This is a genomic window from Prosthecobacter dejongeii (genome assembly GCF_014203045.1).
GTDB classification, from domain to species: Bacteria; Verrucomicrobiota; Verrucomicrobiia; order Verrucomicrobiales; family Verrucomicrobiaceae; genus Prosthecobacter; species Prosthecobacter dejongeii.
Genome location: NZ_JACHIF010000009.1, coordinates 230,033 through 280,775, shown reverse-complemented (window position 1 = coordinate 280,775; position 50,743 = coordinate 230,033). Strand labels below are relative to the sequence as shown.

Here is a 50,743-nt window from a genome sequence, read left to right as displayed (position 1 = left end):
CTGCCCCGCAAAAAACGCCCCTGGATGGACGCCATCTTTAGCAAAATCGAGACTCTAACCGCACCTCTGGTCTACTCTACTGCATAGTCCGGGTTAAAGAGATCGTGAATTCACGACATAAAAAACGCCGATTGCGGAAGGCGCAATCGGCGTTGTGAAGGGGAGACGTTTTAAAACTTAGCGCCAGGAAACGATGTCGTCTTTGGTGAATTCCTGCTTGTCTGGGCCGAAGCTGTAGATGGCAGAAGAAGCGCTCAGATATTCAGGAGCTTTGCCAGAGATGATCTGGTCATTGCTGTTTTTGTCAGGGTTTTCCAGGCGATTGTCGTAGTTGGTGTCGAGCAGCACTTTGTAAGGCAGGCCCCAAGTGTCCACCAGCTGGACTGCTGCGCCATCACCGCTGCCACCACTCGGATCAATGATGCCGAACTGATTATTTTTGGCGTTAGGCAGATCAATGAATTTGATCTTGCGAGGGTTCATGTTGGTGGTGCCACCGCTGGTATCCACATTCGCCATGAGGATGTTCACCATGGTCGAAGAGGTGCCGTCTGTGAGGAATGGCTGCATGTCTGTATCACCACCTGCACCGATGTCGTTCGGATCAACCGGGAAGCGATTGTATTCCGTGCGGTAATGGCCAATGGCGACTTGGAGGTCCTTCAAAGTGGCTTTGATTTTCAGCTCTTGAGCTTTGCGCATCACAATGTTTGTGGCTGGGACCGCTAGAGAAACAAGGATGGCGATGATGACGATGACGACGAGGAGTTCGATCAACGTGAAGCCGCGACGAAGCAGAGACGAGGTGGATAGGGGGGGTATTTTCATGGGATCAAAGAGAAGAGGTTTGGGTCAGTGGCGGGCATTTGCAGTTAGGTGCAAGCACCTCCGAAAGATGATTTTATGTTAAATCAAAAAGCGAGCCTAACGTCAATACGGGATGATCAGAACGTTGACGTTTGGCAGCCTTCGGCGTGTCACGTTTGGCGTTATGCCGCATCCCTCAAAGGCCACGTCCGAGATGCCTCGCCAACTTTTCATTGTCAACTAATGCTTGCATCCTATAATCGAAAGACAATTATCGGCGCTCAGTCTCAAACAACAAAACCAAACAAGCCCCGATTATAACAACAACCTCTATGGCAAAAACAGCGAGCAAAGGCACCAAGGCAGTGAAATACGTTTATTCCTTCGGAGCAGGAAAAGCGGATGGAGATGGCTCCATGAAACCCCTGCTCGGCGGTAAAGGTGCAAACCTCGCAGAGATGAGCCGCATTGGCCTTCCAGTGCCTCCCGGATTCACGATCACGACAGAAGTCTGCACGTACTATTACGACCACAAGCGCACCTACCCGGTGGAACTGCAGAAGCAGATGGAAGCGGGTGTGGCTGCCATGGAGAAAATCATGGGTGCCAAGTTTGGTGATGCCAAAGGCATGCCACTCCTCGTCGCAGTGCGCTCTGGTGCACGTGACTCCATGCCAGGCATGATGGACACGATTTTGAACCTCGGTCTGAACGATCAAACGGTTCTCTCGCTCGCTTCCGTGACGAAGAATGAGCGCTTCGCTTGGGACTGCTATCGCCGTTTCATCCAGATGTATGGTGACGTGGTGCTGGGCGTGCAGAAGCGTGAAGGTGAAGACCATGAGCCTTTCGAGACCGTCATCGAAGAGTATAAACATAAAGTTTATCACAAGGACATCGTGGACAGCGACCTGACCGCCGCTGACCAACAGGAACTCGTCCGCCTGTTCAAAGAACTCGTCAAAGAGCGCACGGGTAAAGTGTTCCCGAACAGCCCTTGGGACCAGCTTCGCGGTGCCGCTGGCGCTGTGTTCGGTTCCTGGATGAATGACCGCGCGATCGTTTATCGCCGCAAATACGGCATCCCTGCCGAGTGGGGTACCGCCGTCAACGTGCAGGCCATGGTGTATGGTAACACAGGTGATGACTCCGGTTCCGGTGTGGCCTTCACCCGTAACCCAGCCAACGGTGCTGACGAATTCTACGGTGAGTTCCTCATCAATGCTCAGGGTGAAGACGTCGTCGCCGGCGTGCGCACTCCAGAGCCAGTGCTGAAGCTGAAGGAAGTGATGCCAAAGTCCTACGCAGAATTGCTGAAGGTCCGTGCGACCCTCGAGAAGCACTTCAAAGACGTGCAGGACGTGGAGTTCACCATCCAGCAGGGCAAGTTGTTCATGCTTCAGACCCGTAACGGCAAGCGTACCGCTGCTGCCGCTCTGAAGTTCTCCATCGACATGGTGAAGGAAAAACTCATCGATTGGGAAACCGCAGTTCTGCGTAACCCAGCCGATCAGCTGGACCAGCTTCTGGCCCCGATCTTCGACGTCGCTGACGTGAAGAAGGCCAAGGCCATCGCCACCGGTCTGCCAGCCGGCCCTGGTGCCGCCTCCGGCAAGATCTACCTCAACGCTGACCGCGCCGTCATCGCTGAGCAAAAGGGTGAAAAAGTCCTCCTTGTTCGTAACGAAACCAGCCCGGAAGATCTTCGCGGCATGATCGCTGCTGAAGGCATCCTCACCGCTCGCGGTGGTGTGTCCTCCCACGCGGCTCTCGTTGCTCGCCAGATGGGCAAAGTTTGTATCTGCGGTGCTGCTGCACTGGAGATCGACTATGATGCGAAGACCGTTACCGTTGCAGGCCAGACCTTCAGCGAAGGCGAATTCCTTTCCATTGATGGTACCAGCGGTATCGTCTATGCAGGCCAGTTGAAGACCGCCCCTTCGGAAATCATCACCGGCATGATCGGTGGCGACAAGGCCGCTCAGGCCACGGAGAAGTTCAAGAGCTTCAACCAGCTCATGAAGTGGTGCTCCCAGGCGACTCGCCTGCAGGTCCGCACAAACGCTGACAATCCCGAGCAGACCCAGAATGCGATCGCTTTCGGTGCTCAGGGCATCGGCCTCACCCGCACAGAGCACATGTTCTTTGAAGGTGACCGCATCGACGCCGTCCGTGAAATGATCTTGGCTGAAACCGTGGAAGCCCGTAAGGCTGCCCTGTCCAAGATCCTTCCTTACCAGCGTGAAGACTTCATCGGCATCTTTGAAGCTCTCAAAGGCCTGCCAGCTACCATCCGTCTGCTCGACCCACCTCTTCATGAGTTCGTTCCTCATGACGAGAAGTCCCAGGCTGACCTCGCGAAGAAGCTCGGCATCACCACGGAGAAAGTGGTCTCCCGTGTGAACGCTCTTCATGAGTTCAACCCGATGCTGGGCCACCGCGGTTGCCGTCTTGGCATCGCCTACCCAGAAATCACTGAGACCCAGGCCCGCGCCATCTTTGAAGCGGCAGCTGAAGTCCAGAAGAAGGGCATCAAGGTGAAGCCTGAAGTCATGATCCCGCTGGTCGGCTTCAAGAAGGAACTGGATCTCCAGGTCGCCATCGTTCATGACGTGGCTGCCCAGGTGCAGAAAGAGAAGAAGGTGAAGCTGAGCTACAGCGTCGGCACCATGATCGAAGTGCCACGTGGCGCTCTGACCGCCGACGAAATCGCTCACACCGCTGAGTTCTTCAGCTTTGGCACCAACGATCTTACCCAGACCGCTCTCGGCATCAGCCGTGACGACATGGGCAATTTCTTGCTTCCATACACGGAGAATGAAATCTTCAAGAAGAACCCCTTTGCTAGCCTCGACCAAACCGGCGTCGGCCAGCTCGTCAAGATCGCCATTGAGAAAGGCCGCGCCACGCGCCCAGACATCAAACTGGGCATCTGCGGTGAGCATGGTGGTGATCCGGACAGTGTGAAATTCTTCCACTCGGTCGGTCTTAGCTATGTCAGCTGCAGTCCTTTCCGTGTCCCGGTTGCTCGCCTTGCCGCTGCGCAGGCTGCGATCGAGGAAAAGCGCGCCGCCGCTAAGGCAGGTGCCCCAACGAATGTCCGTAGTGGCAGCGCTGCTGCTCCTGCGGCAAAACAAACAAACAAAGCAACCAACAACAACAAGAGGAACACTAATATGGCTAAGAAAGCTGCAAAGAAAGCCGCCGCTAAGAAGGCTGCTCCTGCGAAGAAGGCTGCCGCCCCTGCAAAGAAGGCCGCTCCTGCTAAGAAAGCTGCCCCTGCGAAGAAGGCCGCTCCAGCCAAGAAGGCTGCTGCACCAGCTAAGAAAGCTGCTGCTCCTGCCAAAAAGGCTCCAGCCAAGAAGGCCGCTAAAAAGGCTGCTAAGAAGTAATTAGGCGGGTCTCATTGGAGGCCCACATACCACGGTGAAGTGATTCGCCACTAAAAGCCCTGTGAGGTATCCCCTCACAGGGCTTTTTCATGCTCCGAATCTGTGCCTCTTTGGTCTGGCTCTGCCTCGATTGATTCGGGCCCAAATCCACCGCTCGGCGTAAAAGTGCTTCTCCGAGGACATGAGTCTTGCCACCATCTTCCCAGAAGTTTAGAGAAGCAAACCCAGTCCTCAGTCCTCCCGTTCTGGACGCATCTGAAAGATTCCATGCCGCACTTCCCCCCGGGATATCTATGGAGACACCCGGGGTTTTCGGTCGTGCGTCTTACATTTCAGGTGGCATCCAGCTTTCCAGCTTGCTGACTTCGGCTTTGGCTCGGGAACTTACGGGGATGCCCCAGGCGTCAAAGAAGGGCCCGAGATTGCGGTTTACGATCTTGGAATAACGGACGAGGAACTGGTCGCGCTTATCATCGTCGCTCTGGGGTAGAGGACCGAACTTGGCATCGGCAAAGCTGTAGAGATACCCGCGCCAGCTTTCCCAACCAAAGGCCTGGACTAACTGAATGTAAGTATGCAGAGCCAAGAAAGGATCGCTCTTCCACGTGGCCCATTTATCGGAGGCTTGTTTGATTTTAGTGAGGTTCTCTTTTCGCCTTTCCGGAGTGATGGCGGTGTGGCCGATGAGCCAGTCTTTTTTCAGCACGGCTTCATACACATACATGCCCAGCACGTTGTTGGTGACCTCGCCCGTGCCGTCAAACGTGAAGTGACCACGCTGATGGTTATGCCCGATTTCGTGATGATATCCCCAGCCTGGAAATTTGATGCGGTTGTAGGTCACCATTTCCAAAGCCTCTGGAACATGTAGCATAATGGGGTAGCCACTGTGCATGAAGCCAGCGCTGATTTGCACATCGGCTACCATGCGTTCGGGGCGTTTACGCTCAGCCGTTTGGTTGCTGATGTCATCTTGGGCCTCCACCACTTGTTTCCAAAATTGCATGAGTTGGGTCGGTGTGGTGACGGTTCGTGCGACCTCGGTAGGCACGCTGAGAATCATTTTGTCACAGGCCAGTTCGGCCCAGGGAGCAGGGCGTTTTTTGATCTCGTTGTTCCACTGAGCATCATCATCCTGGCCCAGCACAAAGAGCGGGGCTGCGATGCCGCCTTGGATGGTGACAACAAAGGATTCATCCCCGTCAGCACGGCTTGGAACCTCAATGTAAACGAGGCCTCCAAAGGCACTGGCTGTTTGGGTGGTCGGAGTATTCAGAGGGGCCGTTTTACAAATATCGGGTGCTCGCGACCAGGTGTCTAAATGATACAACGTGTCTGAATGGCAGCCGATGCGTACCGCGTAGCCTTGGTTGGCCATGGCTGCTGGGATGGTGACTTGAAGGGTCTCGCCTGCGGCCGCGTAAAGCCCTGTGCTGGTCCAGCCGGGGATGGCGGGGGCAATCTTCACCTCACGAGTGATTCTAGGCGCGTCCGCAGGGGCTTTGCCTGGAAAGGCTTCGTGGGCTGGGTGTGGAGTCGCCTTTTCCCCGGTGGCCAGGCGGAGGACACGTGTCTCCATGCCTAACCGAATGCGTGCAGAGGCATGTTGCTCTTGAGTCAGCGGTGCCGTCTTGGTGGGGATGGGGCTGTTGGCGCCCGTATTGCCCAGTGCAGCAGTGACCGCATCGCGGAGATTGCTACGATCCGGTGGCTGGGCAGCCAGGGCCACTTGAATGGCGCTGGAGGATTGTTTGACTTCTTCAGGGGTCAGGACTGCACCGCCACCGCTTTGTTTTTTCAGGGCCTGAATGGCTTCCGAGGCATTCATCAAAGACGGAAGGTCTGGCCTAGCCTGGAAAGTGCTCAGGGAGTCAAAGGCGCTCATGTCAGTGAAGGCCACGCCAGCAGGCATGAGGGCTTGATTGAGGCCATGGGAGACAGCGAGGTCTTTGCCCCCACTGGTTTGGCCAAAGGCCCAGCCAGTCATGCCGGCAATGAGGCCGCCGCCTTTTTTGATCCAGTCTGCGACGACGGCTCCCGGGGCGGGATCGGTGATGCTTTGAGCATTGAGGATGACCACATCAAAACCATTCAAAGTCTTTTCGTTGAGGTCACTGAAACTCTCCGCCTTGAATCCCCGTTGATCGAAAAATGCCACTGCGTTTACGCCTTTGAGGCCGATGCGTGGTTTGGTTTTATTCGCTGCCCAATTCACGCAATTCTCCATCAACTGAGCGTGATCGCCGCCGGCGTTGCCATCTAGGTAACTGTTGTGACCAAAGAGGATGATGCGCCCTTTGCCATAACCTGCGGCTGCGGCCACGGCCAGTTCATTGGCTTCGCGGCCGCTGGCTGCGGCCAGTAGAGGAAAGGCCATATTCCCCCAAATGGCGATGGGGCCAGGGGCTCCTGTTTTAGGCAGGCTGGTCACTCCAGCGAGGATTTTGGCTCGTTCCGCTTTGACCAATTCCGCAGGTATCTGGCCTCGGAGTTGGAGCGGGATCAATATGGCAAGGGCGAAGAAAAGAAGGCGATGTCGCATGGTGGCTGCATGAGGCGGGTTGTTGCGGCCGCATATAAAACGGCACTGGGTTCCAGTATAACGGAACCCAGTGCGGTTTATTAGAAGATGATGTGTTTTTTCTGAGGCCCGTTATTGGCCGCACCTCAGCTCAAGAGAGTGGTGGTATCCACTTCCAGTTTGGCGGTATCCTTTTGGAGTTCTTCCCAGGTCAGGCTGCCCTGTTGATAGGCGGCATTCCGGCCCAGAATGGCGGTGAGGGTGCTGCGCACGGCCAGGGGGACGGTGGCGCGGGTGATGTCCTTGTCACCGCCATGGATGGCGGCAGCAAAGCGGCTGATGTTGGTATCAGTGCCGGTTTTGTAAATGTTCGGGTTTTTACCTCCGCGCCAGAAGGTGTCCTTGCCACCACGAATCATGATGTCACCACCGAATTTGCTGAGGAAGGCCCCTTTGCTGCCGATGAGATTATTCACCATGCCGCCCGGGACGCCACCGGGATCAAACTGGCGGGAGGTGTAGGTCCACGGTACGTCCCCAGGAAATTCAAACATGAGGGCAAAGTGGTCCCAGCAGTCACCCACATCCACACGTCCTTTGCGGCCACCATGGCCTGTAACGCGCACCGGGGCGGCATTCATCAGCCGCACCATCACATCCACACTGTGAATGTTTTGCTCTACGATGATGTCGCCCGAGAGGGCTTTGTCGAAGACCCAGTTACGCAGACGTGCGCCGGGCGCGCCATCCTCAGCCTGGCGGGCGAGACGGCCCATGTGGTGAAAGCCTTCGCCAAACATCAGATCTCCCAGGGCACCCTCATTCACGCGCTTGATGCCTTCGACGTAGAGGTCATCCCCTTGAGTCTGAAAATCCACCATGAAGGTGAGACCCTTTGTCTCCGCCAACTTGGCGGTTTCTTCGAAAGTGCGGATGCCTGGCACATCAATGGCGATGGGTTTGGCCACAAACACGTGCTTGCCAGCATCCACCGCAGCAGCGGCCTGCTCATTGTGGAAGTAGGATGGGCTCACGACATGCACGGCATCCACCGCACCGCTGGCCAGCATCTGCTTGTAGGCATCCAGGCCCACAAAACGTTTGTCCTTCGGCACTTGGTAAAGGTCGCCAAAAGCATCCAGCTTGTCTTGAAAGGCATCCGCAGCCGCTGCGATTTCATACCCACCATTCGCCACAAACTGTTCGGTAGTGAAGGTGCCGCGACCACCGCAGCCGATGACGCCGAGACGTATTTTTGCATTGGCTTGTGAACCAAAGGCGACGCGTGAATTGGTGATGAGAAGACCGGCCGCAGCGGCACGGGCGATGAACTGACGGCGTGAGGTTGAGTGGGGGATCATGATCAGGTTGGGCTAAGTCTAACGATAAATAACGACCAGAAAAACCAGGGCATCGCCCGGGCCTGCATTGACGATGGCATGGGGTACATCGGCTGGGTACGTGCCCGAGTCGCCTTTGCCCAGATCTTCGGTGGCACCGTCGGATTCCAGCCGCACGAGGCCTTCTTCCACAGTCAAAAATTCGCGCGTGCCTTCGAAGTGGGGCTGGCTGCGCAGGACCCCTCCTGGGCGCAAAGTGACTTCATAAAATTCGACGTCCTTTTCCAGATTCAGCGGGGAGAGGGTGCGGATCTCACACTGCTTGTCTGAGCGGAATACTTGGGCGCGATCTCGGCTGCGGATCACTTGGATCTTTGGGGCGGCTTCTTCCACGCTGCCGATGAGGTCTTGCAAAGTCATGCCAAAGGCCCGGGCGATACGAAAGGTGACTGTCAGGGTAGGATTCGCGCGTTCGCGTTCGATCTCGCTGAGCATGGACCGACTCACACCACTGGTCTGGGCCAACTCCTCTAAAGACCAGCCGCGGTCCGTGCGCAGTTTTTTCACCCGTCTGCCGACAAACTCTCCGATGGCCTCCGGGGGCATCTCGTGCGCGGGCGGTGTTTTGCGGACAGATTTCTTTGCAGCCATGAGATGTCAGTATCTAGGATAATCGTCCTGTAAAGTGGATGTTTTGTGCAGCCTGGGCTTGGAGAATTGCTGAATCCCATGCACCCCCTTGCCAGTGTCCAAACCCTGCCTATTTTCCGCCATGCCTACCTGGACTCCTCCAACCTCCGTGAACCTTGTGGACCTTGGCTTCATGGATGCTCGCTCCAAGCTCATTGACCTCGCTGCCTTTCTGGACCGCGTCCAGCGTGGCGGGCAGGAGGGGGACTTCCGTGTTCAGGCCTTGAAGAATGCCATCGCGCAACTCTCGCTCAATTCACCCACTCGGGCGCAGGAGATCCTGCTCAGCTTTAGTGATCCGAGTTCGGAGCCCATCGAAAAAGCCACCATGCAGGGGGCTATCGGTGCGTTTAAAGCGCAAGGCTAAACCCGGGCGGGGCCATCCTTTACCTCACTTTCTCCAATGCAATACATTGAACCTCACGGTCACATGGTCAGCCGCACCACGGATGATTATGAGCGCATGGCCATCGCGGGTTGCCAAGCCATCTGTGAGCCAGCCTTTTGGGCCGGATTTGACCGCGCCTCGGCGGATGGATTTTACGATTACTTCCGCCAGATCACAGAGTATGAGCCGAAGCGCGCGGCCAGATTTGGCATCCAGCATTACTGCTGGCTGTGCATCAATCCGAAAGAGGCGGAAGACACAAAATTGGCTGAAGAGGTCATCGCCCTGATTCCACAATTTTTAGATAAGCCTGGCGTGCTCGGGATTGGCGAGATCGGCCTGAATAAAAACAGCCGCAATGAGCTGCGGATCTTTGAGCAGCATGTGCAGGTGGCGCAGGATCATGATCAACTGGTGCTCATCCACACCCCGCATTTGGAGGACAAGCTCAAGGGCACCCGCCTCATTGTGGATGCGCTGAAAAACTTCCCGAAGATCAACCCTGAGCGAGTGATCATTGACCATGTGGAAGAGCACACGATTGATCATGTGCTGGACCATGGTTTCTGGGCCGGCATCACGCTTTACCCAGAGAGTAAATGCACCCCGCACCGCGCCATTGATATGCTGGAACAGCGGCAGGCAGAACGCATCTGGATGAACAGCGCCTGCGACTGGGGTATCAGTGATCCCCTAGCCGTCCCCAAGACCATGCAGGCCATGCGCCAGCGCGGCTGGACGGCGGAGATGATCCAGCGCGTGGCTCTGGAAAATCCGAAAGCCTTCATGGGCCAGTGCGCCAAGTTTAAGCTGTAAGGCGGGGTTGACTGTTCAAACGATTAAGGTCAGTTACGCAGCCATCCTGTGAACCCCTCCCTCAACGAAGCCGACTCTCCTTTCGATCTCGCCCTGCGTCCGGGTGATTTCGATGAATTCCACGGCCAGACCAAGGTGAAGGAAAACCTCCTGGTCATGGTGGAGGCGGCCAAGATGCGCAATGAACCTCTGGACCACGCCTTGCTTTGTGGCCCGCCAGGCCTGGGCAAAACCACGCTGGCCAATCTCATTGCCAGTGCCGTGGGCTCCCGACTGCACACCACCAGCGGGCCACAGATCGAGCGGGCAGGGGACCTCGCGGGTATCCTCACGAATCTTCAGGAGCGGGACATCCTCTTCATTGATGAGATCCACCGCCTGCATCCTAGCATCGAAGAATACCTATATCCAGCCATCGAGGACTTTCGGCTGGATATCATCATTGACCAGGGGCCGAAGGCCCGCACCATCCGCATTGACCTGCCTCCTTTCACTCTTGTGGGGGCGACCACGCGGGCTGGTATGCTGACCGCGCCCATGCGCAGCCGTTTTGGTATCCCGAATCGGCTGGATTATTACACCACGGAGGAACTGCAGCACATTCTCCTGCGCAGCGCCCGCCTGATGAAAGTGGAGATGGATGCTGCGGGGGCTTCTGAAATCGCCCGTCGGTCCCGTGGCACACCGCGTATCGCCAACCACCTGCTGCGCTGGGTGCGTGACTATGCCCAGGTGAAATCTCAGGGCATGATCAATGAGGCCGTCGCCAGCCAGGCGCTGACCATGCGGGACATTGATGAGACGGGCCTGGACGAAATGGACAAACGTTTCCTGGAGGCTCTCATCCACAAATTTGAAGGTGGGCCCGTGGGGCTGAATAGCATCGCCGTCTCCGTCAGTGAAGATGCATCCACCCTGGAAGATGTGCATGAGCCCTACCTGGTCATGCAGGGTTTCGTGAAGCGCACCCCACGGGGTCGCGTGGCCATGCCTGCCGCCTATCGCAAACTGGGGCTGATCCCGCCCTTGAGTGGGCAGTCTGAGTTATTTTGAGTGGAGCTTCAAAATCATTTTTCTGTTCTTCCTACACAATTGGAGGTGGTCATTCCTATTTACCCACTCGTGGGACGATTTATGATTTGGCGAATGCTGGCATCTTCCGTGCTGATTGCACGCTATGGTCTCTCCCATCCAAGAGTATCTAAAGACACTCCATGCCCGCTACGCGTCTGTGATGGACGGTCATGTCGCGGATTACATCCCTGAACTATCCAAGGCGGATCCCCGGCTCTTTGGCATCTGCATCGCCACCCGCGATGGCCATGTTTACGAAGTCGGGGATACGCGTCACAGTTTCACCATCCAGTCAGTGTCCAAGGCCCTGGCCTATGGATTGGCCCTGGAAGACCGGGGTGAAGAGCACGTGCTTTCACGCATCGGGGTGGAGCCCTCGGGTGAAGCTTTTAATGCCATCAGCCTCAAAGAGGGGACGGGAGCGCCATTTAACCCGATGATCAATGCCGGGGCCATAGCCACTTGTGGTCAGGTCTTGCCCAAGGATGAACACTCTCGGATCGAGCGTATCCTGGCCTATCTAGGTGGGTTTGCAGGACGGACGTTGGACATTGATCAGGCGATCTACCAAAGCGAAAGCGAGACGGGGCATCGCAATCGAGCCATCGGGTGGTTACTGCGTAATTTTGGCATCATTGATGAAGATCCCCATGAGACACTGGAGACCTATTTCCAACAATGTTCCATCCGAGTGACCTGTCGGGATTTGGCCATCATGGGGGCGACTTTGGCGAATCAAGGGATCAACCCCATCACACAAAAACGTGCCATCGCAGCCGAGTATGTGGACAATGTGCTGGGGGTGATGGCCACCTGCGGGATGTATGACTGGTCGGGCGAATGGATTTACCGAGTTGGGCTACCGGCTAAGAGTGGGGTGGGCGGCGGGATCTTAGCCGTGCTGCCGGGGCAGCTTGGCATTGGGGTCTTTTCCCCACCGCTGGACTCCCAGGGAAATAGCCTCCGGGGCATACGCGTCTGCACGGATCTTTCGCGGGAACTGGCTCTGCACATGCTGAATCCAGCCGCGACGCCGCGCACGGCGGTGCGACTGGCCTACCATGGCGGGGAGGTGATGGCGCGGCGGCGGTTGCCCCCTTCGGCGCGGGAGACGCTGCGGCGTTGCGGCTCGCGCATCCAAATTTTAGCGCTTCAGGGCGGGCTTATTTTTACCACCTTTGAGCCCGTGCTGAGGCGGGCCATGCAGCTTTCGGATGCGGGCTGTTTGCACCTCATTTTAGATCTACGCGCCGTGGTGAGTGCCGATGCCGTGAGCCTGCGGCTGATGGAGGAGCTGCGCTCTCGGCTCACCCAGCTCGGTGTGCGGATGGTCTATTGCCAACCGGGACGCCTGTGCCAGCCGTTGATGGAAATGGGGGTGCCTGCCAGTGCCCTGTTTGCGACGGAAGATGCGGCTTTGGAGGCCAGTGAAGATTCTCTTTTGCTGGAGGTGACCGGGGCGACCTGGCGCCCCTCAGGCTCATTGCCTTTGGAGGAATGCGCCCTCTTCCGCAGTTGCACTGCGGAAGACATGATCCTGCTGAGAAATGAACTGTCCACACGCAAGTATGAGATGGGAGATACCCTCATCCATGCCGGAGAAAGCGCGGATGAGATGCTGGTGGTGCTCTCTGGCAATGTGGAGGTGCAGATCCGTGGAGAGGGCCAGAACCGTCAGCGTATTGATGTGCTGACGGCTGGAATGACTGTGGGGGAGATGGCCTTTTTGGATGGTTCTCCACGCTCTGCCGATGTGGTGGCGATGGACCAGGTGAAGTGCTTGGTCATCCCCCGAGCTTGGTTTGCAGCGCTTACGGAGACGCATCCAGCCTTGAAGATCTCTCTGTTGCATGAGTTGACGCGAGAGATCTCGGCCAGGTTACGTCAAGCCAATATCGAGGTCGGGGCGCTGCAACGTGCCTAGACCGACCTAACAAAAAAGGCTCTCGTCACGCATGACGAGAGCCTTTGAATGAAACGGTGGCCTTGAGCCTGGAGAAATTATTTCTTTTTCGCGGCCTTCTTTGCGGCGGCTTTTTTGGCTGGAGCCTTCTTCGCAGCGACTTTTTTAACGGGGGCCTTTTTGGCCTTTGGCTTTTTCACACGCGGTGTCGGCTCACCCACAGGGGCTGTGTCCTGCCAGTCCAGTTTAGGTGCATCGCCCCACAGCTCTTCCAAGACGTAATACTCGCGCTTTTCAGGAGACTGGACGTGGACGAGGACGTTGGGATAATTCAGGATCAACCACTGGCTCTCATAGGTGCCATCGCTGATGATCGGGCGCTGACCGTGAGTGTCGCGGAGTTCATCCACAATGTTATCCCGTACGGCGCGCAGTTGGGGGTTGGAGCTGGCGGTGGCAATGACAAAAAAGTCCGTCACAGGCGACAGGCCGCGCAGGTCCAGCAGCACGATGTTTTCAGCCTTCTTCTCGTCGGCATACTTGGCGCACAGGCGCGCGATCTCGATAGATTCCATGGTTGTTAGTTTAGCAATGGACTCTGAACTCCATTTTTAGGGAGAAAGCAAGCCCGCAGGACGTGGGAAGGGTGGAGATTGTTCAATCCCTCTTGACGAGGAGAGGAGGCTTCCTTACCTCGAAGGCCATTCTCATGACCCGTTTTCGTCCCTGCATTGATCTCCATGATGGCCAAGTGAAGCAAATCGTGGGCTCTAGCCTTAGCGATTCTGGAGGTGGATTGAAAACGAATTTTGTGAGTGATCGTGACCCCGTTTGGTATGCCCAGAGGTATCGGGAGGATGGGTTGACGGGAGGCCATGTCATTCTGCTGGGGCCAGGCAATGAAGCGGCGGCTAAGTCTGCGCTGGCGGCCTATCCACAAGGATTGCAAGTGGGCGGTGGCATCCGCCCCTGCAATGCGGCGGAGTATCTGGAGGCTGGAGCCAGCCAGGTCATCGTCACTAGCTACCTGTTTGAAACGGACGGTACCTTTTCAGAAACCCGACTGCAAAAGATGGTGGCTGCAGCAGGCAAAGAGCGGCTGGTGATTGACCTGAGCTGCAAGGCCACGGCCACAGGCTGGACGGTGGCGATGAATCGCTGGCAGACGCTGACCGACCTACACGTCACGCCAGAAACGCTGAAACAACTCGCCGGCTGCTGCGCGGAGTTTCTCATCCACGCCGTGGATGTGGAAGGCAAGTGCGAGGGCATGGATGAGGCCCTCGTGGCTTTCTTGGGCCAGCATAGTCCCATCCCCATGACCTACGCGGGGGGCATCCGGCATTTGCAGGATTTGCAGCGGCTGGATGTGCTGAGCCATGGGCGGGTGGATGGCACCATCGGCAGTGCCTTGGACATGTTTGGCGGGCAGGGCGCACGGTATGAAGACTGCGTGGCCTTCAATCGTCGTTAAACTTGCCTTTGAGCTGCGTACAACTTCACTCTCCTTCTTCCATTCATGAAAATCATTCGTTACTCTGATCCCTCCGGCCATATCGCCTACGCTGCCCAACAAACCGATGGTTCGGCCCGTGTCATCGAGGGAGATATCCTGGGAGACTTTCACGTGACGGAAACCGTGGCGGATGTGGCCAAGGTGCTGGCTCCCGTGCAGCCGACGGCCATTCTTTGCATCGGCCTGAACTACAAATTCCATGCGGAAGAAAGCGGCGCGGCGATTCCGGAGAATCCGGTCCTCTTCATCAAAAGCCCAGGAGCCGTGCAAAATCCAGGAGATGCCATCGAGCTGCCGCGCACCCTGCGCAGTGACAGCGTGGACTACGAGTGCGAGCTGGCCATCGTCATCGGCAAAGCAGCGAAAAACGTTCGCAAAGAAAACGCTCTGGAGTACGTGCTGGGCTACACCTGCGCCAATGATGTGAGCGCGCGGGATTGGCAGAAAAATGGTGGTGGCGGCCAGTGGTGCCGTGGCAAAACCTTTGACACCTTTTGCCCTCTTGGTCCCGTCTTGGTGACTCGCGATGAGATCGCTAACCCCAATGCTTTGGGTATCAAAACGATCCTCAATGGTGAGGCCGTGCAGGACTGGAACACCAATGACATGATCTTTGATGTGCCGACCATCATCTCATTCCTCAGTGCCAGCACGACGCTGCTGCCCGGGACGGTGATTCTCACTGGCACCCCGCACGGGGTGGGCATGGCGCGTCAGCCCGCTCTTTGGCTGAAGGCCGGCGACAGCGTCACGATTGAGATCGAAGGCATCGGCTCCCTCACAAATCCGGTTATCGAAGAACCCATCTAAGAGCGCTGGGCGGGAGGTCACTTTGATACGCATCTTGGTCTCAAGGGCTGAGGGCGGCGTGGCGTACTCTTCCGCTCATGTCCTTTCCTCGTTTTTTCCTATCGGCTTTCCTCGCTAGTTCTCTGCACGCCGCTAGCCCCTCTTTTGAGTGGGTGGCTGCGGGCGGCGGTTTAAAAAATGATAAGACTCGCGCTGTGGCTGTGGACACCACGGGTCATGTTTTTTGGGCGGGCGAAACGACGGATGCGGGAACCTTTGGCGACAGCCCGCGTGAATCTCTAGGCGGGTCTGATTTCTTTCTAGCAAAGACCTCGCCAGAGGGGAAAACGCTGTGGGTGCGCAGCCTGGGGGGCAGCTTGATTGATCGCGGGTACGGTGTGGTGGCCGATGCCGCAGGCAATGCCTATGTGACGGGTCACTACCAGAGCACCGATGCCCAGGCCCTGGGTAAACCCCTGCCGAATGCCGGGGATTACGATCTCTTTGTGGCCAAGTATTCTCCGTCGGGGGACTTGCTGTGGATCCGCACAGCGGGTGGGGCAGGTTATGATTATGGTCACGGCATCGCCCTCGATCCACAAGGGCATGTGGTAGTGACGGGGGCGATTGCTGGAGAAGGAAAATTTGGCGACCAGGGGGTGAATGCTGGGCAGACTTCGCGCGCTATCTTTTGGGCGAAGTATGATGCCGAAGGCTCCCTTCTTTGGGTCAAAACCACCTCAGGAAAGTTCAGCGGTAGCGGTCATGGTATCGGGACCGATGCTGCCGGGAATCTCTACATCGGTGGCAGCGGTGCCGGGAAGGGGAGTGCGGGTTCAGTGGCCCTGGAAACGAGCATCGGACAGGCAGCGGTAGTGATCAAAACCTCTTCGCAAGGGGAACCTCTCTGGGCCAGCCTCATCTCGGGAACGCCGAGCGCAGGGTTTCATGAAATCACCGTGGATGCAGCGGGGGCAGTGACGGGTGTGGGCATGTTTAAGGGCCGCGTAAAGCTGGGTGAGCAGTCGTATGAGACTTCCAATGAGAAGGACAATGATGGGCTCGTGGTCCATTTTTCACCCGAAGGAAAAGCGCTCTGGCACCAGGTCATTCAGGGGCCTGGGGTGGATTATTGTCTGGGTGTGGCAACCGATGCCTCCGGGCAGGTCTATGTGACAGGGGAGTTTTCTGCCACGGCCACCTTCGCAGGCCAAACTCTCACCAGCCTGGGCGGCACTGATATCTACACAGCCGCCTTTGATGCCAAAGGAAAGCTGGAGTGGCTGCTGCCGAATGGAGGTGCGAAGGGCGACAATGCCTACACGCTGGTCTGGCAGCCGGGTTATTTGATTTTAGGGGGCGGCTGCGCAGGTCCGACCGCTTTTGGCAAAAAAAGCATGACCTCTCCCGCAGCGGCGGAGGCTTATGCGGCCAAGCTTAAGCTGCCCTGATAGCCGCTGGAGAATGGAGGGTGGAAAATCCGTGATTGATTTCAGGGTTGGGATGCCTCACCATGATACTCAATTCAGCGGTAGCTTGAATGTCAAGACTTGTGAAATGATGAGAAACGCCACCACTTGCCTGCTCTGCATTATCGCAGCTCTGCTATGCTCTTGTTCCTCCTCGAGTTCGAACAAGAAAGTCTTGTCTAAAAAAGGCACTCGCATCACGGCTGTGCGGACGACGGCTTACACCCACAGTGAGTCAGATCATATCCAGTATGGGGCGCGTACCGCTGTGGGGTCGCAGTTAAAATATGGCAGCGTTTTGCGTAGCGCCGCTGCCGATTGGTCCGTTTATCCAGTGGGCACCATTTTCCAGATCGAGGGCACACCCTACATTTATCAAGTGGATGACTACGGCTCTGCACTGGTGGGAACGAATACCATTGATATCTACCAGCCCACACGCGCTCACATGAATGCCTGGGGCGTGCGCCACGTGAACATCCGCGTTTTGCGCTGGGGGTCCAAGTCCAAGAGCTTGGCCATCATGAAAGACCGCCAGAAGTACGATCACGTGCGTAAAATGGTGCAGCGTCTTCAGCGTAGCTAAACGTCTCTTTTCCGTGACCAAGGCCGAACGCGCCACCTACGTGCTCCAACGGCTGGGGCAGTTGTATCCTGATCCCCCAGTTCCTCTGGACCATACGGATGCTTACACCCTTCTCGTGGCGGTCCTGTTATCGGCCCAGTGCACGGATGTGCGGGTGAACTTGATCACTCCCAAACTCTGGTCTCTTGGCCGCACCCCGCAGGAGATAGCCCGCGTGCCTGTGGCTGAGATCGAAAAGATCGTAAAACCGTGCGGTCTGGGACCGCAAAAGGCGAAAGCGATCCAAAAGCTGTCTGAGATCCTCGTCGAAAAATATGGAGGTCAGGTGCCTGCAGACCTAGCACTGCTGGAGGAACTGCCCGGGGTCGGGCATAAAACGGCACAGGTGGTCATGGCGCAGTCTTTTGGCGTACCTTCCTTTCCGGTGGATACTCACATCCATCGTTTAGCCCAACGCTGGAAACTCACAGAGGGTAAAAACGTCACGCAGACAGAGCGGGATCTGAAGCGCCTTTTCCCCGAATCCGCCTGGAACAAGCTGCATCTCCAAATCATCTTTTACGGTCGCGAATTCTGCTCCGCCCGCGGTTGTGACGGGACGGTATGTGAGATTTGTACGACTCTGTTTCCTGAGCGTAAGAGAGCCCTGAAGACGAAAAAAGCCTAGGAGTAGCCCGAGGAAATTTTTTTTGAAGGCTGGAATACTTTGATGGGAATAAGGCGGTGGACTCGCCTCTTACCGTTGCCTGGCGGGTTACAGATCTGCCAGCCTAACAACAAGCAACACTCCAATGAAATCATTCCTCCTCCTCTCTGTCACTGCCACTCTGATGACTCTCACTAGCTGCAGTTCCTCCTCCATGATGAAAGACGCTGCTCCTGCCTGTCCCGCTTGCAAATCCGGCACCTGCACCATGCACGGTGAAAAGAAAATGATGTAACGTCACAAGAAGGCTCCTAGTTACCCTACTAGGAGCCTTTTATCAAGTCGAGCAGACTCATGCTTCATGCGGAGATCTGCTCAACAGCAGGCTCCTCAGGGCTGACTCTCAGCAGACTTTTGAGTCGGGTGAGATCCACGGGTTTGACGAGATGATGATCAAAGCCTGCATCCATGGCACGCTGTTTATCTTCTTCTTGTCCGTAGCCAGTGACCGCAATCAGGAGCGCTTGTCGCCCCCAAGTCTCCTGACGCAGTAGGCGGGCAACTTCGTACCCGTCCATTCCAGGTAGGCCGATGTCCAAGACGATGGCTTCTGAAGACTGCAACTGAGCTTGGGCTAAAGCCTCAGTCCCGTCATAAGCCAGAGCCACTTGGTGACCTGCACGAGTGAGTAACTTCGCCAGACCGACAGCGGAATCCACATTATCATCCACGACCAAAACTCGCTTTGAGATCAACTTAGGCCGCAGCTCACGATCTCCCATGAGGGTAGCGGATTTTTGAGGGACTGTGGCGGGAAGCCGAATGCTGAAAGTGCTGCCTAGCCCAGGACCATCGCTGTGGGCATCCACTTGGCCATCATGCATTTCGGTCAATTTTTGCACAATGGTTAGCCCGATACCAAGTCCACCTTCGCTGCGTGCAATGGACCTTTCACCCTGAGTGAAAAGTTGAAACATTTCGGGGAGGCGTTTGGGTTCAATGCCAATCCCGTTGTCTTTGACGATCACTAAAATATCCGCGCCCTGGTTTATGGCGGTGAGCTGGATGCAGCCGTTTTTAGGAGTGTACTTGGCTGCATTCGCCAGAAGATTGAGCACCACTTGCTCAATACGCGTCGGATCAGCCTCCAGCCAGAGATCGAGCTTTGGATAATCGCAGGTGAAGCGGTGCCCGCGCTCGGCCATGAGCGGCAGGGCGGAATCACAGGCCCGATCTAGGACGACGGCCATGTTGATGTGGCTACGGCGCAGCCGGATTTTGCCCGTGGTGATGCGTGAAACGTCGAGCAGATCATCAATGATGTGGGTGAGTTGGTGCGTTTGTCGTTCAATAACGCCTGTTGACCAAGCCAGAGTCTCCTGATCACTGGAGCTTTTGAGAAGTGCGGTGGCATTGGCGACGGAAGCCAGTGGATTGCGCAACTCATGCGCGAGCATGGCGAGGAATTCATCCTTACGACGGTCAGCTTCCAAGGCTTCCAAGGTCATTTTCTCCCGCTCTTCCAAAAGAGATTTCACCTGATATTGCCGCTGCCGTGAGCGGATGGCTGACTCAAGGGTACTGACGAGAGTATCAGGCCTCACAGGCCTCTCAATGATGGAGACATTCCCCGTGGGAGTCAGAGCTGACAGGTGCCGATGACGCGCCCAGGCTTCTCGGGTGCCAGTAATGATGACGATAGGGAGGTCTGACCATGACGGCTGTTCACGGAGCAAGTCTGCAAGGATCTTGACCGACTCTTTACCGAGGACTTCTTCTGCCACTAGAATGGCACCACAGCCTGCCTGCACTCGCTGGCGAAGATCCTCCAAACCTTGACAAATGTTGGGCCGCAAACCGGCTGTGTCCAGGAAGTCTGCCGTCAGGCGTGCGTCATTGCGGGTTGGTGCGAGGATCAAGATGTCCAACCCCTCGCTTCCTGGCTGGGGAGCGTTGGGGGTGTTTGTGGATGAAGCGTGACCACAAAGTTCGTTAACGGCTTGCATGGGGGCTTTCACCTTTCTGAAATGAAGGTGGGAACACCTGTGAGCACTCCTTGAAGTTCTCTCAAAGGTTCTCCCAGAGTGATGCCATCCTGCCCGACTTTGATTTCACGGATGGTGCGTTCATGATCACCGCTGCGTTTTTTAATGACAGAAATGGCCTGTTTGACCTCGCCGCGAGCTTCATAAAACCGCAAGAGCAACACGGTGTCAGCAAGGTAGGTCAAATCTACAGAGGACTGCATGGAGCCAATGAGCCCCTGCTGTGCCAATACCATCATGGTGATGACCCCTTGCTGATTCAGGTAGGACAGTAATTCGTGCAACTGCAGTGCGAGATAGCGTTCCGCAGGCATGGCATTCAAATAACCATTGATGCTATCAATGACAATCATGCGAACAGAATCATGTGTCACTCCCTGGCGAATGCGGTGCGAGAGATCGCCGGGTGAAATATCCGCAGGATCCACCGATTCGATCACGATAAGGCCGCTTTTGACATAGGGCTCAAGGTCCATACTCAACTTTGCCGCCCTGTTCATGAGTGTGCCGAGGGTTTCGTCGAAGATGAATAGAAGGGATTTTTCGCCCCGCTGAGCCGCAGACAGTGCAAAGCGGATGGTGAGAGTGGACTTACCCGTGCCCGGTGGCCCCATGAACATGGTGCTGGTACCGCGCCCTAGGCCGCCCCCCAGCAGGAGATCCAGTTCTGAAATGCCGCTAGGGAAATCTTCACGTTTAAACTCTCCTGAGCTATCCGCCGCGACCAATCTGGGGAAAACGACCATGCCGCCTTTTCGCAATACAAGGTCATGGCTGCCCTCTAGAAACTTAGAACCCCTGATTTTAACGACATTCAACTGCCGCTGAGAAACACCGTATCCTGCGGTGGTGCTCATGAGGGAAATCACGCCGTGGGCGATGCTTTCTACCTGAAGATCATGAGTGCCGGAGGTTCGGTCATCCAGCAGTAAAACGGTGCAGTTACGCCCGGCAAAGAATTGCTTCAATTGCAAAATCTGGCGGCGGTAGCGCAAAGGCGTGTCTGCCAGCATGCGCATTTCCGAAAGGGAATCGAACACGACGCGTGTCGGATTGACCCGTTTCACCTCATCTATCAAAGCGGTGATGGTTCGGTTCAGCTCGATTTCCGAGGGGTGAAAAAACGTGCTTTCAGTATCTCCACGGATCTTTTCTTCAATCGTTGAGAGTTCATACAAATGCAGCCGAGTGAGGTCCCAGTCATGGGAAGCTGCCACGGTGGCGATTTCATCCTTGGTCTCTGAAAGAGTGATGTAGAGGCTGGTTTCTCCTTCTTTCTGGCCTTGGAGAAGAAACTGCATGGCAAGAGTGGTTTTGCCGACCCCAGGATCACCTTTGATGAGGTAGAGCCGATTGATGGGCAGACCCCCATGAAGAACGGTATCCAGTCCTTCAATGCCGGTCGAGCAGCGGGGGCTGATTGAGGATTGTTTGAGTAAGGCCATAACGTGGCGTGAAGTAACTGAAGACCCTGTGTCTAAGTCGAGCGAATGGTCTTCGGATAAATTCGGAAAAACATTCAGCTCTGGACGTGTGGGGTAGGAAAATTACTCTGACTCCTTACTGTCAACGCAGGGGATTGAGACCTGCCAAGCAATGAGTCGGCTCACAAAAAAAGCGCCCTGTTGCCAGGACGCTTAGGTTCTTGAGGTGGGAGAAAAAGAAGCTACCAGCGCAGGCGTGCACCTGCACGGAGGGTGCGGTTTTCATCACCCAGATCCATGCCGATGTTCATATCCATTTGCGGAAAGACTCGGAAGTAGGCGCCGAAATCAACGACCTTGCTATCGTAGTCATTGGCACTGCTGACGGTGACACCAGCCTGGAGTTCCAGCCAGTCCACCATTTGATAGCGCAAGCTTGGACGGATGTAGATGCCGCCGTCCGTGTAGCTGATGTTGTTCCCTGCGGAGCTGAGATTGGCATAAACCAGACCGACTTCACCAACGAAGTGCAGCTTCGGTGTGATGGCCATGTAGGCACCACCGCCGATGGTGATGACGGAGAGATCGTAGTCCGCATTGGTGGCTCCTTTGACGTTTTTCGTGCCGCTGCCGCTGCTCCAGTTGAAGCTGCCTTTGACGAAGAAAATGGTGGGTAGGTCGATGGAAAGAGTCACTCCAAGACCGTGACTGCCATCCAGATCACCGCCCTGAGGATCCACGTAGCGGTAGCTGGCCTCCAGGTATCGGTAATTCAGCATATTGCTGCCATTCATGCTTTGCTGCACGCCACCCCAGGAATTGGACGCCACTGGCTGCTGAAAACCATAGTTGGCCGCAGGAGCCGCAGGCTCCATCATCGTCGGCCCTGCGTAAGGGGAAGACATGGTCGGCGGAGGCAGGGTGGGGGACATGGCTGTATAGCCAGTGCCACCATAAAGACCAGAACCTGCAGGAGGTGGCATGGCTCCATAACCTCCCGTGGCTCCCGGGTAACTCGGAGCACCTGGATACTGGGCACTAGCCAGAGAAATGAGGCTGAAGGTAGCCAGGAGGGAGAGTGCAAAAGCAGGTTTCATGGGCTTCGGGGTAAACCTTGATTATTTAACTATCTTAAATAATATAAAATAATCATGACTGCACTCAATTTTTTTCAATATTCTCACTTTTTGAGTGGTTGCTAAAGTTCGCGACTCATTTCCCCCGTCGGACCAAAGACCGTGGAACCCCCTTGGTCAGGGTGTGTGGATGTGGAACAGCCACTCCTGCAGCCTGTTTAAGTGCCGTGTGATAATGTCGTTTTTTAACAAATTAGAAGTCTCAGTTCTCTCCGGTACTTTTGATCTGGTCTCCCTCCAGCAAGTGGTCATGCAAACGGGCGATGTATTCCTTGAGGCGTTTTTGCACACTCTCAGGGGCTTGACCAGGAAGTGCGTGGATCTGCGCCTGCCAAGGTTTTAGTCGTACCTGCCAGCGATCCAAGACATTGACCGCTTCGATGGCAACGAAGTAAGGCTGGGTTTTCATGTCGGCACAATCGAGAAGGGTGCGTGTGCTGCGCTCTAGCACGGCCGGAGATTGGGCCACGCTGATGAGGGTTTCTGCAGCAGCGATTCGCACACTGGGAGAGCTATCTCCCAGCATTTGCTCGATCTTGGGGGCGTTTGTGCGGATGGCGTTTTCTCCCCGGATGAGGTAACCTTGCACGGCCCAGTAGCGGACGCTGGCATTGGAATGATCCAGCCATTTGGCAAGAGCCTCGGGCTTGGCCAGAGCGGGGTTGGTGGCTAAATCGGCGGCCTCCATCACCGTGGTGATGGGGTAGGCCTCCTCGGTGGCAAAGATGTCTTTGGGAGATTGTGTCTTGGCCTGGGCCAGTCTTTCTCCCTCAGGAATGAAGCCTAGATCCCGCACCTGAGTGAGCCACTGGCGCTGACCTTGGGCGAGACGAGTTTTGATTTCTGCATGGGCCGTTGAATCCGCTAAATTGATAGTTTCCCAGGGATCAGATTCTAGATCGTAAAGTTCTTCTGCGGGTTTGGGTTTCCAAAAACGCGTCTGTGGCTCTGGCAGACGGCCTTCGTCAAATTGGGCTTTCCACACACGGGTGGTGGCCTGCTGAAACATGTAGTTCAAAAACTGGCCATAAGGCAGATGGGGCAGGTAGTTCCGGATGTAAACGTAACGACCGTCGGTCGTGCTGCGAACGAGGTCATAACGCTCATCCATGCGCCCCCGGAAACCGTGGATGAATTCAGGAGCTGGTTTAGCAAATTCCCCACAAATGGCTCTGCCTTGAAAGTAGTCGGGCGGTTTCACGCCGGCGATGCTCAAAAGTGTGGCTGTGAGATCCACAAAGCTGACGAGCTCTTCATTCACCCCACCCGGGGCGTAGCCTTTGGGGGCTAGGTGCTTCCACTTTTCTGGAAAGTGCATGATGAGTCCTACCTGCAAACCCGTGTTGTAAGGCCAGCGTTTAAACCTCGGCATGCCGGGGCCATGGTCACCATAGTGCATGATGATGGTGTCTTCCGCGAGGCCTGCTTTTTCCAATTCATCGAGGTGCTTCCCCAGCTTGCCGTCCATCAAAGTGATGTTGTCATAATACTGGGCCCAGTCATGACGCACCTCTGGCGTGTCGGGATGGAAAGGTGGCAGCGGGGCCTTGGCGGGATCATGAATCAGCGTGTGGGGCCGACGGCGGATCTGACTTTCATGCGTGATGGTGTCATTGAAGACCGCAAAAAAAGGCTGGCCTTCCGCTCGGTTTTTCCAATGGGCTTTGCCGCTGCTCTCATTCCACACGAGATCTTTTTTCCCATCTTTAGGTTTCGTTAGGTTGTAGTCTTCCTTGCTGTTGTTGCTGCAGTAGTAGCCCACACTGCGCAGAAACTGGGGATACATCTGGTGTCCATCAGGCAGAGGAATGTCGCTCCGCATGTGTTCGGCACCATCGGCCGGGGCCCAACGCCCGCTGATGAGGCAGGTGCGCGCAGGCGCACAGACGGGAGCATTCGACCAGCAACGTTTGAAGCGGATGCCTTTGGCAGCGAGGGCATCAATGTGGGGCGTGGTGGCGTAGGTGTCACCATAACAACCGTATTGAGGCCCATTGTCCTCACTGGTGAGCCATAAAATGTTAGGCCGATCTGCTGCAGCAGCAGCGGAGATAACCCCAAAGCAGAAGAGAACAAGTGCGCGAAACATGGCCCTTGGAAACGCGGGCCAGTTTCTACTCTTGCGGCCAAATGGATGCCGCTCTGGTGGGTCAACGTTGCAGAGCTGCGAGTCGCTCCACCAACGGCGGATGACTGTAGTGCAGCCAGACGGTGAGGGGATGCGGCTCAGGGTGAGCGAGGTGATCGCGGGAGAGCTTTTTCAACCCATCCGTGAGCGGCTGGTGGCTACCCACAGCTTTGCGGGCATAGGCATCGGCCTCAAACTCGTGCTTCCGACTCATGGCCAGCCCGAGCAAACCCGTGAGGACGCCGAGCGGCTTGTAAATCATGCCAAAGAGTACAAGCCCCATGCCGACCGGAGTTCCTGAAACGCCAAACGCGGCAAAGAAGCCTGGAGATTTCAGCGCCCAGCCGAGCAGGCCTAACATGAGGGCCATTTCCAAAAGATTGAGAATCAGCATGGTTGGCACATGACGGCATTTGTTATGACCAATTTCATGGGCCAGAATGGCGACGATTTCCTCGGTGGTGTGACTCTTTAACAGCGTGTCATAAAGGGCGATGCGCCGAGTTTTGCCGAACCCGGCGAAGAAAGCATTGGCCTTGGTCGAGCGGCGGGAACCATCCACCACGCTGACTTCTGCCACCGGGAAATCCAGTTTTTGCGCCAGCGCAAAGATGGCGTCTTTGAGTTCGCCATCCTCCATGGGCTGAAATTTTAAAAACACAGGCATGATCACACGTGGGGAGAGCCAAGTCATGAGCAGGATAAACCCGGCCAGGAAGAGCCAGGCATAGAGTGCGGCCCAGGTCTGAGTCTGAAAAAACCAGACTAGAGCGGCGGCTACGGGGAGCCCTAACAAGGCCATGAGGGCGAGGCCCTTAAAGTGGTCCGTGATGAAGGTGCCTAGAGTGGTCTTATTGAAGCCGTGCCGAGACTCCACCCCAAAAGTATCCCAGGCATCGAAGGGGAGGCTGATCCAGGTCTGGGCCAGCATGCTGATGGCGAGAACGACGACGCCGGTGATGACGGGGCCTTTTCCCTGGCTTTCGGCCCAGGTCTGCAGCCAGCCAAACCCGCCGGACCACCAAAAGACAATGAGGATGCCCAGCAGAGTGACCTCCCGGGTAAAACTGACTTTTTTGGAATCGCGGATATAATCCACCAGCTTTTCGCGGGTCTCTTCGGGAAAGACTTCTGCGAGGGATGGGGGAACCGGCCTGCTGAGGCGGGCGAGATTCAGCAACGTGGCGAAGAACTCCAGGTGAAAAACACCCAGCACTCCGATGAGGGCGGCGATAAACCAGGGATTGGAAAGAGACATGAGAGAAGGGGATGTGCTGCCTGCACTGGGCAATAAAGTCCAGCCAAAAAAAAAGCAGACGGTTTCCCGTCTGCTTTTTAAAATGAACTTGGAAAACGAGGATTACTCGGCGTTTTCTTCGACGTAGCGGACGACGTCGCCCACGGACTGAAGCTTCTCAGCTTCTTCGTCTGGAACGTCGATGCCGAACTCTTCTTCGAAGGCCATCACCAGCTCCACGGTGTCCAGGGAATCAGCGCCCAGATCTTCGATGAACTTGGCTTCAGGGGTCACCTGCTCAGGGTTCACGCCGAGCTGTTCGACGATGATGTCACGGACTTTTTCTTGGATGTTGTCTGCCATAGATTGAAGGGGGATGTGCGGCGGAGAGGTAGCGGCTGGTTATTATTTGGCAAGAGCGAATTCGCTCTTTTTTTGCTCTGAGCATCGAAGAAGAACAAAACGGGTTAGCTCGCTTGCCCGGGGTTTTTGGGCGCGGTGGCTGCTGCATCAGGCAACTTCTCGATGAGCTCACCTTTGAAGTGGGTTAGCAAGCGGTCAAGCACGAGGCCCACCTGATCGAATTTAAAATCATCTAAAACGGCTTTTTTCTCGGGGGAATCTGGGGTCTCACGATACCAGGCATAAGCCAGCCCCTTCACGTCCCATTTGCGTTTGTCCACCCGGAAGACTTGGGCGTAATAAATCCGTGTGCCCTGGGGACTCACCCAGTGATCTGGGTAAGCTGTGAGCACGCGGTTGCGATTGAACAACATCATCACTGCCACCACCAAACCAGCAAAAATGGTAGCACTGCCCCACCAGAACTGGCCGGCGATTTCGCGATCTGTCCAGCGGTGTGGTTTTTCACTCCAGCCATGTTCAGCAGCGTAGGAGACCCAGCGTGGAGGCTCGCCATTTTTCCCTGCGGGCAGCCCTTGGGCCTCCGTTTCTTTGACCCATCTCTCCAGTTGATTGGCAGCCTTCGCTTCATCGTAGCTCTTGAGGTGGACTTGCTCAAACCAGTCCTTTTTATCAGCGATTTTGTTCGCCTCATGGTAGCCGTATTGCCAGTCATACAGGAACCATGCGCCCATGAGGACCAGCATGGCGGCCATCATGCTCATGCGACGGAAATACCAGGGGGTAACGCGACAGACGATGACGCTGGCAGATGCTTCAGTGGCAGTGGACTCCATTTCCCATTCAGAGACCCTGCTGTGGCTGGATGCAACCTGCGTTTTTTCGGGGCTGTGATTCCAAACTCAAGTCCTGTTTCTAAAGGCAAGATCCACAAGGCCATTTACACATTCAAAGTCGTATTTTTCGATAACCTCCCAATCTATCTCCTATGATGCTACTTCTGTTTCTCGGTACCATGGCCCTTTCGCTCCTTGCCTCTTGGCGAGTGCGCAGCGCCTACAATCGCTATTCCCAGGTGCGTGCCTCCAGTGGCTACACGGGTGCGCAGATTGCCCAACGCATCCTGGATCTGAACAACATCCGGGATGTCAGCATCCATGCGATGCCGGGACATCTGGTGGACCATTATGACCCAGGCCAGCGGCGTTTGGTGCTTTCGGAAGAAAACTACCACGGCACCTCGGTGGCGGCCCTGGGTATTTCGGCTCACGAATGTGGTCACGCCATCCAGCACCAGCAGCTTTACGGGCCTCTCCAGTGGCGCATGGCCGCTGTAGGCATCACCCAGATTGCGAGTCAGGTGGTCATGTGGATTCCATTGCTGGGTCTGATGGGTGGTTTTTTCCCTTATCACTTGGTCATCACCATCATGGCCATCGGTTTTGGGATTATGATGCTGTTCCAGTTGGTGACCTTGCCCGTGGAGTTCGATGCGACAGCACGAGCTAAAAAAGTACTGGCCAGCACGGGTGCCGTTTCCGCTGGGCCAGAATACAGCGCCATGAGCAAGGTGCTGGACGCGGCAGCCCTCACCTACGTGGCGGCTTTCGTCAGCTCTCTGGCCTACTTCATGTATTACATCCTCCAGATGGTGGGTGGCCGCAGCAATGATGAGTAATCTCCTTGCCATGGGTTTGAAATCCCATGTCTGAATGACCGGACGGACAGATAATGTCCGTCCGGTTTGTTTTTGGGTTAAAGGCTGTTCGGGTTGCCATTGCATGATGCCTTACCTGCGGCCAGATTTGGCCATGCCTGTTCAACCACGTATATTTTCGCCGATGTTTCGCTTCCTTCCTATTCTCCTGCTCGCCCTCAGCGTGTCAGGAACACATGCCCAAGATGCGAAGGCGGAGGCTGCCAAGCAACTGGCTGAAACTCAGCAGCGGCTCAAAAAACTGTCGGCGACGGAATATGAGCTGGATGGTATCCGCATCAATGCAGCGACACGTGAAGTGCGCATCCCCACGAAAGTGGAACTGCAAAAAGCGCCCATCGAATACATGCTCGTCCATGAAACGGGAAAGACGCATGAGAGCGTGCTGACCACAGCCCTGAGCCCCACGGCTATCCAGGTGGCCCTGCTGCTAGCCAATTACCAAGCGGCGACGGAAGGTATGCTGACGAAAGTGCCGGAAGCGGAGCGCCCAAAAATCTGGAAAGAGGAGCCTCCCGCGAAGCCGAAGGCCAACCAGATCAAAATCACCGTGGAATGGAAAGTGGGCGACGTGACCAAGTCTGCCCCGCTTTCTGACTGGGTGCAGCATGTAGATACTCGCAAACCACCGACTGACCTAGGCACCTGGATCTTTAATGGCTCTTATATGGATGAGCGCGGATTCATCGGCCAGCATGAAGGTTCCATCATTGCCGTGTGGCTGGACCGTGGAGCCCTCATCAATTCCCCTGCGGAAGGCAACTGGCGTGATGATCTCTGGATCTCCCTCCCTGCCAATATCCCCGACATCGGCACCCCTGTGACCGTCATCATTTCCCCTGCCCAACCATGAAACTGATCGCTGCTTTATCTTTTGCTCTACCCTCGCTGATCCTAGCCCAGAGCGGCACCCAGCCTGCCCGCCATGAATCTTTGAAACAGGAGATTCGCCTCGCTTATGATCGCGGGTTGGCCTTTCTGAAAGGCAAACAGAACAACGAAACGGGGCAGTGGGGAGATGCGGAGCCGGTGGCCTTCACCGCGCTGGCCATCACCAGTCATCTTTTGACTCCAGGCCGCCAGCCTACAGAACCTGTTTCTGCGGAGATCGAGAAAGCCTATGCCTTTCTCCTGAAAAACGTCCAGCCAGACGGTGGCATTTACGTGAAGGCCCGTGCGAATTACAATACCTCGCTGGCACTCACCGCTCTGATGCTGAGCCCGAAGCCCCAGAACGAACAGACCCTCCTGGCTGCACGCCGTTTCATCATCGGTCAGCAGAATGATTTCGATGAAAAGGGCAAGCAGGACAATCCCTTCGACGGCGGCATTGGCTACGGCACGCCTAAGCCTAACAATCCAGCCCACGCTGACCTCTCCAACACGCACTTTGCCCTCGAAGCCCTGTATTATTCCCAGGCCCTTTTGGCTGATAAAGGCGATGCGGGTAAAAACGAACCGCAGCTCAATTTTGGCGCGGCGATCCAGTTCATCCAGAACTGCCAAAATCGGCCTGAAACGAACAAAGCTTCTTGGGTCAGCACGGATAAAGCTGACGCCGGCGGTTTTGTTTACAGCCCCGGTGAGACCCGTGGCAAAGACGTCAAAACTGCCGACGGCCGCACTGCCCTACGCAGCTACGGCAGCATCAGCTACGCTGGCATGCTGAGCTTCATCTATGCTGGGCTCGACAAGAGCGACCCTCGCGTGCAGGCTGTGCTGCAGTGGCTGAGTGAAAACTACACCCTGGATGAGAACCCTGGCCTTGGCGCAGAGGGCTTGTACTATTACTACCACACCATGGCAAAGGCCCTGGCGATTGCGGATGTGGACTTCCTCAAGACCAAGGATGGCAAGACGGTGGACTGGCGCGAGGATCTGGCCTCCAAGCTGCTCAACCTCCAGCAGGGCGACGGCTCCTGGGCGAACAGCGCTGGTCGTTGGATGGAAAGTGATACCACTCTCACCACCTCCTACATGCTCATGGCTCTGGCGCGCGTTTACGAAAGCTTGTAAGCCTGCTTTTTCCTTCCATAGCCCGCGCTAGCCCCAGGCTGCGCGGGCTTTTTATTGCTGAGACGTTTCTTCTCTTAGCCATTCCTTTAATCATTGATGATTTCAGCGATTGACCTTCCAAGCGAATTCCTAATAAAAGAAGGGATATGTCTCGGAATTTTTTGCTGTTTGTCGGACTGCTTTTACTGAGCGGAGCGAGCGTTTTACGCGCTGCCACGCCGCCTTTCATTGATCTGGACACAGCTCTAGATTTCAAATCTTCTCCGTCCATTTCCGTGAGTGTGCTTGAGAATCTTTTGTCTCCTTTGAATGACTATCGAGAAGAGGAGGAAGAAAAAGATCCAAGCAGTGGCTACGACAAGGTTGTGATTTGGCAGCTTGCCAATAGCAAGCGTTCCCGGGCTTCCCTCTTCGGTGGACAATTTACCCCTTCCACGATAAGGTTGGCATTGAAAGGCGGCGCATTTGTTCAATGTGAATTTGAACTGAATTCCCGCAAGGATTTAGCCCTTTTATTTCCCATCCTTTCAGATCAAATCACCCGATCGTTAGGCAGTTCCCCATACTTTGCCAATCAACAAGACGATGAGCGTGTGGCGAGTTGGAAGACGAATACGCAGCGGGTGTCTCTCGATCTGGATTCGAAGTATTCTTCAAGAGGAGACGCGAGGTTAGCGCTGCGTGTTGGGACGTTGGGGCAGGCACCTTCCGAACCAGTCGTCATCGCTCCACGTTTATCCATGACGGCAGAATTGGACTACCTCCTGAATTTTGAAGAACTGTGGCGGTGCACTCCGGAAGAATTTGAGAAAAAGTATCGGCCTAAGACGGAGCAGGCTCAAACGGAACCTCCGCAGTTTGAATGGCTGAATGCTGAAAAAAGTCGTGCCCGGTTTTCGCGGAAAATCTTTTCCAATGTGGATGCTACACTGAGTCTCTTTGCCAAATCCATCCCGGTGGAAGAGGCCATCGTCGAGTTTGTCCAGGGCCGTGCGGCGCGGGTCACGGTGTCTTTCTACAACCGGGGAGATTCGGGCGAAATTCAGCGCACTGAATTTTCTGACCGATTCAAAAAAGTCGGGCAGGGCCTGGGGCAGATCTTGAAAGTCGCCCCTACCAATCAATCGGCGACTGCCAGCACGGCGATCAAAACCGTGAGCTGGCAATGGAAGAGCCCCATCGGCATCGCGATGCTGGAGCACAACGATTTTGCGGCTAGCCGCCCCCCAGGCAAACCTGAATTCCTACGACTGAAATTGGCGGCTCCGAATCAGGCAGACTGGAGCATGGGCAAGCTTTCCGTCGGAGTGCAGCGCATGGTCTTGACCAGTAACGTCACCACCACGCCCGAGGGGGACGTGTATATCTCAGGGGTGCCTATGGTGGATCAGGGGGCCAAGGGGTACTGCGTGGCTGCCAGTTGCCAGCGTTTGTTTGAATACTTACAGATTCCTTGTGACCAGCATGAGATCGCCCAGTTGGTGAATGTGGATGCGCAAGCGGGGGCGGATATCTTCGCCATGCAAAAGAGCCTAACTAAAATTGACGATAAATATAAAGTGGCCTTCAAGCCGCACATCAATCCCCAGCAATATTACGTCAGCTCTGGCAAACGCCGCATCTCGCAGAGACAGTTCGTCGTCATTGTGAAAGAGCATGTGGATAAGGGGATCCCTCTGCTTTGGGCCCTGCAGTTAGGCCGTTATCCTGAGGAGCCGCCACTGCCAGGTTCTGGGCAGGTCAGCGGTGGCCACATGCGTTTGATCATTGGCTATAACAGCGCCAAGGGCCAGATCCTATTTACCGATTCCTGGGGCTCTGGGCACGAACTGAAGCGCATGCCTGAAGCCGGTGCGTATGATGCGACCATGGGCGTTTACTCCATGTCCCCGCCTCGGCTGTAGAGGCAATGCCCGCGACCAACGCAGCGGAAAGAAAAATAAAATGACTCGAGTAAAATTTAAAATGATGCCTGCACCTGGGGTTCATTTTTTGGCCTGTCTTCTTCTGTTTCTCGGCTGTCACACGGCTGAGGCCCAGGCTACGCGCTCCTTTGAGGTGGAGTCGGTGTTTGATTTGAATGACCCTTTTGCCATGACCAAAGAAGCCATGGATGTGGCTTTGAGCGGTAAGGACCGCAGCGTCGCCTCGTGGTCTTTCTCCAAGATGAAATCGGGCGATCCATGTGCCATCCTTAACGTTAGGTCAGGGGCTGGATTTCAGGCGCAAATGACGCAACATCGGCTGGCCGTTTCACGTCTGGTGGCTCATTTTAGAAATGATGGCGTGGGTTACAAATTTGAAGTCTATTTGGGATCTCAGAGTGACCGCGAGATTATGGAGTCAGAACTTGAAAACCTCTTTGGCGCACGTTCTACGATGGGGAAGGTTAAACACCGCGATGGCAGGTCGAGTCCAATTTGGCGGTGGGACTCGGAACGAATGATTGTGATTAGTCATGAATTGGGGTCGGAATTAAAATTGGAAATGATCGACCCCAGCTTCCCGCTAGAATGCTCATTTCCCATCCGCAAAACCGTCATTGACCTATCGCCGCAGTTGCTGCTCGTCGCCGCACCTGTGGACTTGGACCCGCTCCTAGATTTTGATAAACTGTGGACTCTCACGCCCACAGATTTGGAAAGCATGTATCAAGTGAAGGGCTCCAATCACAAGGTGGGGGCTCAATTTGAATGGACGGATCCTGAGAAAAAGCAGGCGCGTTTCTCCGGCAAATTCAGCTCCAGCACCCCAGCGGCCACACCCATGACTCTGTTTGCGAAGGCTCTGGCCGTGGATCAGGTGTTCATCGAATTTGTGGACGGTCGCGCTGCGCGGATGACGCTTTCCATCCACACTCGGGGGATTTCTGGAATCATTAAAGGGCCGCAGTTTAGAGCCAAGTTCACCCAAGCTGGGCATCTGGTGGGAAAGAAGCTGGGAGTGGCTCCTCAAAATAGATCTGTTCCAGGGAGCAAGATAGTGCGTTGGATTTGGCAAGCGCCCAAATGTGCGGCATTGCTGGAGCATGATGAGTTCCTGGACAGTGCCCCGTTTGGTCCTGAGTATTTGAGGCTGAAGCTGGCGGCTCCCACCAAGTAAAACAGATCCATAGCCTCAAATTCAATCGCTCTCACGATTTTAATGGCGGGGGGGTAAATGTGGAATCACGTTCAAAAACAAGCGTTCACTTGAACTGCATGAAGCGTAACTCTATTCTCCTGTTCCCTCATGCCGAAGAAATCTGCCGCCAAGTCTCCAGCTATCCCAGCCGCTAGCGATGTCATCCAGGTCCGTGGGGCCTGGCAGAACAACTTGCGCGGAATTGATCTGGATCTCCCTCTCGGAAAGCTCTGTGTCGTTACTGGTCCCAGTGGATCGGGCAAGTCGTCCCTGGCCTTTGATACCATCTATGCCGAGGGCCAGCGTCGTTATGTGGAGACCTTTTCTCCCTACACCCGGCAGTTTTTTGAGCGCATGGATAAACCGAAGGTGGATGCGATTCACGGCATCCCCCCTGCGATCGCCATTGAGCAGGTCAATAACATCCGCTCCACCCGCAGCACGGTGGGGACGATCACCGAGATCAATGATTACCTGAAGATGCTGTTTCCACGATTGGCGGAAGGGCAGTGCCCGGAGTGTCATCGTCCGGTGAAACCGGAGACGCCAGAGAGCATTCAGCATGAACTGATGACAGCTCACGCTGGGAAGCAAGCCCTCATCTGCTTTGGCGTGCCGGTGCCGAAGGATACCCAGGTCAGTGACTTCTTCCCCTTCCTGCAAGGCCAGGGGTATCTCCGGGTTTGGCTCTATGGCGAATCACTCCGCACAGATGAGCCGGAGGCGATGAAAGGACGCAAACTTCCAGCAGTGGTTTTGGTGATTCAGGATCGTCTGACTCTGGAGCCTAACCAAAAGGCGCGTCTCAGTGAAGCCATCGAGGCAGCTCTGCGCCTGGGCAAAGGCCAAATGACGGTGGTACAGGGAAATGAGACGCTTTCATTTTCGACGGATTGGCGCTGTGCTGACTGCGATATCCAGATCCCCGCGCCGACACCGGGACTGTTTTCCTTCAATAGCCCCATCGGTGCCTGTCCTACCTGCAAAGGCTTTGGGCGCACCTTAGGTCTAGACATGCGGAAGGCGATGCCGGATGAATCTTTGAGCATTCGCGAGGGGCTGGTGAAAGCCTTTTCCGGCAGTACTTATCGGGAGAGTCAGGATGATCTGGAACGTGCGGCGAAAAAGAAAGGGGTGGATTTGAATACCCCTTTCTGTGACCTGCCGGAGGCAGAGCAGAAGTGGATCGTTGAAGGCGCTGGCAAAGACCCGGAGGAGGCCTGGCAGAGTGGCGAATGGTATGGAGTGAAAGGCTTTTTTAGATGGCTGGAAAGCCGGGCTTATAAGATGCACGTGCGCATCTTCCTCAGCCGCTTTCGCGCCTACACCAACTGCATGGACTGTGACGGCGGCAGGCTGAAAAAAGACGCTTACAATTTCCGCATCGGTGGGCGCACCATTGCAGATGTGTGGAACCTGCCTGTGGTGGAACTCCTGCCCACGGCGCAGGCCTGGCCCGTCACGCCTGGGGACAATGCGACTCAGATGCTGAGAGATGAAATCTGTGGTCGTCTTAGCTATCTGGAGCGCGCAGGCTTGGGCTACATTCACTTGGATCGGCAGACCCGCACTTTGAGCGGTGGTGAACTCCAGCGTGTGAACCTAACCACGTGTTTAGGAGCCTCGTTGGTGAATACTTTGTTTGTGCTGGATGAGCCGAGCATCGGGCTGCATCCTCGGGACATCGGTCGGCTTATTGGCGTCATGGAAGGGCTTCGTGACAAAGGAAACACCCTCTTGGTGGTGGAGCATGAAGAGTCCGTCATGCGTGCGGCAGATCACGTCATCGAGATCGGGCCTGGGCGCGGCGATAAAGGCGGGTATCTCGTTTACGATGGCCCTTTGGATGGCTTGGAAAAAAAGGTCGGCTCACTAACAGCAGACTATCTCACGGGGCGCAAGAGCATCCCCATTCCAGACCTTCGCCGCCCAGTTTCGATGGGCACCCTTGAGGTTTTAGAACCTGCAAAGCGCTCTAAAAAAGCGGTTAAAGGCGAAGCTCAAAAGACCTCAGCAGCGAGCACGTATCTCTCCATCAAAGGCGCCCGGCAGAACAACCTGAAGAACCTGGATGTGGATATCCCCCTCGGCGTCTTTTGCTGCATCACCGGGGTTTCTGGATCTGGCAAAAGCACCCTTGTTCATGAGGTGCTATTTCGGAATCTGCAGCGCCTTCGCGGTGAGGTGAGTGAAGATGAACCAGGGCGTGTGCGCTCTATCACCGGCCATGAAAAGATCACTCAAGTGATCATGGTGGACCAGTCGCCGCTTGCACGTACTCCACGCAGTACTCCGGCGGTTTATGTGGGGGCTTTCGATGCCATCCGCGCGCTGTTTGCGGAAAGTGAGGATGCTAAGGCGCAGGGGGTGACTCCAGGTTTCTTTTCCTTCAATTCGGGCGAAGGCCGCTGCGAACGCTGCATGGGTAACGGTTTTGAAAAGATCGAGATGCAGTTCCTCAGCGACCTGTATGTGACCTGCCCCGAGTGCGAAGGGAAGCGCTACCAACCACACGCGCTGAAGATTCAACTGCATGGCAAAAGCATCCATGATGTCCTGGGCATGACGGTGGAGGAATCCTCCGAATGGTTTGCCCAGATGGACGCTCCAGCCTCGGGCGGGACCGTGCGTGCGGATGCTTCATTCATTCGCAAAGCTCGCCAAGTGGGGGAACAACTGGCCATCCTCGTCGAGGCGGGGCTGGGTTATCTGAAGTTAGGCCAGCCGCTGAATACCCTTTCTGGGGGCGAAGCGCAGCGGCTGAAACTCGTGGGGCACTTGATCGAAAATGCCTCCGAAAAAGGCGAGGTCGGCACGTCTCTTTTGCTTTTGGATGAGCCTACCACAGGATTGCATTTCGACGACATTGCCCTGCTGGTGAAGTTGCTTCAACGCCTGGTCGAAGAGGGCAACAGCCTGCTCGTGATTGAGCACAATGTGGATGTGATTCAGTGCGCGGATTGGGTAATTGATCTGGGCCCCGATGGTGGATCTCAGGGCGGGCAATTGGTGGTGGCGGGCACACCTGAAGTGGTCGCCGCCTGCGAGGCTTCCTGGACGGGGAGATACCTGGCCGAGAAATTCGGGCAGGGGAGAACGGTGGCTCGCGCGGCTGAACAAGCGGCGGCTTATGCCACCCGCAAGTTGCGTAAACCGGAAGCCTTCGCTGCCAATGCCATCAGCATTCGCGGAGCCCGCGAGCACAACCTCAAAAACATCTCGCTCGATATTCCACGCGATCAATTTGTGGTGGTCACGGGGCTCAGTGGCAGCGGTAAATCCTCCCTCGCTTTTGACCTCGTGTTTGCCGAAGGTCAACGTCGCTTCCTCGACAGCATGTCGGTTTACGCTCGCACCTTTGTGGAGCAGATGGAAAAGCCGGAGGTGGATGTCATTAGTGGGGTGCCGCCGACGGTCGCCATCGAACAGCGCATCTCCCGGGGCGGTGGTAAATCCACCGTGGCCACGGTAACGGAGGTGTATCATTTCCTCCGTCTGCTGTTTGCCAAATTAGGTACGCAATACTGCCCGAAGTGCGATGTGCCCGTGCAAAAACAGAGCCTCAGCGCCATCAGTCAGACTGTGGTGGAGCGTGCTAAAAAAGGCTCTCTGCAAATCCTGGCTCCGCTGATCAAGGCGCGCAAAGGCTTCCACACTGACGTGGCTGAAGCTGCGGCCAAACAGGGCATCGAGATGTTGCTGGTAGATGGTCAGTTCCGCGAGACAGCGAACTTCAAGCGGCTGGAGCGATTCAAGGAGCACAGCATTGATGCCGTGGTCGGCCAGGTGAAAAAGGGGGCATCGGCCATTGAGCTGCGACCGCTTTTGGAAAAGGCCCTGAAGATGGGTAAGGGCACCGTTAAACTCTGGTTGCCTGGGAATACCTCACAAGTCCTCAGCACGGAGATGAGCTGCCCGAAGTGTGACCTTTCCTTTGAAGAACTGGACCCACGTCTTTTTTCCTTCAACAGCCCTCATGGCTGGTGCCCCACCTGCCGTGGTTTTGGATTCAAAGTTGCTGCACACGGGGCTACTCCTCGCCGAGATGACATCTCGAAATTGGAAGCGGAGATGGAGGAGGAGCGGCGTCTTTCCCGAGGTGCGGATGATGAGGAAGAAAACAATGAGCGCGTGCTATGCCTGGAGTGCCATGGCTCACGTTTGAATGAAACCGCCCGTTATGTGCGGCTCCAGGACTTTACCGTGCCGCACATCAATGCGCAGTCTGCGATTGAGGCGGCGGAGTCCGTTAAAAAACTGAAGTTCCAGGGCACGGAAGGCATCATTGCCAGGGACATCATGAAGGAGATCGAGCAGCGGCTGCACTTCATGAAAGAGGTGGGGCTGGGTTATCTACAGCTCAATCGCAGTGCCGATACCCTCAGCGGTGGGGAAGCCCAGCGCATCCGCTTGGCGGCTCAGTTGGGCAGTAACTTGCGGGGCGTGCTTTATGTTTTGGATGAGCCCACCATCGGTCTGCATCCTCGGGACAATGAGCGCCTGCTGGATACCCTCATGGCACTGCGTGACAAGGGAAACTCCCTCCTCGTGGTGGAGCATGATGACGATACCATGCGCCGGGCAGATACCATCATTGACCTAGGGCCTGGCGCAGGGCGTTTCGGTGGCGAGATCATTTCCCAAGGCAATCTGGCTCACATCCTCAAGGATGAAAAAAGCGTCACCGGGCAGGGATTGCGGAATCCGTTTAAACATCCCTTGTTAGGTGCGCGGCGCGCTCTGCCTGCGGCAAAGGCGAAGGAAGGCTGGTTGAAGATCAATCGTGCGCACGCGAATAACCTGAAGGACATCAATGTGCAGATTCCCGTGGGAAGGCTCACAGTCATCACAGGGGTCAGCGGCAGCGGTAAAAGCACCTTCCTCCATCAGGTACTGTTCCCAGGGATGAAGGCGCTTTTGAGCAAGGAGAAGAAACGCAAGTCGCCCAACCAGCTCTGGGATTCCATCGTTGGGGCCGATCAGTTTGGCTTCGTGTATGAGGTGGATCAGTCCCCCATCGGCAAAACCTCGCGCTCTTGTCCGGCTACCTACGTGGGTATTTTGGACGAGATCCGCAAACTCTTCGCTCAGGTGCCTGTTGCCCGTGCTCGCGGCTACGATGCGGGGCGTTTTTCCTTCAATACTGAAGGAGGGCGTTGCGAAGCCTGCCAAGGCAATGGCAACGTGAAGGTAGAGATGAATTTCTTGCCGACCACCCGAGTGCATTGCGAGATCTGCAACGGTCTGCGATTCAACTCCGCGACCATGGAGATCGAATACAATGGCAAAAACATCGGTCAGGTGCTGAAGATGAGTATCACGGAAGCGGCTGAGTTCTTCGCTCATCAGCAGCGCATCGCCCGGCCCTTGCAGCTCTTGGCGGATACGGGCGTGGGATACTTGCAGTTAGGCCAACCTAGCCCCACCCTCAGCGGCGGGGAGGCGCAGCGTATCAAGCTGGTGACGGAACTCAGCGGTGGCGTTTCACGGTCTGCGACTGAAAAAATCCGTGGGCTGAAGAATACGAAGCGGAATCTCTATCTCATTGAGGAGCCGACCATCGGCCTGCACATGACGGATGTGGGCCGCCTCATAGATATCCTGCATCGTTTGGTGGATGATGGGCACACGGTGGTCGTGATTGAGCATCACCCGGATATCTTTGCTGAGGCCGATTACATCATTGATATCGGTCCTGAAGCGGGAGCCGAAGGAGGTGAACTCGTCGCCTCAGGAACGCCTGAAGAAGTGGCTCAACACAAAGTGAGCCGCACAGCACCGTTCCTGAAGCGAATCTTGGACTTGTAGAGGTGAAATAGGGGGAGGCATTTGAGGTGCCTCCCTCAGCTTCCCCAAATTTAGTCTTTCGTCACCACATCGCCATACAGCGTGAAGTTTTCATAGTGGCTGATGCGCACGTTGAAAATCTGACCGATGTGACGGTCGGGGTTGCCTTCGAAGATCACAATCTTGTTCGTGCGCGTGCGCCCCATGAGACGGCTTTCATTCGTCTTACTGGTGCCTTCACAAAGAATTTCCACCTCCTGGCCTAACAATTCCTCATACTTGGTCCAGGCGTGTTTGTTCACTAGGGCCAGCAAATCTTGGTTACGCGCTTCCTTGACCTGTTCGCTGAGCTGGATGGCGTCATCCATTTCAGCCGCAGGCGTGCCGCGACGTTTGGAGTAACGGAAGACGAAGGCGTTCTCGAACTTCAGTTTGTCGAACAGTTCACGCGTCTGCAGGTAATGTTCTTCGGTCTCGCCAGGAAAGCCGACGATGACATCGGTCGTCACGGCGATGCCGGGACGTGCGGCGCGGATGCGCTCCACGAGGTCCGTGAACTTCGCCGCCGTGTAGGGGCGATGCATCCTTTTCAGGATTTCATCGCTGCCACTCTGCACGGGCAAGTGTACATGCTCAGCCAATTTAGGCAGATATGTGAAGGCCTCAATGAGGTCCTTCTTGTAACCAATCGGGTGCGGGCTGGTGAAGCGAATGCGCTGGATGCCAGGCACCTCATGCACGGCTTCCAAAAGCTGCACAAACGGGCTCTTGCCATCCACAGCGGGGAACTCGTGACGGCCGTAGAGATTGACGATCTGGCCTAACAAAGTGACTTCTTTCACGCCCTTGTCGGCGAGACGGCGCACTTCTTCCGTGATGTCGGCGATGGGGCGGCCGCGCTCGCTTCCTCGAGTGTAGGGCACGATGCAAAAGGTACACTTCATGTTGCAGCCCTGCATGATGCTGACAAAGGCCGACCCCTGATTTTCTTTGAGGCTGTGGTCGCGGATGGCGTTTTGGCTGGCCTGCTCTTCCTCAATGTCCACGATGGAGAAGCGCTCCTCATCCATCATCTTTGCCTCTTTAGCCCGGATGATTTCATCCACGTAATCCACCACGCGATGGTATTTCTGGGTGCCTACCACGAGGTCCACCTTGGTCTTTTCCACCAGCTCACTGCCACGGCTTTGTGCCATGCAGCCCATGAAACCGGTGACGAGGGGGACGCGGCGGCGGCGCACCATGCCCATTTTGCCAATGGCTTTCTGTTCCGCCTGGTCACGCACGGAGCAGGTATTGATCAGCACCACATCCGCATCGGTATCCGTGGCGGTCATGGTGTAGCCGCGCTCGACGAACATTTGCGATACCTGCTCGGTATCGCGCTCGTTCATCTGGCAGCCGTAGGTCTTGATGTGAACTCGGGGCATGGGGGTGGCGAGTTTAACCAGAAAGACACCAATGACAACCCACGGTTAGCAGAGTCCATCAAGCCCCTTCCTCCTTGCCTACGGCCTAAAGTCCCCCCACGTTGACCCATGCTAGCGATTTTTATCGTCATCCTGCTTCTGTGTTTCGGCGTCTGCCAGTGGGCAGCGGGCCGTTACGCCCAGGTGACGGAGGATGGGATGAAGGAGAGGGCACCCACCGCACACACCGGGGCAGAGATGGTGAAACTCTTTCTGGCCTACGAAGGCGTGACGGATGTGGAGATCGTTGAGCATGACAGCATGGCCTCGGATTATTTTGATCCGCGTCGCCGGCGGTTATTTTTGCAGCCTCGGGTCGCCCGGGGCACCTCCATGGGGGCCTGGGCCATCGCCCTGCATGAGGCGGCCCATGCGCTACAGACGGAAGAGGCTTTAGGGGATCTCAAGTGGCGGCAAACCGTGATTCGGCTGAATCGCTATGGCCCTATCTTTGGCCTTTTAGGTGTGGTGGGCATGATTTTCCTGCGTTTCCCACCCCGGTTTGCCGTTGCCGGTTTAGTCGCCGTCTGTGTCATGCTTTTGCTGCTGAACATCGGCACCCTGGCGGTGGAGTACAATGCCAATGCCCGCCTGCGCAAATTCATCGAGAAACATCTCCAGCGCTTCCCAGATGCCCAGGATCGCCTTTCCTCTCACCTCTCGCGGGTAGCCTTGAAGGAAGTGGGGGATCTGCTTCGGTCACCGCGCTATTTCTTTTTCAGCGCCCTGCCGGGCAGTGGCAAGATCCGCCCGGTGAAGCCGGTGGACGAATCGTAGCAATTTGCGGGAGAGAATCGGTTTGGAAGGCGTTTAGTTTCGGATCATGACTCGCCGCCATTTCATCACCACTGCCTCCGCCCTGGTCGCCAGTTCTAGCTTTGCCGCAGAGCCTCGGCTTCGCATCGGCCAGATCGGCACCACCCACTCCCATGCAGGCGGTAAAATGGGCGCGATACGTGGCCTCAAAGAAGTGTGGGACGTAGTCGGAGTGACTGAGCCTGATACTGCCTTGCATGCCTCAGTGAAGGAGTCTGCTATCTATCAAGGCCTGCCCATACTTTCAGAAGAGCAACTGCTGGGCACCGACGGGCTGAAAGCGGTGGTGGTAGAGACGCGTGTGGATACCTCCTGTGCGGTGGCTATGCGCTGCGTGCAGGAGGGCAAGCACATCCATCTGGATAAGCCTGGAGCGCTCGGACATGCGGAATTTAAGGCGATGCGTTTAGAGGCGGAGAAGCGCGGACTCACGGTGCAGATGGGCTACATGCTGCGTTACAATCCAGCCTTTGAGTTGCTTTTCAAAGCGGTGCGTGAAGGCTGGCTGGGGGAGATCACGGAGATTGATGCGGCCATGGGCAAGCTGGCCGATGCGGCGACGCGCAAGGATATCGGTGCCCTGCCGGGGGGAGGCATCTTTGAACTGGGTTGCCATGTCATGGACGTCATTGTCACCTTGATGGGGCGGCCGACCGCAGTGCAGCCTTTTTCGACCCCGAATGGCAGCGATGGAGTGAAGGATAACCAGATGGCTGTTTTGCAATATTCGAAAGCCACTGCGGTGGTGCGCTGTAATCACACTGACCCTTTTGGCGGACCTCGCCGTCGGTTTAATGTCACCGGTACGGAAGGCACCTTGGAGATCGTGCCCTTGGAATCAGGCAAGGTGAATCTCTCACTGAAACAGGCGCGTGGATCTTATAAAAAGGGGACGCAATCCATCCAGATGGACGTGCCGAAGGGACGCTACGATCTTGAGTTTGTGGACTTGGCGAAGGTGGTTCGTGGGGAAAAAGCCTTGGCTTGGGATGCGGCTCACGACATCGCTCTCCATGAGACTGTTTTGAAAGCGGCTGGGGCCTGGGAAAAGCCTTAGTCAGCTCAGGTGGCCAAGATTTTGCTCGCATTTCCTGGTCTTATCCGGCTCAATCGAAACGTTCCACAGCGACTCTCGTTTCTCTTTCTGATCATGAAGCCTTTCTTTCTCCCTGCTTTTCTCCTCCTCAGTCTTTCAGTTCAAGCTGCAGACTGGCCGACCTTTCGCGGAGCTGACCGCAAAGACATTTCCTCTGAAACTGGCCTGCTGAAAAAGTGGCCTGCCAGCGGCCCTAAGCAGGTGTGGCTGAACAAAGATGTTGGCTTGGGGTATGCCGGCTTTGCTGTCGTGGGAGACACGGTTTACACGCTGGGTGCTCGCGACGTGGTGGAGTATGTGATCGCCGTGGATGCAGCGACGGGAAAGGAAAAATGGGCCGCCGAAGCAGGAGCCCTGCTGACCAATGGTTGGGGCGATGGCCCGCGCAGCAGCCCGACTGTGGATGGCGACAAAGTCTATGCCATGGGCGGGAAGGGGACCCTGGTGTGTCTGAATGCGGCCGATGGGAAAGAAATCTGGCGCACGACGATGGATAGCCTGGGCGGCAAGGTTCCTGGATGGGGCTATTGCGAGAGCCCGCTGGTGGATGGCAATCTCGTCATCGTCACTCCAGGTGGAGCCCAGGGCACGCTCGCGGCTTTTGATAAAGCTACCGGGAAGAAAGTCTGGCAGTCAGCCGAATGGACGGACCCGGCGCAGTATTCCTCCATCATTGCGGTGGATCACAATGGTGCACGCCAGCTCATTCAGCTCACCATGCAGAGCGTGGCTGGTGTGAATGCAGCGGATGGTAAACTGCTGTGGAAGACCGAGTTTCCAGGCAAGACAGCCGTGATCCCCACCCCGCTCTTCCAGGACGGGCAGGTCTTTGTTGCGGCGGGCTACGGAGTTGGTTGCAAGTCTTTTAAAATCAAGGCGGGAAATGAGATCGAAGAGCTCTATGCCAGCACCGACATGGTGAATCATCACGGCGGCATGGTGCTGGTGGAGGGTCATCTTTATGGTTATTCCGACAAGGCGGGCTGGACCTGCCTGGACTTTAAAACGGGTGCGGTGAAGTGGGCTGAGAAGAAGCTACTGGGCAAAGGGGCTATCCACTCTGCGGATGGCATGCTGTATTTGCTGGAAGAAAAAACCGGCACGGTGGTGCTTATTGAGGCCAATCCAAAGGGCTGGGAAGAGCATGGTCGTTTCACCCTGCAACCTCAGACGACTCAGCGGAATCCCAAGGGCATGATCTGGGTTCACCCCGTGGTGAGCGGTGGCAAGCTTTACCTTCGTGATCAAGAGCTTCTGTTCTCCTTTGATGTGAGCGGCAAGTAACGGATCTGGATTTTTCTTTAAGCGCCTCACCTGCATCGGGTGGGGCGTTTTCTTTTGGGCTCTGCGTGTTGTCACAATCGGCCCACATTGCGTCACCAGTTCCGCGAAAGGACGGCAAGGAGATGCGCGATTACTCCAATTCCATGACTTCCCTTTTAACCCGCCGCCAATTCGCCCAGACCACTGGGGCCGCCGCCATCCTCACTGCCTCTAGCACGTTACGTGCTCAACAAAAGGCTGACTCCAGTGAAACCCTTCGCATCGGTCTCGTCGGCTGTGGTGGCCGTGGCACGGGCGCTGCCTCTCAGGCTTTGGGGGCCGACTACAATGCCAAACTCGTCGCCATGGCGGACGTGGACGAAAAGCAGATCGAAGGTAGCATCAATAGCCTCTCGCAGAAGTATCCTGACCGTGTGGATGTGAAGCCGGACAAGAAGTTCATCGGCCTGGATGCTTACCAGAAGCTTATTGATTCCGGGGTGGACGTGGTCCTGCTGGCTAGCCCTCCAGGGTTCCGCCCAGTGCACCTCATGGCGGCAGTGGATGCGGGGAAACATATCTTTGCCGAAAAGCCCATGGCAGTGGATACCATTGGTTATCACCTCGCTATGGCGGCGGTGAAGAAAGCGGCGGAGAAGAAGCTGAACATCGTGGCTGGCTACTGCTGGCGCTACAGCACCTCCCGCAAAGAAGCTTTTTCACGATTGCAGGATGGCCAGATCGGCGATGTGACCAGCATTTTGGCCACCTATCATACAGGCCCTGTGAAGCCGATGCCGCCAGCGAGCGGTCGTCCAGCAGGTATGAGCGATGTGGAGTGGCAGGTGCGGAACTGGTATAATTTCTCCTGGCTCAGCGGGGACAGCATCGTGGAGCAGGCCGTGCACAGTGTGGACAAACTTTGCTGGGCTATGGGGGATAAGCCGCCGCTCAGTTGCATCGCCACCGGTGGGCGTCAGATCCCAGCGGAAGACGGCAATATCTTTGACCACTTTCATGCCGCCTATGAGTGGGGCAATGGCATCTACTGCCACCTCGCCAATCGGCAGATCAAAGGTTGCCAGGGGCACAATCAGGACATCATCCGAGGTGAAAAGGGAGCGCTCATCATTGGCAAAGGCGCAGCTCCTTTCATTGATGGGCAAAAGCGTTGGCGCTTCAAAGGTGAGGATAAGAACATGTATGACCTGGAGCATGAAGCTCTCTTTAATGCCATCCGCAAAGGCGAGGTCATCAATGACGGAAATCGTATGATGCTATCCACGCTTGTTGGCATCATGGGCCGTGAAGCCGCCTACACTGGGCAGCTTTTGACCTGGCAGCAGATGCTGGATTGCACCCAGGATCTGGCTCCAGATACGCTGAAATGGGGAGACAGCTTCAAGCCTACTCCCATGCCGATGCCGGGTATCACCAAGTTCCAAATTCCCGAACCAAAGAAGCCTGAAGATCAGGCGAAGGAAAATAAGGGCGCGTAGCACTCTTGTTTGTTGTCTGGCAGATCCGTTGTTAATCAACGGGTCTGCTTACAGCGTCAGCTCGCTGATGCGTTCCATCACTTCATCGGCAAGAGCTTGATAAAGATCGCGGCCTTCTTCGCGGTGCGCTTTGAGGTCTGGCTGGTAGGGTTTTCCGACCACGAGACGAATTTGGGCTGGCCGTAGAAACTTGGCTCCGCGTGGGTAGGCCTCGTAGCTGCCATAAATGCGCACGGGCAGAACGGGGGCACTGCTTTTGGCGATGAATAGACCCACGCCAGCTTCTGCCTTTTGTGGTTTCCCATCGAAACTGCGAGTGCCCTCAGGAAACATCAGCACCTTTTTTCCGCTTTTCAGAAGACGGATGGTGGACTTCAGGCTGGAGGCATCGGGCTTGTCCTTATCCACCGGTATCGTCTGCCAACTGCGCAGGAGTTTGCCTGCCATGGGGTGATCAAACAGGCTTTTGCGGGCAAAGAAATACAGGGGCTCATCAAAGGCCTGTCCGATGAACGGTGGATCCAGAAAGCTAACGTGATTGGCCACGATAAGGGCGGGACCGGCGAGATTCAGGTTCTCTTCACCGACGACTCGAAAGTCATAAAAACTCCGAGCGACAGCCCGGAAAATGGTGTGCCCGATGCGGTAGGAAAGATTCATGCTTACTCAGTGGGGGGCAGGCGATCCAGCACCGCTTGCACGGCACCTTCCAGTGTGAGGTGACTGTTATCAATGACCACCGCCCCTTCTGGAATCACAAGCGGGGAAGTCTTGCGGGTGGAGTCTAGGCGATCTCGCTCTGCGACTTGATCCGTATGCCCTTGTGCACTGCGGCGGGCTGCCCGGACTTCTTCGCTGGCATCAATGTAAAACTTCAGCGGACTTTCTGGGAACACCACGCTGCCGATGTCGCGACCTTCCATAACCAGAGGACCGAGATCGGCCAAGGCACGCTGATCCGCGACGAGGCGGGAGCGGACTTCCGGCACGCGAGCGACCAGGGACACTCCACGATTCACGGGGTCGCTATTGAGGTCTTCGGCGGAAAGGATGCGACCGCTGATGGAGACCTGCGTCTGGCCTTCGGTAACGGGTGAATCCACCACGATCCCTGCAGCCGCCTGACGCACAGCGTCCTGGTCATTCGGGTCAATGCCTGTCTGCAAAACCGCCCAGGTCATGGCGCGATACATGTTGCCCGTGTTCACGTAAATGTAGCCTAGCCGTTGGGCGAGGATGCGGGCGACACTGCTTTTGCCAGAGGCAGCAGGGCCGTCGATAGTGATCACGGTAGAGGAAGGCATGACGGAAAAATAACAGTCGAATACGGGGACGATACTAACGTGTGCTTAGCCCACTTTGCGGGGGATACGGGAGATCACCGGAATGGGAGTTTCTCCATTTTCATTTTTCAAGAATAGCGCGAGGTCATGCTCAAAGCCAGGGTAGCTGGTGCCGATGCACTCGGAGCCTTCGATGACCGTTTCGCCATCAGCAAACAGGCCAGCGATGGCAAAGGCCATGGCGATGCGGTGGTCATGGTAAGTGCTGATGGTGGCACCCTGAAGCTGGGCACCGCCTTCGATTTCCATGCCGTCGTCAAATTCGGTGACGGTCACACCCATGCGGCGCAGGTTCTCGGCCACGGCCGCGATGCGGTCCGTTTCCTTCACTCGCAGTTCGTGCGCATCCTGGATACGGGTCTTTCCACGAGCCAGCGCGGCGGCGACAGCGAGGATGGGCAACTCGTCAATGACGTTGGGGATCTCCGCACCGCCGATAACGGTGGCATTCAGGTCGCCACCTTTGACAGTAACGTTGCCACGGGGTTCACCGTCGGTGGTTTCCTCGGAATTATGAATGTGGGCCCCCATGCGCAACAGCACATTGATCACGCCTGTGCGTGTGGGGTTGAGACCAACGTTCTTGAGCGTGATCTGCTGGCCCGGGCTGGCAGCGGAGGCTACCATCCAGAAGGCGGCACTAGAGATGTCTCCTGGCACGACGATGTCCGTCGCGCGGGCGGATTGACCGCCATAGACGGAGATGGCATTGCCCTCACGCAGCCACTTGATGCCAAAGTGGGACATGATACGCTCCGTGTGATTTCGAGTGGCCACGGGCTCGATAACGGTGGTCTTGCCCGGTGCATACAGACCTGCCAGTAGGATGGCAGACTTCACCTGGGCGCTGGCCATGGGCAGGGTGTAAGTGATGGCCTGCAACGAGCCACCCGTGACTTTTAAGGGAGCGCAAATTTTCTCGCCCTGGCCTTCCACCTTAGCTCCCATCAGGCGCAGTGGGTCGGCCACGCGTTTCATCGGGCGTTTGGAAAGGGAGGCATCCCCAAACATCTCAGTGGTGAATGCCTGGCCAGCGAGGATGCCGGAAAGGAGGCGAATGGTGGTGCCCGAATTGCCGCAATCCACCGGGCCAGAAGGGGCCTTGAGCTGGGGGCCATTACCCGTAATGGCCAGCTTGGTCAGGCCGATGCCGTCGGTTTCTTCCAGAGGTTCTACCTTGGCACCCATGGCTTCCATGGCCTTGACGGAGCACAAGCAGTCTTCGCTGGGCAGGAAGCCGTCAATGACAGTGGTGCCTGAGGCCATGCCCGCAAACATAGCGGCGCGGTGACTGATGCTTTTATCGCCAGGAACGGAGATTTCGGCGGGGAAGGATTTGAGCTTTCGGACTTTCAGAGTGGCCATATCAGGAGACTGCCGCCGGGACGGTCCTGCGCAGGCTTTGGGCCTCGGCTAGGAAGCGGCGGAGTTCTTCTTCGTCCGGCTTGTCGAGGATTTCAAGAAGCTCTGTCAAAGTGTCCGCCGCAGCACGCAGTTGAGCCGTCAAGGCAGGGCGGTTTTCCAGGGCAATGCCTGTCCACAAGCCGGGGTCACCTCCGGCCACGCGGGTAGTGTCGCGAAAGCCATTGGCCACGCAGGCCACCGCACTTAGGTCCGTGCGTAAGGCGGCCAATGTGGTCACGGCGGCCATCATGTGCGGCAGGTGGGAAATACGGGCCACCTTTTCATCGTGCTCCTCGGGAGACATTTGCAGAACTCGACAACCTAGAGCCTGCCAAAAGTTTTTCAGGCGGGGAAGTTCGGCATTTTCTGCGCCGATAGGCGTCAGTAAGCAGGTGGCGTTTTGAAAAAGATCTGCCCGCGCCACCTCAATGCCTGTTTTTTCAGACCCTGCCATGGGATGACTGCCAATGAAGCGTGAACCGAGAATGGGGTGCAGAGCGCGAACCACGCTGCCTTTCACGCTGCCCACATCGGTGATCAGGCAATCGTCGGCGAGTTGACCTTGCGTGATTTGCTCAGCCAGGGTTGCCATCGTCTCCACAGGCGTGCAGAGGATGATGAGAGAGGCACCTTCCGCAGCGGCCGCGGCATCTGTAAAAAAATCTGCCTGAATTCCCCGTGAGCGGATGCCTGCCTCCGCGTTTTCACGTCTAGCCCACAGGCGTAGTTTCGCCCCTGGAATGCGCTGTTGTACAGCAAGAGCTAAAGACCCACCGAGCAATCCGGGTCCAAAAATGGCAATGATTCTTTCCACGATCACTCGCGAGGCTTAATACGGCACGCGGAAGATGTCACCTGTTTCCGGATCGCGGGCCTTCTGGCCTGGGCGAAGCCCTTCCACACTGATGACTTTCTTGGGATCCTTGGGGCTGTAAACAAACCCAGGTTTACCCGGAACCGCACGGGCATAGGGCACATCCCCGGCAGGTGGTGGTGTGACGGCTGGTGGGGTGGACGGCGTGGTGATCACAGGCGGGGTGGTTACCGCTGGCGGTGTCACCGTGCCACCTGGGACAGTCGGCTGAATCCCTGGAGGGGTGACCGAGAGTCCAGGATCCACCACCGGGGCCGTTGGGTCCAAATTGGGCACCGGGACCTGCGGGCCGACTGGAGCCGGCGTCGGGGCGATGGGCTCCACGTAACGGTTCGGGTCGCCATAGCGTGGGGGCTGATCCAGAGAGCGTCCACGTCCCGCGAAGGGGCGTGGATCTGGGCCGTAGCAACTGGCGAGCGATGCCGTGATCGCAGTGAGGACGAGGAGATGCGTGGAGCGCTGCATCGGGAGTGTGGGGTAGGGAGGTTAACTGTTCACGCGCATGGGCATGAGCACGTAGAGGAAATTGGTGCCGGTGCGGAGAACGCCAGGACTGATTTCATCAATCAAGTGAAGATACACTTCATCCGCGCTGAGGTTGCGCAGCGGGGCCATGGTGAACTCCGGATTGAAAGCGATGGTGATGGAGGCACCCTTGTAATTGAGGGGGATGGTTTCACGCGCTTCCCCGATGTCCGGGCTGCTGGCGATGATTTCCACCTGCCCAGGGGTGAACTGGAACTTCACCGAGTTCGACTTCTCACTGGCGAGGAGGGACACACGGCTGATAGCCTTCAGGAAAACTTCGCGCTCCAGGGCGATGCGCTCCTTGGCTTCGCCGGGGATCACCTGGCGGTAGTTCGGATAGTTGCCGTCGATCAGCTTGCTGATGAGCAGGCTGTCACCCAGGTCAAAACCTACCTGGCTGCTGGTCACGCGAATGATCACCTCGCCTAAGTCGCCGCAAAGGCGGGCCAGTTCGTTCACAGCCTTGGTCGGAACGATGATGTCCACTTCCTGGCTCTGGGGGAATTCCAGTTCCTGCTCCACCATGGCCAGACGACGGCCATCCGTGGCCACCATGGTCAGGGTGTTGTTCTTGAAGGAGAAAAGGATGCCGTTCAGCACATAACGAGTTTCGTCGGTCGAGATGGCATAGGATGTCTTTTTCAGGCAATCGCGCAGAATCTGCTGATCAATCTTGAACTCACGGGCGTCGTCAAAGCGGGGCAGGGCAGGGAATTCCTCGCTGGTAAGGCCCAGCACCTTGAAATAGGACGGGCCGCTGCGGATGGAAGCGACGTTTTTCTCATCCACGCTGATCTGGATGTCTTCCGCAGGAAGCTCACGAATGATCGTGGCCAGACGGCGGGCCGGCAGGGTGGTGGCCCCTTCTTCCTCGACCTCAGCGGCAACGCTGCAAGTCACGCCGACATCCAGGTCCGTTGTGGTCAGTTCCAGCACGCCATTTTTGGCGCGGAGCAGGACGTTAGAGAGGATGGCCAGGGTGGTGCGTGCACTGACGACGTGCTGCACTTGCTGAATGGCCTGCTGGAGAGATTCCTTGCTGATCGTGAACTTCATATAAAAAGGCGTGCCTGCTGCTTGAGACGAATGGCCTTTTTTATCAGAGGGCAGACGAACGGCAAGGAGTTTGGCAGGGAAAGTGAAGGGGGACGTTAGGGCCTCCAGGTTAAAAAGTCGCCCCTAAACCTCCAATAACGACTTTTTGTCCTCGTTTTCTTGTAGGGGTGAACGGTGATTTATTGGAGTTTACTTCTGTCCTTTGTTCGCCTTACCGCCCTTGCCACCTTTTTTCGGGGCTTCGGGTTTCTTCCAGATTTCGACGGGGACGTCGTTGTTTTGACGGGCTCCAGGCGTGCTGCGGCCGTTGGCGACTAGGGTTTCCAGTTTCTTCGTGAGGCGGTCAACGATTTCGGGGTGCTGGGTGGCAAGGTTGGTCTGCTCTCCGAGGTCGGCTTCCATGTTGAAAAGCTGTACGGGTGGCGAGTCCTTGGGCTCGGTGCCGGGGCGGGGGTCGCTCCAGCCACCGGAACCTGGGCAAA

40 protein-coding genes (1 of these 40 only partly in view) are annotated in these 50,743 nt (G+C 56.2%); 20 read left to right on the top strand and 20 right to left on the bottom strand.

What is annotated here, in order from left to right; all coding sequences use genetic code 11:
* Positions 1 to 177: 177 nt before the first annotated feature.
* Positions 178 to 828, bottom strand: coding sequence for a type II secretion system protein (locus tag HNQ64_RS19370; RefSeq protein WP_184211774.1), 651 nt, complete (start codon positions 826 to 828; stop codon positions 178 to 180).
* Positions 829 to 1,139: 311 nt separating this feature from the next.
* Here HNQ64_RS19370 and ppdK point away from each other — a divergent pair, with 311 nt between their 5' ends.
* Positions 1,140 to 4,199 (top strand): pyruvate, phosphate dikinase, encoded by a 3,060-nt coding sequence (gene ppdK, locus HNQ64_RS19365; protein WP_184211772.1) that lies wholly within the window; start codon positions 1,140 to 1,142, stop codon positions 4,197 to 4,199.
* A 325-nt stretch (positions 4,200 to 4,524) separates the two neighbouring features.
* Here the strand turns inward: ppdK and HNQ64_RS19360 are convergent, their stop codons facing one another.
* The 3 genes from HNQ64_RS19360 to HNQ64_RS19350 form a co-directional block, all read right to left on the bottom strand.
* Positions 4,525 to 6,741 carry a M60 family metallopeptidase gene (locus HNQ64_RS19360; RefSeq protein WP_184211770.1) on the bottom strand — a complete coding sequence of 739 codons (2,217 nt, stop codon included), beginning with the start codon at positions 6,739 to 6,741 and terminating at the stop codon, positions 4,525 to 4,527.
* A 125-nt stretch (positions 6,742 to 6,866) separates the two neighbouring features.
* Positions 6,867 to 8,081: a Gfo/Idh/MocA family protein gene (locus tag HNQ64_RS19355; RefSeq protein ID WP_184211768.1), complete on the bottom strand. Its 1,215-nt coding sequence runs from the start codon at positions 8,079 to 8,081 to the stop codon at positions 6,867 to 6,869.
* Between the two features lie 18 nt (positions 8,082 to 8,099).
* Positions 8,100 to 8,711: a helix-turn-helix domain-containing protein gene (locus tag HNQ64_RS19350; protein WP_184211766.1), complete on the bottom strand. Its 612-nt coding sequence runs from the start codon at positions 8,709 to 8,711 to the stop codon at positions 8,100 to 8,102.
* A gap of 121 nt (positions 8,712 to 8,832) precedes the next feature.
* Between HNQ64_RS19350 and HNQ64_RS19345 the strand changes: the two genes are divergently transcribed.
* From HNQ64_RS19345 to glsA, 4 genes are all read left to right on the top strand, one after another.
* Positions 8,833 to 9,117, top strand: coding sequence for a hypothetical protein (locus HNQ64_RS19345; protein WP_184211764.1), 285 nt, complete (start codon positions 8,833 to 8,835; stop codon positions 9,115 to 9,117).
* 36 nt (positions 9,118 to 9,153) lie between these two features.
* Positions 9,154 to 9,954, top strand: a complete 801-nt coding sequence (locus HNQ64_RS19340) for a TatD family hydrolase (protein WP_184211762.1) — start codon at positions 9,154 to 9,156, stop codon at positions 9,952 to 9,954.
* 48 nt (positions 9,955 to 10,002) lie between these two features.
* Complete coding sequence (ruvB, locus tag HNQ64_RS19335) at positions 10,003 to 11,007, top strand: Holliday junction branch migration DNA helicase RuvB (RefSeq protein WP_184211760.1); 1,005 nt, start codon at positions 10,003 to 10,005, stop codon at positions 11,005 to 11,007.
* Between the two features lie 124 nt (positions 11,008 to 11,131).
* Positions 11,132 to 12,952, top strand: a complete 1,821-nt coding sequence (glsA, locus tag HNQ64_RS19330) for a glutaminase A (RefSeq protein WP_184211757.1) — start codon at positions 11,132 to 11,134, stop codon at positions 12,950 to 12,952.
* A gap of 77 nt (positions 12,953 to 13,029) precedes the next feature.
* On the opposite strand, the gene rsfS is transcribed toward glsA, so the two are convergent.
* Positions 13,030 to 13,506, bottom strand: a complete 477-nt coding sequence (gene rsfS / locus HNQ64_RS19325; RefSeq protein ID WP_184211755.1) for a ribosome silencing factor — start codon at positions 13,504 to 13,506, stop codon at positions 13,030 to 13,032.
* Between the two features lie 134 nt (positions 13,507 to 13,640).
* Here rsfS and hisA point away from each other — a divergent pair, with 134 nt between their 5' ends.
* The 5 genes from hisA (at position 13,641) to nth (ending at position 17,958) form a co-directional block, all read left to right on the top strand.
* The gene (gene hisA / locus HNQ64_RS19320; RefSeq protein ID WP_184211753.1) at positions 13,641 to 14,405 is read left to right on the top strand and encodes a phosphoribosylformimino-5-aminoimidazole carboxamide ribotide isomerase; all 765 of its coding nucleotides are present in this window, start codon (positions 13,641 to 13,643) and stop codon (positions 14,403 to 14,405) included.
* 45 nt (positions 14,406 to 14,450) lie between these two features.
* On the top strand, positions 14,451 to 15,257 hold the full coding sequence (locus HNQ64_RS19315) for a fumarylacetoacetate hydrolase family protein (RefSeq protein ID WP_184211751.1): 807 nt from the start codon (positions 14,451 to 14,453) through the stop codon (positions 15,255 to 15,257).
* Between the two features lie 77 nt (positions 15,258 to 15,334).
* On the top strand, positions 15,335 to 16,687 hold the full coding sequence (locus HNQ64_RS19310) for an SBBP repeat-containing protein (protein WP_184211749.1): 1,353 nt from the start codon (positions 15,335 to 15,337) through the stop codon (positions 16,685 to 16,687).
* Positions 16,688 to 16,880: 193 nt separating this feature from the next.
* On the top strand, positions 16,881 to 17,291 hold the full coding sequence (locus HNQ64_RS19305; protein WP_246431115.1) for a 3D domain-containing protein: 411 nt from the start codon (positions 16,881 to 16,883) through the stop codon (positions 17,289 to 17,291).
* A 13-nt stretch (positions 17,292 to 17,304) separates the two neighbouring features.
* The gene (gene nth / locus HNQ64_RS19300) at positions 17,305 to 17,958 is read left to right on the top strand and encodes an endonuclease III (protein ID WP_184211747.1); all 654 of its coding nucleotides are present in this window, start codon (positions 17,305 to 17,307) and stop codon (positions 17,956 to 17,958) included.
* Between the two features lie 338 nt (positions 17,959 to 18,296).
* On the opposite strand, the gene HNQ64_RS19295 is transcribed toward nth, so the two are convergent.
* From HNQ64_RS19295 to HNQ64_RS19265, 7 genes are all read right to left on the bottom strand, one after another.
* A complete protein-coding gene (locus tag HNQ64_RS19295) occupies positions 18,297 to 19,856 on the bottom strand; it encodes an ATP-binding response regulator (RefSeq protein ID WP_184211745.1) in 1,560 nt (519 codons plus the stop codon).
* Between the two features lie 95 nt (positions 19,857 to 19,951).
* The gene (locus tag HNQ64_RS19290; RefSeq protein WP_184211744.1) at positions 19,952 to 21,427 is read right to left on the bottom strand and encodes an ATPase domain-containing protein; all 1,476 of its coding nucleotides are present in this window, start codon (positions 21,425 to 21,427) and stop codon (positions 19,952 to 19,954) included.
* A gap of 221 nt (positions 21,428 to 21,648) precedes the next feature.
* Positions 21,649 to 22,503, bottom strand: coding sequence for a hypothetical protein (locus HNQ64_RS19285; protein WP_184211742.1), 855 nt, complete (start codon positions 22,501 to 22,503; stop codon positions 21,649 to 21,651).
* A gap of 241 nt (positions 22,504 to 22,744) precedes the next feature.
* Positions 22,745 to 24,631 carry a sulfatase-like hydrolase/transferase gene (locus tag HNQ64_RS19280; RefSeq protein ID WP_184211740.1) on the bottom strand — a complete coding sequence of 629 codons (1,887 nt, stop codon included), beginning with the start codon at positions 24,629 to 24,631 and terminating at the stop codon, positions 22,745 to 22,747.
* A 61-nt stretch (positions 24,632 to 24,692) separates the two neighbouring features.
* Complete coding sequence (locus HNQ64_RS19275; protein ID WP_184211738.1) at positions 24,693 to 25,928, bottom strand: M48 family metallopeptidase; 1,236 nt, start codon at positions 25,926 to 25,928, stop codon at positions 24,693 to 24,695.
* 102 nt (positions 25,929 to 26,030) lie between these two features.
* Complete coding sequence (locus tag HNQ64_RS19270; protein ID WP_078815772.1) at positions 26,031 to 26,270, bottom strand: acyl carrier protein; 240 nt, start codon at positions 26,268 to 26,270, stop codon at positions 26,031 to 26,033.
* Positions 26,271 to 26,374: 104 nt separating this feature from the next.
* Entirely contained in the window at positions 26,375 to 27,106 is a 732-nt protein-coding gene (locus HNQ64_RS19265; RefSeq protein WP_184211736.1) for a hypothetical protein, read from the bottom strand.
* Positions 27,107 to 27,258: 152 nt separating this feature from the next.
* Between HNQ64_RS19265 and HNQ64_RS19260 the strand changes: the two genes are divergently transcribed.
* The 6 genes from HNQ64_RS19260 (at position 27,259) to HNQ64_RS19235 (ending at position 38,934) form a co-directional block, all read left to right on the top strand.
* Positions 27,259 to 27,948: a zinc metallopeptidase gene (locus HNQ64_RS19260; RefSeq protein ID WP_184211734.1), complete on the top strand. Its 690-nt coding sequence runs from the start codon at positions 27,259 to 27,261 to the stop codon at positions 27,946 to 27,948.
* A 163-nt stretch (positions 27,949 to 28,111) separates the two neighbouring features.
* Positions 28,112 to 28,840, top strand: coding sequence for a YdjY domain-containing protein (locus HNQ64_RS19255; RefSeq protein WP_184211732.1), 729 nt, complete (start codon positions 28,112 to 28,114; stop codon positions 28,838 to 28,840).
* Positions 28,837 to 30,003: a prenyltransferase/squalene oxidase repeat-containing protein gene (locus tag HNQ64_RS19250; protein ID WP_184211730.1), complete on the top strand. Its 1,167-nt coding sequence runs from the start codon at positions 28,837 to 28,839 to the stop codon at positions 30,001 to 30,003. The genes HNQ64_RS19255 and HNQ64_RS19250 overlap by 4 nt, the downstream gene beginning before the upstream one ends.
* A gap of 146 nt (positions 30,004 to 30,149) precedes the next feature.
* Positions 30,150 to 31,907, top strand: a complete 1,758-nt coding sequence (locus HNQ64_RS19245) for a C39 family peptidase (protein WP_184211728.1) — start codon at positions 30,150 to 30,152, stop codon at positions 31,905 to 31,907.
* 88 nt (positions 31,908 to 31,995) lie between these two features.
* Positions 31,996 to 33,105: a hypothetical protein gene (locus HNQ64_RS19240; protein ID WP_184211727.1), complete on the top strand. Its 1,110-nt coding sequence runs from the start codon at positions 31,996 to 31,998 to the stop codon at positions 33,103 to 33,105.
* A 129-nt stretch (positions 33,106 to 33,234) separates the two neighbouring features.
* Positions 33,235 to 38,934 (top strand): excinuclease ABC subunit UvrA, encoded by a 5,700-nt coding sequence (locus HNQ64_RS19235; RefSeq protein WP_184211725.1) that lies wholly within the window; start codon positions 33,235 to 33,237, stop codon positions 38,932 to 38,934.
* Positions 38,935 to 38,984: 50 nt separating this feature from the next.
* On the opposite strand, the gene miaB is transcribed toward HNQ64_RS19235, so the two are convergent.
* A complete protein-coding gene (miaB, locus tag HNQ64_RS19230; RefSeq protein ID WP_184211723.1) occupies positions 38,985 to 40,343 on the bottom strand; it encodes a tRNA (N6-isopentenyl adenosine(37)-C2)-methylthiotransferase MiaB in 1,359 nt (452 codons plus the stop codon).
* A gap of 108 nt (positions 40,344 to 40,451) precedes the next feature.
* Here miaB and HNQ64_RS19225 point away from each other — a divergent pair, with 108 nt between their 5' ends.
* The 4 genes from HNQ64_RS19225 (at position 40,452) to HNQ64_RS19210 (ending at position 45,056) form a co-directional block, all read left to right on the top strand.
* Positions 40,452 to 41,159: a zinc metallopeptidase gene (locus HNQ64_RS19225; RefSeq protein WP_184211721.1), complete on the top strand. Its 708-nt coding sequence runs from the start codon at positions 40,452 to 40,454 to the stop codon at positions 41,157 to 41,159.
* Between the two features lie 46 nt (positions 41,160 to 41,205).
* The gene (locus HNQ64_RS19220; RefSeq protein WP_184211720.1) at positions 41,206 to 42,255 is read left to right on the top strand and encodes a Gfo/Idh/MocA family protein; all 1,050 of its coding nucleotides are present in this window, start codon (positions 41,206 to 41,208) and stop codon (positions 42,253 to 42,255) included.
* Positions 42,256 to 42,348: 93 nt separating this feature from the next.
* Positions 42,349 to 43,578: a PQQ-binding-like beta-propeller repeat protein gene (locus HNQ64_RS19215; RefSeq protein ID WP_184211718.1), complete on the top strand. Its 1,230-nt coding sequence runs from the start codon at positions 42,349 to 42,351 to the stop codon at positions 43,576 to 43,578.
* A 143-nt stretch (positions 43,579 to 43,721) separates the two neighbouring features.
* Positions 43,722 to 45,056: a Gfo/Idh/MocA family protein gene (locus HNQ64_RS19210; protein ID WP_184211716.1), complete on the top strand. Its 1,335-nt coding sequence runs from the start codon at positions 43,722 to 43,724 to the stop codon at positions 45,054 to 45,056.
* A 48-nt stretch (positions 45,057 to 45,104) separates the two neighbouring features.
* On the opposite strand, the gene HNQ64_RS19205 is transcribed toward HNQ64_RS19210, so the two are convergent.
* The 7 genes from HNQ64_RS19205 to HNQ64_RS19175 form a co-directional block, all read right to left on the bottom strand.
* Entirely contained in the window at positions 45,105 to 45,716 is a 612-nt protein-coding gene (locus HNQ64_RS19205) for a lysophospholipid acyltransferase family protein (RefSeq protein ID WP_184211714.1), read from the bottom strand.
* Between the two features lie 2 nt (positions 45,717 to 45,718).
* Positions 45,719 to 46,360: a (d)CMP kinase gene (gene cmk / locus HNQ64_RS19200; RefSeq protein ID WP_184211712.1), complete on the bottom strand. Its 642-nt coding sequence runs from the start codon at positions 46,358 to 46,360 to the stop codon at positions 45,719 to 45,721.
* A 45-nt stretch (positions 46,361 to 46,405) separates the two neighbouring features.
* The gene (gene aroA / locus HNQ64_RS19195; protein ID WP_184211710.1) at positions 46,406 to 47,764 is read right to left on the bottom strand and encodes a 3-phosphoshikimate 1-carboxyvinyltransferase; all 1,359 of its coding nucleotides are present in this window, start codon (positions 47,762 to 47,764) and stop codon (positions 46,406 to 46,408) included.
* 1 nt (position 47,765) lies between these two features.
* A complete protein-coding gene (locus tag HNQ64_RS19190; RefSeq protein ID WP_184211708.1) occupies positions 47,766 to 48,617 on the bottom strand; it encodes a prephenate dehydrogenase/arogenate dehydrogenase family protein in 852 nt (283 codons plus the stop codon).
* 15 nt (positions 48,618 to 48,632) lie between these two features.
* Positions 48,633 to 49,142, bottom strand: coding sequence for a hypothetical protein (locus HNQ64_RS19185; protein ID WP_184211706.1), 510 nt, complete (start codon positions 49,140 to 49,142; stop codon positions 48,633 to 48,635).
* Positions 49,143 to 49,163: 21 nt separating this feature from the next.
* Complete coding sequence (dnaN, locus tag HNQ64_RS19180; RefSeq protein ID WP_184211704.1) at positions 49,164 to 50,261, bottom strand: DNA polymerase III subunit beta; 1,098 nt, start codon at positions 50,259 to 50,261, stop codon at positions 49,164 to 49,166.
* A 189-nt stretch (positions 50,262 to 50,450) separates the two neighbouring features.
* Positions 50,451 to 50,743: the final stretch of a sulfatase family protein gene (locus HNQ64_RS19175; protein ID WP_184211702.1), read on the bottom strand. 1,318 nt of this gene lie beyond the right edge of the window; the window shows 293 of its 1,611 coding nt (coding positions 1,319-1,611); the start codon falls outside the window, past its right edge; the stop codon is at positions 50,451 to 50,453.

Excerpts from the sequence above, each read along its gene's own strand:
- HNQ64_RS19370 (WP_184211774.1), bottom strand. The coding sequence starts at position 828 with ATGAAAATACCCCCCCTATCCACCTCGTCTCTGCTTCGTCGCGGCTTC.
- HNQ64_RS19350 (WP_184211766.1), bottom strand. The coding sequence starts at position 8,711 with ATGGCTGCAAAGAAATCTGTCCGCAAAACACCGCCCGCGCACGAGATG.
- HNQ64_RS19250 (WP_184211730.1), top strand. The coding sequence starts at position 28,837 with ATGAAACTGATCGCTGCTTTATCTTTTGCTCTACCCTCGCTGATCCTA.
- HNQ64_RS19260 (WP_184211734.1), top strand. The coding sequence starts at position 27,259 with ATGATGCTACTTCTGTTTCTCGGTACCATGGCCCTTTCGCTCCTTGCC.
- HNQ64_RS19355 (WP_184211768.1), bottom strand. The coding sequence starts at position 8,081 with ATGATCCCCCACTCAACCTCACGCCGTCAGTTCATCGCCCGTGCCGCT.
- HNQ64_RS19285 (WP_184211742.1), bottom strand. The coding sequence starts at position 22,503 with ATGAAACCTGCTTTTGCACTCTCCCTCCTGGCTACCTTCAGCCTCATT.
- HNQ64_RS19315 (WP_184211751.1), top strand. The coding sequence starts at position 14,451 with ATGAAAATCATTCGTTACTCTGATCCCTCCGGCCATATCGCCTACGCT.
- HNQ64_RS19255 (WP_184211732.1), top strand. The coding sequence starts at position 28,112 with ATGTTTCGCTTCCTTCCTATTCTCCTGCTCGCCCTCAGCGTGTCAGGA.
- HNQ64_RS19245 (WP_184211728.1), top strand. The coding sequence starts at position 30,150 with ATGTCTCGGAATTTTTTGCTGTTTGTCGGACTGCTTTTACTGAGCGGA.
- HNQ64_RS19220 (WP_184211720.1), top strand. The coding sequence starts at position 41,206 with ATGACTCGCCGCCATTTCATCACCACTGCCTCCGCCCTGGTCGCCAGT.
- miaB (WP_184211723.1), bottom strand. The coding sequence starts at position 40,343 with ATGCCCCGAGTTCACATCAAGACCTACGGCTGCCAGATGAACGAGCGC.
- HNQ64_RS19275 (WP_184211738.1), bottom strand. The coding sequence starts at position 25,928 with ATGTCTCTTTCCAATCCCTGGTTTATCGCCGCCCTCATCGGAGTGCTG.
- rsfS (WP_184211755.1), bottom strand. The coding sequence starts at position 13,506 with ATGGAATCTATCGAGATCGCGCGCCTGTGCGCCAAGTATGCCGACGAG.
- aroA (WP_184211710.1), bottom strand. The coding sequence starts at position 47,764 with ATGGCCACTCTGAAAGTCCGAAAGCTCAAATCCTTCCCCGCCGAAATC.
- HNQ64_RS19215 (WP_184211718.1), top strand. The coding sequence starts at position 42,349 with ATGAAGCCTTTCTTTCTCCCTGCTTTTCTCCTCCTCAGTCTTTCAGTT.
- HNQ64_RS19225 (WP_184211721.1), top strand. The coding sequence starts at position 40,452 with ATGCTAGCGATTTTTATCGTCATCCTGCTTCTGTGTTTCGGCGTCTGC.
- HNQ64_RS19270 (WP_078815772.1), bottom strand. The coding sequence starts at position 26,270 with ATGGCAGACAACATCCAAGAAAAAGTCCGTGACATCATCGTCGAACAG.
- HNQ64_RS19185 (WP_184211706.1), bottom strand. The coding sequence starts at position 49,142 with ATGCAGCGCTCCACGCATCTCCTCGTCCTCACTGCGATCACGGCATCG.
- dnaN (WP_184211704.1), bottom strand. The coding sequence starts at position 50,261 with ATGAAGTTCACGATCAGCAAGGAATCTCTCCAGCAGGCCATTCAGCAA.
- HNQ64_RS19340 (WP_184211762.1), top strand. The coding sequence starts at position 9,154 with ATGCAATACATTGAACCTCACGGTCACATGGTCAGCCGCACCACGGAT.
- glsA (WP_184211757.1), top strand. The coding sequence starts at position 11,132 with ATGGTCTCTCCCATCCAAGAGTATCTAAAGACACTCCATGCCCGCTAC.
- ppdK (WP_184211772.1), top strand. The coding sequence starts at position 1,140 with ATGGCAAAAACAGCGAGCAAAGGCACCAAGGCAGTGAAATACGTTTAT.
- HNQ64_RS19290 (WP_184211744.1), bottom strand. The coding sequence starts at position 21,427 with ATGGCCTTACTCAAACAATCCTCAATCAGCCCCCGCTGCTCGACCGGC.
- HNQ64_RS19210 (WP_184211716.1), top strand. The coding sequence starts at position 43,722 with ATGACTTCCCTTTTAACCCGCCGCCAATTCGCCCAGACCACTGGGGCC.
- cmk (WP_184211712.1), bottom strand. The coding sequence starts at position 46,360 with ATGCCTTCCTCTACCGTGATCACTATCGACGGCCCTGCTGCCTCTGGC.
- HNQ64_RS19345 (WP_184211764.1), top strand. The coding sequence starts at position 8,833 with ATGCCTACCTGGACTCCTCCAACCTCCGTGAACCTTGTGGACCTTGGC.
- HNQ64_RS19265 (WP_184211736.1), bottom strand. The coding sequence starts at position 27,106 with ATGGAGTCCACTGCCACTGAAGCATCTGCCAGCGTCATCGTCTGTCGC.
- HNQ64_RS19280 (WP_184211740.1), bottom strand. The coding sequence starts at position 24,631 with ATGTTTCGCGCACTTGTTCTCTTCTGCTTTGGGGTTATCTCCGCTGCT.
- HNQ64_RS19360 (WP_184211770.1), bottom strand. The coding sequence starts at position 6,741 with ATGCGACATCGCCTTCTTTTCTTCGCCCTTGCCATATTGATCCCGCTC.
- HNQ64_RS19310 (WP_184211749.1), top strand. The coding sequence starts at position 15,335 with ATGTCCTTTCCTCGTTTTTTCCTATCGGCTTTCCTCGCTAGTTCTCTG.
- HNQ64_RS19235 (WP_184211725.1), top strand. The coding sequence starts at position 33,235 with ATGCCGAAGAAATCTGCCGCCAAGTCTCCAGCTATCCCAGCCGCTAGC.
- hisA (WP_184211753.1), top strand. The coding sequence starts at position 13,641 with ATGACCCGTTTTCGTCCCTGCATTGATCTCCATGATGGCCAAGTGAAG.
- HNQ64_RS19205 (WP_184211714.1), bottom strand. The coding sequence starts at position 45,716 with ATGAATCTTTCCTACCGCATCGGGCACACCATTTTCCGGGCTGTCGCT.